The organism is Agarivorans sp. QJM3NY_33, assembly GCF_050870865.2.
GTDB lineage: Bacteria > Pseudomonadota > Gammaproteobacteria > Enterobacterales > Celerinatantimonadaceae > Agarivorans.
Window position 1 is genome coordinate 517,372 of the sequence record NZ_CP194039.2, and the last position, 57,671, is coordinate 575,042.

At 45.8% G+C, this 57,671-nt stretch carries 52 protein-coding genes and 5 tRNA genes (1 of these 57 running past the window's edge); 49 read left to right on the forward strand and 8 right to left on the reverse strand.

Annotated features, from left to right (window positions below; all coding sequences use genetic code 11):
- On the forward strand, positions 1–657 hold the 3' portion of the coding sequence (locus tag ACRRSY_RS02275) for a putative metalloprotease CJM1_0395 family protein (protein ID WP_432460769.1). Its footprint begins 255 nt before the window's first position; the window shows 657 of its 912 coding nt (coding positions 256–912); its start codon lies beyond the left edge, outside the window; the stop codon is at positions 655–657.
- Between the two features lie 379 nt (positions 658–1,036).
- On the opposite strand, the gene ACRRSY_RS02280 is transcribed toward ACRRSY_RS02275, so the two are convergent.
- Positions 1,037–3,340, reverse strand: coding sequence for a Tex family protein (locus tag ACRRSY_RS02280; protein ID WP_432464290.1), 2,304 nt, complete (start codon positions 3,338–3,340; stop codon positions 1,037–1,039).
- Between the two features lie 253 nt (positions 3,341–3,593).
- Between ACRRSY_RS02280 and greB the strand changes: the two genes are divergently transcribed.
- Together greB and metF are read left to right on the forward strand one after the other, a co-directional pair.
- Complete coding sequence (greB, locus tag ACRRSY_RS02285) at positions 3,594–4,091, forward strand: transcription elongation factor GreB (protein WP_432454773.1); 498 nt, start codon at positions 3,594–3,596, stop codon at positions 4,089–4,091.
- Positions 4,092–4,225: 134 nt separating this feature from the next.
- Entirely contained in the window at positions 4,226–5,131 is a 906-nt protein-coding gene (metF, locus tag ACRRSY_RS02290) for a methylenetetrahydrofolate reductase (protein ID WP_432460770.1), read from the forward strand.
- A gap of 152 nt (positions 5,132–5,283) precedes the next feature.
- Here metF and ACRRSY_RS02295 read toward each other — a convergent pair whose 3' ends face one another.
- Complete coding sequence (locus ACRRSY_RS02295; RefSeq protein ID WP_432454771.1) at positions 5,284–6,531, reverse strand: hypothetical protein; 1,248 nt, start codon at positions 6,529–6,531, stop codon at positions 5,284–5,286.
- A 284-nt stretch (positions 6,532–6,815) separates the two neighbouring features.
- A complete protein-coding gene (ppc, locus tag ACRRSY_RS02300) occupies positions 6,816–9,455 on the reverse strand; it encodes a phosphoenolpyruvate carboxylase (protein ID WP_432460771.1) in 2,640 nt (879 codons plus the stop codon).
- Between the two features lie 414 nt (positions 9,456–9,869).
- Between ppc and argC the strand changes: the two genes are divergently transcribed.
- From argC to argH, 5 genes are all read left to right on the forward strand, one after another.
- Positions 9,870–10,880, forward strand: coding sequence for an N-acetyl-gamma-glutamyl-phosphate reductase (gene argC, locus ACRRSY_RS02305; RefSeq protein WP_432454769.1), 1,011 nt, complete (start codon positions 9,870–9,872; stop codon positions 10,878–10,880).
- An 8-nt stretch (positions 10,881–10,888) separates the two neighbouring features.
- A complete protein-coding gene (gene argB / locus ACRRSY_RS02310) occupies positions 10,889–11,665 on the forward strand; it encodes an acetylglutamate kinase (protein WP_432454768.1) in 777 nt (258 codons plus the stop codon).
- An 18-nt stretch (positions 11,666–11,683) separates the two neighbouring features.
- A complete protein-coding gene (locus ACRRSY_RS02315; RefSeq protein WP_432456111.1) occupies positions 11,684–12,589 on the forward strand; it encodes an ornithine carbamoyltransferase in 906 nt (301 codons plus the stop codon).
- A 46-nt stretch (positions 12,590–12,635) separates the two neighbouring features.
- Positions 12,636–13,841, forward strand: a complete 1,206-nt coding sequence (locus ACRRSY_RS02320; protein ID WP_432454767.1) for an argininosuccinate synthase — start codon at positions 12,636–12,638, stop codon at positions 13,839–13,841.
- Positions 13,842–13,925: 84 nt separating this feature from the next.
- Complete coding sequence (argH, locus tag ACRRSY_RS02325) at positions 13,926–15,803, forward strand: argininosuccinate lyase (RefSeq protein WP_432454766.1); 1,878 nt, start codon at positions 13,926–13,928, stop codon at positions 15,801–15,803.
- A gap of 144 nt (positions 15,804–15,947) precedes the next feature.
- On the opposite strand, the gene ACRRSY_RS02330 is transcribed toward argH, so the two are convergent.
- The 3 genes from ACRRSY_RS02330 to ACRRSY_RS02340 form a co-directional block, all read right to left on the reverse strand.
- A complete protein-coding gene (locus ACRRSY_RS02330) occupies positions 15,948–16,313 on the reverse strand; it encodes an MmcQ/YjbR family DNA-binding protein (protein ID WP_432454765.1) in 366 nt (121 codons plus the stop codon).
- 577 nt (positions 16,314–16,890) lie between these two features.
- Positions 16,891–17,388 carry a response regulator gene (locus ACRRSY_RS02335; RefSeq protein ID WP_432454764.1) on the reverse strand — a complete coding sequence of 166 codons (498 nt, stop codon included), beginning with the start codon at positions 17,386–17,388 and terminating at the stop codon, positions 16,891–16,893.
- A gap of 18 nt (positions 17,389–17,406) precedes the next feature.
- The gene (locus tag ACRRSY_RS02340) at positions 17,407–19,284 is read right to left on the reverse strand and encodes an ATP-binding protein (protein WP_432454763.1); all 1,878 of its coding nucleotides are present in this window, start codon (positions 19,282–19,284) and stop codon (positions 17,407–17,409) included.
- Between the two features lie 353 nt (positions 19,285–19,637).
- On the opposite strand from ACRRSY_RS02340, the gene rpsJ reads away from it, so the two are divergent.
- From rpsJ to tuf (ACRRSY_RS02540), 40 genes are all read left to right on the forward strand, one after another.
- Positions 19,638–19,949 carry a 30S ribosomal protein S10 gene (gene rpsJ, locus ACRRSY_RS02345; RefSeq protein WP_137674375.1) on the forward strand — a complete coding sequence of 104 codons (312 nt, stop codon included), beginning with the start codon at positions 19,638–19,640 and terminating at the stop codon, positions 19,947–19,949.
- A 31-nt stretch (positions 19,950–19,980) separates the two neighbouring features.
- Positions 19,981–20,616, forward strand: coding sequence for a 50S ribosomal protein L3 (gene rplC, locus ACRRSY_RS02350; protein ID WP_432454762.1), 636 nt, complete (start codon positions 19,981–19,983; stop codon positions 20,614–20,616).
- A 15-nt stretch (positions 20,617–20,631) separates the two neighbouring features.
- Positions 20,632–21,237 carry a 50S ribosomal protein L4 gene (gene rplD, locus ACRRSY_RS02355; RefSeq protein ID WP_432454761.1) on the forward strand — a complete coding sequence of 202 codons (606 nt, stop codon included), beginning with the start codon at positions 20,632–20,634 and terminating at the stop codon, positions 21,235–21,237.
- Positions 21,234–21,536, forward strand: a complete 303-nt coding sequence (gene rplW, locus ACRRSY_RS02360) for a 50S ribosomal protein L23 (RefSeq protein WP_432454760.1) — start codon at positions 21,234–21,236, stop codon at positions 21,534–21,536. The genes rplD and rplW overlap by 4 nt, the downstream gene beginning before the upstream one ends.
- 15 nt (positions 21,537–21,551) lie before the next feature.
- Positions 21,552–22,382, forward strand: a complete 831-nt coding sequence (gene rplB / locus ACRRSY_RS02365; RefSeq protein WP_432454759.1) for a 50S ribosomal protein L2 — start codon at positions 21,552–21,554, stop codon at positions 22,380–22,382.
- 11 nt (positions 22,383–22,393) lie between these two features.
- On the forward strand, positions 22,394–22,672 hold the full coding sequence (gene rpsS, locus ACRRSY_RS02370) for a 30S ribosomal protein S19 (RefSeq protein ID WP_026959667.1): 279 nt from the start codon (positions 22,394–22,396) through the stop codon (positions 22,670–22,672).
- 10 nt (positions 22,673–22,682) lie between these two features.
- Complete coding sequence (rplV, locus tag ACRRSY_RS02375) at positions 22,683–23,015, forward strand: 50S ribosomal protein L22 (protein WP_432456110.1); 333 nt, start codon at positions 22,683–22,685, stop codon at positions 23,013–23,015.
- 10 nt (positions 23,016–23,025) lie between these two features.
- Positions 23,026–23,724 carry a 30S ribosomal protein S3 gene (gene rpsC, locus ACRRSY_RS02380; protein ID WP_329775581.1) on the forward strand — a complete coding sequence of 233 codons (699 nt, stop codon included), beginning with the start codon at positions 23,026–23,028 and terminating at the stop codon, positions 23,722–23,724.
- Positions 23,725–23,735: 11 nt separating this feature from the next.
- Positions 23,736–24,146 carry a 50S ribosomal protein L16 gene (gene rplP / locus ACRRSY_RS02385; protein WP_432454758.1) on the forward strand — a complete coding sequence of 137 codons (411 nt, stop codon included), beginning with the start codon at positions 23,736–23,738 and terminating at the stop codon, positions 24,144–24,146.
- The gene (gene rpmC, locus ACRRSY_RS02390; RefSeq protein WP_163134083.1) at positions 24,146–24,337 is read left to right on the forward strand and encodes a 50S ribosomal protein L29; all 192 of its coding nucleotides are present in this window, start codon (positions 24,146–24,148) and stop codon (positions 24,335–24,337) included. The genes rplP and rpmC overlap by 1 nt, the downstream gene beginning before the upstream one ends.
- Positions 24,337–24,582 carry a 30S ribosomal protein S17 gene (gene rpsQ / locus ACRRSY_RS02395; protein WP_432454757.1) on the forward strand — a complete coding sequence of 82 codons (246 nt, stop codon included), beginning with the start codon at positions 24,337–24,339 and terminating at the stop codon, positions 24,580–24,582. The genes rpmC and rpsQ overlap by 1 nt, the downstream gene beginning before the upstream one ends.
- 275 nt (positions 24,583–24,857) lie before the next feature.
- On the forward strand, positions 24,858–25,151 hold the full coding sequence (locus ACRRSY_RS02400; RefSeq protein ID WP_432454756.1) for a hypothetical protein: 294 nt from the start codon (positions 24,858–24,860) through the stop codon (positions 25,149–25,151).
- Between the two features lie 580 nt (positions 25,152–25,731).
- A complete protein-coding gene (locus tag ACRRSY_RS02405) occupies positions 25,732–26,031 on the forward strand; it encodes a hypothetical protein (protein ID WP_432454755.1) in 300 nt (99 codons plus the stop codon).
- A 529-nt stretch (positions 26,032–26,560) separates the two neighbouring features.
- Positions 26,561–27,514, forward strand: coding sequence for a type I pantothenate kinase (coaA, locus tag ACRRSY_RS02410; RefSeq protein WP_432454754.1), 954 nt, complete (start codon positions 26,561–26,563; stop codon positions 27,512–27,514).
- Positions 27,511–28,572 (forward strand): UDP-N-acetylmuramate dehydrogenase, encoded by a 1,062-nt coding sequence (gene murB, locus ACRRSY_RS02415; protein ID WP_432464291.1) that lies wholly within the window; start codon positions 27,511–27,513, stop codon positions 28,570–28,572. The genes coaA and murB overlap by 4 nt, the downstream gene beginning before the upstream one ends.
- Complete coding sequence (gene birA / locus ACRRSY_RS02420; RefSeq protein WP_432454752.1) at positions 28,565–29,527, forward strand: bifunctional biotin--[acetyl-CoA-carboxylase] ligase/biotin operon repressor BirA; 963 nt, start codon at positions 28,565–28,567, stop codon at positions 29,525–29,527. The genes murB and birA overlap by 8 nt, the downstream gene beginning before the upstream one ends.
- 111 nt (positions 29,528–29,638) lie before the next feature.
- Positions 29,639–29,714: transfer RNA gene (locus ACRRSY_RS02425), tRNA-Thr, on the forward strand.
- 42 nt (positions 29,715–29,756) lie between these two features.
- Positions 29,757–29,840: transfer RNA gene (locus ACRRSY_RS02430), tRNA-Tyr, on the forward strand.
- Positions 29,841–29,878: 38 nt separating this feature from the next.
- Positions 29,879–29,953, forward strand: a tRNA-Gly gene (locus ACRRSY_RS02435).
- A gap of 2 nt (positions 29,954–29,955) precedes the next feature.
- Positions 29,956–30,031: transfer RNA gene (locus tag ACRRSY_RS02440), tRNA-Thr, on the forward strand.
- Between the two features lie 93 nt (positions 30,032–30,124).
- Positions 30,125–31,309 (forward strand): elongation factor Tu, encoded by a 1,185-nt coding sequence (tuf, locus tag ACRRSY_RS02445; protein WP_432454751.1) that lies wholly within the window; start codon positions 30,125–30,127, stop codon positions 31,307–31,309.
- A 527-nt stretch (positions 31,310–31,836) separates the two neighbouring features.
- Positions 31,837–32,214, forward strand: coding sequence for a DUF21 domain-containing protein (locus ACRRSY_RS02450; protein ID WP_432464292.1), 378 nt, complete (start codon positions 31,837–31,839; stop codon positions 32,212–32,214).
- A gap of 5 nt (positions 32,215–32,219) precedes the next feature.
- Positions 32,220–32,879 carry a CBS domain-containing protein gene (locus tag ACRRSY_RS02455; RefSeq protein ID WP_432464293.1) on the forward strand — a complete coding sequence of 220 codons (660 nt, stop codon included), beginning with the start codon at positions 32,220–32,222 and terminating at the stop codon, positions 32,877–32,879.
- 103 nt (positions 32,880–32,982) lie between these two features.
- Positions 32,983–33,058 (forward strand) — tRNA-Trp (locus tag ACRRSY_RS02460).
- A gap of 55 nt (positions 33,059–33,113) precedes the next feature.
- Positions 33,114–33,491: a preprotein translocase subunit SecE gene (gene secE / locus ACRRSY_RS02465; RefSeq protein WP_432454749.1), complete on the forward strand. Its 378-nt coding sequence runs from the start codon at positions 33,114–33,116 to the stop codon at positions 33,489–33,491.
- Positions 33,491–34,036 (forward strand): transcription termination/antitermination protein NusG, encoded by a 546-nt coding sequence (gene nusG, locus ACRRSY_RS02470; protein ID WP_432454748.1) that lies wholly within the window; start codon positions 33,491–33,493, stop codon positions 34,034–34,036. The genes secE and nusG overlap by 1 nt, the downstream gene beginning before the upstream one ends.
- Before the next feature lie 124 nt (positions 34,037–34,160).
- Positions 34,161–34,589 carry a 50S ribosomal protein L11 gene (rplK, locus tag ACRRSY_RS02475; RefSeq protein ID WP_432454747.1) on the forward strand — a complete coding sequence of 143 codons (429 nt, stop codon included), beginning with the start codon at positions 34,161–34,163 and terminating at the stop codon, positions 34,587–34,589.
- 4 nt (positions 34,590–34,593) lie between these two features.
- Positions 34,594–35,295, forward strand: a complete 702-nt coding sequence (rplA, locus tag ACRRSY_RS02480; protein WP_432454746.1) for a 50S ribosomal protein L1 — start codon at positions 34,594–34,596, stop codon at positions 35,293–35,295.
- Positions 35,296–35,534: 239 nt separating this feature from the next.
- Positions 35,535–36,029 carry a 50S ribosomal protein L10 gene (rplJ, locus tag ACRRSY_RS02485; RefSeq protein WP_432454745.1) on the forward strand — a complete coding sequence of 165 codons (495 nt, stop codon included), beginning with the start codon at positions 35,535–35,537 and terminating at the stop codon, positions 36,027–36,029.
- 54 nt (positions 36,030–36,083) lie between these two features.
- Positions 36,084–36,449: a 50S ribosomal protein L7/L12 gene (rplL, locus tag ACRRSY_RS02490; RefSeq protein ID WP_432454744.1), complete on the forward strand. Its 366-nt coding sequence runs from the start codon at positions 36,084–36,086 to the stop codon at positions 36,447–36,449.
- 226 nt (positions 36,450–36,675) lie between these two features.
- Positions 36,676–40,710, forward strand: coding sequence for a DNA-directed RNA polymerase subunit beta (gene rpoB / locus ACRRSY_RS02495; protein ID WP_432454743.1), 4,035 nt, complete (start codon positions 36,676–36,678; stop codon positions 40,708–40,710).
- Positions 40,711–40,791: 81 nt separating this feature from the next.
- Positions 40,792–44,997: a DNA-directed RNA polymerase subunit beta' gene (gene rpoC / locus ACRRSY_RS02500; protein WP_432454742.1), complete on the forward strand. Its 4,206-nt coding sequence runs from the start codon at positions 40,792–40,794 to the stop codon at positions 44,995–44,997.
- A 138-nt stretch (positions 44,998–45,135) separates the two neighbouring features.
- Entirely contained in the window at positions 45,136–45,519 is a 384-nt protein-coding gene (locus tag ACRRSY_RS02505) for a RidA family protein (RefSeq protein ID WP_432464294.1), read from the forward strand.
- Between the two features lie 2 nt (positions 45,520–45,521).
- Entirely contained in the window at positions 45,522–45,920 is a 399-nt protein-coding gene (gene tusD, locus ACRRSY_RS02510; RefSeq protein ID WP_432454740.1) for a sulfurtransferase complex subunit TusD, read from the forward strand.
- On the forward strand, positions 45,917–46,276 hold the full coding sequence (gene tusC / locus ACRRSY_RS02515; protein WP_432454739.1) for a sulfurtransferase complex subunit TusC: 360 nt from the start codon (positions 45,917–45,919) through the stop codon (positions 46,274–46,276). The genes tusD and tusC overlap by 4 nt, the downstream gene beginning before the upstream one ends.
- Position 46,277: 1 nt before the next feature.
- Entirely contained in the window at positions 46,278–46,553 is a 276-nt protein-coding gene (gene tusB, locus ACRRSY_RS02520; RefSeq protein ID WP_432454738.1) for a sulfurtransferase complex subunit TusB, read from the forward strand.
- Positions 46,554–46,697: 144 nt separating this feature from the next.
- On the forward strand, positions 46,698–47,072 hold the full coding sequence (rpsL, locus tag ACRRSY_RS02525; RefSeq protein ID WP_248714063.1) for a 30S ribosomal protein S12: 375 nt from the start codon (positions 46,698–46,700) through the stop codon (positions 47,070–47,072).
- A 94-nt stretch (positions 47,073–47,166) separates the two neighbouring features.
- Positions 47,167–47,637 carry a 30S ribosomal protein S7 gene (gene rpsG, locus ACRRSY_RS02530; protein ID WP_432454737.1) on the forward strand — a complete coding sequence of 157 codons (471 nt, stop codon included), beginning with the start codon at positions 47,167–47,169 and terminating at the stop codon, positions 47,635–47,637.
- Between the two features lie 78 nt (positions 47,638–47,715).
- Positions 47,716–49,809, forward strand: coding sequence for an elongation factor G (fusA, locus tag ACRRSY_RS02535; protein ID WP_432454736.1), 2,094 nt, complete (start codon positions 47,716–47,718; stop codon positions 49,807–49,809).
- Between the two features lie 67 nt (positions 49,810–49,876).
- Positions 49,877–51,061: an elongation factor Tu gene (tuf, locus tag ACRRSY_RS02540; protein ID WP_432454751.1), complete on the forward strand. Its 1,185-nt coding sequence runs from the start codon at positions 49,877–49,879 to the stop codon at positions 51,059–51,061.
- A gap of 264 nt (positions 51,062–51,325) precedes the next feature.
- Here tuf (ACRRSY_RS02540) and ACRRSY_RS02545 read toward each other — a convergent pair whose 3' ends face one another.
- A complete protein-coding gene (locus ACRRSY_RS02545; protein ID WP_432464295.1) occupies positions 51,326–53,860 on the reverse strand; it encodes a hypothetical protein in 2,535 nt (844 codons plus the stop codon).
- A gap of 217 nt (positions 53,861–54,077) precedes the next feature.
- Between ACRRSY_RS02545 and oxyR the strand changes: the two genes are divergently transcribed.
- A complete protein-coding gene (oxyR, locus tag ACRRSY_RS02550) occupies positions 54,078–54,968 on the forward strand; it encodes a DNA-binding transcriptional regulator OxyR (RefSeq protein WP_432454734.1) in 891 nt (296 codons plus the stop codon).
- On the opposite strand, the gene ACRRSY_RS02555 is transcribed toward oxyR, so the two are convergent.
- Positions 54,965–57,553: a penicillin-binding protein 1A gene (locus ACRRSY_RS02555; protein WP_432454733.1), complete on the reverse strand. Its 2,589-nt coding sequence runs from the start codon at positions 57,551–57,553 to the stop codon at positions 54,965–54,967. The genes oxyR and ACRRSY_RS02555 overlap by 4 nt on opposite strands.
- Positions 57,554–57,671 lie beyond the last annotated feature (118 nt).

Here is a 57,671-nt window from a genome sequence, read left to right on the forward strand (position 1 = left end):
CAGCAAGAACAACAAGACTCACAGCAGCAGTCAGAGCAAAAATCTGGTGGAGATCAAGCCAGCAGCAAGCAAACCAACCAAAATCAATTTAGTGAAAGTGAACAGAAGGCGCTGGATGAGCTCGTCGCGCGTGATCGTGAAGTTCGTTTACATGAATCTCAGCATCAAGCGGTTGGTGGACAATACACCAGTGGTGCTAATTTTGAGCTTGAACGCGGTGCCGACGGTAAGCAGTATGCGGTTGGCGGAGAGGTATCTATTGATACCAGTGAAGTCGCTGGCGATCCTCAGGCGACTATCGCAAAGATGGATCAAGTGCAACGTGCTGCGTTAGCGCCAGCCGAGCCCTCAGCACAAGATCGTCAGGTTGCTGCGCAGGCACAACAAAAAGCGGCAGCGGCTCAAGCACAGCTTAGCCAAACTCAGATGCCAGGCTTGTTGGCTTCCGATGAGCAAGAATCTGCTTTTGAATCGGCAGTCAATGATGTAGCTGCACCGAGCGATTATCAGCAACTTCAGCAGCAACAAGCGAAAGATTTACAACAACGTTATCCTGATATTGCCGCACAAATGGCTCAGAGAAATCAGCAGATTCAGCAGCGCTATGCCAGTGTCAGTCATTTTAGGCAGAGCGCACAACTCAGTTTAATGGCTTAACTATTTCAAAGCTCTTCTGTCAGTGGTAGACGCTGTCGTTACCAGTTCATCAAATTACACTCCAATTAAGCGAAACAAGTCTCTGCTCATTGCTGTAGGTTTTATCGAGTCGATTATTTGATGGTCTACTTATTCAGTCTTAACTGAGGCACTAGCCTTGTGGGTCGAATAGCTATCAAGGACTATTCGACAGCTAAGTTGTGAATCTCTTAAAGCAACTTTCAACTCAGGCATCGGCTGCGATTGGAGGCCCATTTAAGCGGGGATAAAACTGGTATTGGTTGATGTTGCTGATTTGGACTCAGCCTAATTTGCTGGGTTCTATATTCGAGGAAGGGGCCGAGTCTTTGAGTGAAGATGCAGCCCCATTTGTTACCCGTTATTTTTTAGCTTTAGCAAAAGCATCGGCAAAGGCACTATTCACTGGCGTCGTGCTTGGCTTGGTATTTTTCGCTGGGCGAGCCTTGTAGGCTGGTTTTTTATCAGAGCGGTCTGCAGATTTAGGGCCGCTGTGCACCTCATCATCTAAGCGCATGCTTAAAGCGATTCGTTTGCGTTGAACCTCGACTTCTAGCACTTTAACTTTCACGATATCGCCCGCCTTCACCACTTGATGAGGATCTTTGACAAAGTGATCGGCCAAGCAAGAAATGTGGACCAAGCCATCTTGGTGAACTCCGATATCAACAAAGGCACCAAAATTGGTGACATTGGTCACAACCCCTTCGAGTTGCATCGCTGGTTTCAGATCGCTAATGTTATCGATGCCTTCTTTAAAATTGGCGGTCGCAAACTCTGGACGAGGGTCTCGACCTGGTTTGTTCAATTCAGCGATGATATCGGTTACCGTGGGTAAACCAAATTGTTGATTGGTAAATTGCTTGGGGTCGAGTTTAGCCAAGCGCTCGGAATTGGCAATCAGCTGACTCACTTGGCATTGACTATGATTCGCGATGGCCTCGACTAGAGGGTAAGCCTCGGGATGCACTGCTGAGCTATCCAGAGCGTTGGCAGCTTGAGGGATCCTTAAGAAACCAGCGGCTTGTTCAAAGGCTTTAGGACCTAAGCGGGCGACCTTTTTAATTTGTTTACGTGACTGAAAGGCACCATGTTCATCGCGATAACTAACAATGTTGTGTGCAATCGTCGGGTTAAGCCCGGCGACAAAACTCAGTAGTGGAGCCGAAGCCATATTGATGTCGACTCCGACCGCATTCACACAATCTTCCACCACGGTTTCGAGCTGGTGTGACAGTTTACTTTGGCTCACGTCATGTTGGTATTGGCCTACCCCGATGGCCTTCGGTTCGATTTTTACCAGCTCGGCTAATGGATCTTGTAGACGGCGAGCAATGGACACCGCTCCACGGATTGATACATCTAAGTCGGGGAATTCGTGAGCAGCCAATTCTGAGGCCGAATACACCGAGGCACCAGCTTCGCTCACCATGACTTTTTGCAAATTCTGTTTAGGAAGCATCTTGAGCAAATCGGCGGCAAGTTTATCGGTTTCTCGGGAGGCGGTACCGTTGCCGATGCTCAGTAATTTAACTTGATGTTGTTGGACTAGCTTGGCGAGAGTATTTAAAGATTGCTGCCATTGATTGCGTGGCGCATGGGGATAGATGGTGTCGTAAGCGAGTAATTTGCCAGTGGCATCCACAACTGCAACCTTTACACCAGTGCGCAACCCTGGGTCGAGACCGAGGGTTGCTTTGGGGCCTGCTGGCGCCGCCATTAATAAATCATTGAGATTACGGGAAAAGACACTAATGGCTTCTTCTTCGGCGCGTTCTCGAAGCTGGTTGAGTAATTCAGTTTCTAACTGGAGCTTAAGCTTGACTCGCCAAGTCCATTGCACCACTGTATTCAGCCAAGTGTCACTGGCGTAGCCTTTAGGCGCAAGCTGAAAGTAATCTCGGATGAGCTGCTCTGCTGGGTGACTCTGCTGCTGATCTTGCTGAGCTATAACCAGATTAAGCATCAAGATGCCTTCGTTGCGGCCGCGTAAAATCGCTAAGGCGCGGTGGGAAGGAACTTTACTGAGCGCTTCTTGGTAATCGAAGTAGTCTTGGAATTTTTGGCCTGTTTGCTGCTGTCCTTCAATGACCGTTGTACTCACTAAGCCTTGTGCTTGTAATAATTGGCGGAGTGATGCAAGCAGTGGTGCTTGAACGGCAAAACGTTCCATGAGAATAAACTTGGCACCATCGAGGACGGTTTTACTGTCGTGGAAGCCTGCTTGTGGATTGAAGTAGGCCGTGGCAAGTTGCTCGGGGGCGGTATCGGGTTGAGCTAATAGTTGCTCTGCCAGTGGCTCTAAACCCGCTTCAATGGCAATTTGTCCTTTGGTTCGGCGCTTTGGCTTGTAAGGCAGATAAAGATCTTCGAGCTCAGTTTTGGTGTTGGCTCTCATAATTAGCTGTTCGAGTTGCGGGGTCAGTTTTTCTTGTTCATGAATCGATTTTAGAATGCTGCTGCGTCGTTGTTGCAAGTCGCGCAGGTAAGTTAAACGCTGTTCCAATAATCGCAGTTGACCATCGTCTAAACCTCCGGTGGCTTCTTTTCGGTAGCGGGCAATGAAAGGAACGGTGGAGCCTTCGTCTAGTAATTGAATCGCAGCACTGACCTGCGCTGGCTTCGCCTGAATATCGGCGGCAATTTGTTGTTCTAGTGTTGACATATGCTTGCTTACATTGAGAGAGCCGCAAGGCGGCAGATAATGGCCACTATCATATGGCGTTCTGTTTTTGCTTCAAGTATAAATTGGTCTCGGCTAGTAATTGGCATAAGCTCTGCTCGCAAGGTCGAACCGCCTAGCAAGTTCGGTGCTTGATTTATAGGGCGCGCATTCGATCGGCTTTCAGTCTAAATCAATAACCAACAGCTATAAATTTAATCACCAAAGACAAACTGCGCTTAGAGGCCTGGATGTTATGAAAAGTAATTTAATAACTCGTGCCGGTTGGCATAAACTCGACCAAGAGTTGAAATACTTGTGGAAGATAAAACGTCCGGAGGTGACTCAAGCCGTCTCTGAGGCCGCCGCCTTGGGTGACCGCTCGGAGAATGCTGAATATAAAGAAGGGAAGCGAGAGTTACGCCGTATCGACTCTCGTTTGCGTTTCCTAAATAAACGTTTAGATGTACTGCAAATTATTGATCATTCTCCGCAACAAAACGGCAAGGTCTATTTTGGGGCTTGGGTCGCCTTAGAAAATGAGGATGGGGATAAGGTACGTTATCGAATTGTTGGCACTGACGAGATTGATCCAAAGCTGGGTTATATCACCATCGATTCACCGATGGCGCGTGCTTTAATTGGCAAACAAGTGGATGACGATGTATTTGTGAATACTCCTGCAGGCATCAAGGAATGGTGGGTGACGGCGATTCAATATCAAGCATTTGAAGAGTACGAGGATGGATCTTGAGCACTGAGCCTAATTTGCTGATGTTGAATTATTTTCATTTAAAGCAAGTAATAACATGAGCTGATTGACTATATAGAAACTTTTCTTCATATTTAGCGGTATAGACGTCTAAATGTCTTTTATGGAGAAGGTTAATGGGATTTCATCACGCACAACAAATTGAATCACTCAATCAAAGCTTAAGCGAACTTAATCGTGATATTAACGTGTCTTTTGAGTTTTTCCCGCCAACCACCGAAACCATGGAGCAAACGCTTTGGGCTTCTATCGAGCGTTTGCACACTCTAAAACCGAAGTTTGTCTCGGTCACTTATGGCGCGAATTCAGGGACTCGTGATCGCACCCATAAGGTGATTAAGGCGATTAAAGACAGAACTGGTTTAGCTGCCGCGCCTCATCTTACCTGTGTTGATTCTACCCCTGAAGAATTACGGCAAATTGCTCGCGATTATTGGCAAAGTGGGATCCGGGATATTGTTGCGCTGCGCGGTGATTTACCGGTCGGAGCGGCCAAACCCGAGATGTATGCGAGTGACCTGGTCAGTTTATTGAGGGAAGAGGCTGAGTTTGATATTTCGGTAGCGGCTTATCCTGAAATGCATCCTGAGGCAAAGAGTGCGCAGGCAGACTTGTTAGCTTTAAAGCGAAAAATGGATGCGGGTGCTAATCGGGCTATTACGCAATTTTTCTTTGATGTTGAAAGTTATTTGCGCTTTCGTGACCGTTGTGCAGCGATAGGTATTGAGGGCGAAATTGTCCCGGGAATTTTACCTGTCTCTAATTATAATACTTTGAAGAAGTTTGCTTCTTTTGCCAACGTGAAGGTGCCACAGTGGTTACATAAACAGTTTGCAGGTTTAGAGCATGATCAGATGACTCGTAATCTGGTGGGGGCGAGCGTGGCTATCGAAATGGTGAAAGTCTTGTCGCGTGAAGGGGTCAAGGATTTCCACTTTTATACCCTCAATCGCTCCGAACTTTCTTATGCGATTTGTCATACTTTGGGGGTCAGGCCCGAGCTTCAGACGGTGGCTTGTTAGTCTAGCGGCTACCAACAGCAGTCCCCAGCGGCGCGAGCAGACTACTTGAGCTTGACCAAACTTTCCGTATGGGTGGTTGTTAAATGGGCTGAGGGGCATGGAGAATCATCAGACCTTTATCATCCCGCTCGGAGAAATAATGCTGACTGTATTTATAATAGGGTGCTCATCGCCACGCTGAGTAACCACATCACCAATGCATAGTACCAATTATTTTGCAAAATTCGCCGGCTCGAACAATGATAACGGCCGGTCATGGTGAGGCCCACTCCCGATAGAGGGCTGCTACCAGTTGAAATGGCCCAAGAGCTTAGGAACAAAAAACCCAGTTGGCTGGGGCTTGGCTCCAACGGCAGTAATAAGGGACTGGCCAGCGAAATGCTAATCACCGGATGAATACCGAGGATGCCAGCAATAATCATCAGCGCCAATACTGTCGCAAATACGGGGGTTGTAAAGCTAAAATTTGCGAGGTTGATTGTGTCTGGATAGGCTAACAGGATCCCTTTGATGCCTGCCGAAAATACCCCTGCAGCAAGAAACAGCAGAAACTGACCGCCGACATTGGGCAGTTTGTGATTAATGAACTGACGAACGCTAGTGCGCGATGTACCTTGATTAAAGGCGAGTGCTGCTAAAGGAGCAAGACAGGTGATGATTAAAATAATGCTTAAGTCTGGTAAACCAAAGTGCAAGCCAATTACCAATAGCGCTAAGCAGAGCGGGATCATTAAGCTATCCGGTTTGATTGGGTAGCCTTCGAAGTTATCTCGGTGTTTTAAATATACTTCTGTACTCGTGAAGCCGAGAGCAATCAATGACATCACCAGACCGGGTAACAAGGTATCACTCCACTGCAGACCCGGCACATAAGTGATCGAGACCGCGGTTGCGATGAAGAAGGGAGACCACCATGCGGCAGCGCAAAAACTGCGGGTGAGCACTTTTTGCTGCGCATCACTTAAGGGGCTCTTTTCTGAGAGACGATCTCCGGCGATAAACACGATCGAAAGATTGATGATCGCACCTAAAAGGTTAATGCCAAGCGCGCTAGATAAAATACTCGCGGTTCCTTTGGGTAATGGTGTTTGATTGTCGGTTTTATTGGTGAGCGCTAAAAAAGACACCGCACTAAACATGGCTAACAGCGGGAGATTGGCCGACAACACATCCTTTAGGCTTAACAGAGTACCTTGACTCGCAGCAACCGCCAATAACCCCAGACCTAAGGCAAATAACGTGGCGGCTTGCAATTGGATCGGGCGATTCAGTTGCGGCCAATACACTGCGACGGCGAACCAGGCAAGTAGCGTGGGGAAGAACAGGCCAATTTGACCAAAGGCTGAAAGTAAATAAAGCAGTAAGAATCCGAGGAATAACCAGCCGGAGAACTTTTGCATTGATGACATCCTAACTATCAATTGCCATGGTGCGGATAAACATCGTCCGCTCGGTGACGCTAAGTGGTTGAAATTGGGCATTGAGTGACAAATGCCAAAGAGAACCCGAGAGTTTTCCTATTCCCCACCATGATTACCGCTTCACTCTCAATTATCTCGGTTCCGAACGACGATGTTAGCGGTGTATCACTCGTTCATCAAACCAAGCGCTGAGCTGGTGGCTCATCAGCTTCGTCAATAAAACAAACCCCGCAGCAAGTGCGAGGTTTGTTTTGTGAAGTGACTTAACCAGTATTACGCATACCTGCGGCAATACCAGCAATGCTGACCATGAGTGCTTGATCGACCACCGGACAGAGCTGCTCGCTAGCTCGCGAGCGGTTTAAGAGCTCGACCTGCAGCACATGTAAGGGATCGATATAGGGGTTACGTAAGTTAATTGACTCCACTACCCAGGCTTGGTTGGCTAATAAGCGATGTTCAGGTGATAGCGATAAGATAGCCGCTTTTGCTGAATCCAACTGAGCGCGTAGTTTTACTCCTAGACCTTTGAGTTCTGGTTCTACTAAACGGTCATCGTAAACCTGTGATAGCCAAGTATCCGCTTTCATGAATACCATCTCTAACATTGCTAAACGATTTTCGAAGAAGGGCCATTCACGCATTTCTTGTAGTAGCTCGGCTTTACCTTGCTCAATCAGCTGATTAAATGCGGCGCCACTGCCTAGCCAAGCGGGTAACAATAGTCGATTCTGACTCCAAGAGAAAATCCATGGAATCGCCCGTAAGCTTTCTACGCCGCCATCTTGACGACGTTTCGCTGGACGGCTCCCTAAGGGAAGCTTGGCTAACTCTTGTTCAGGAGTCGCTGAACGGAAATAAGCAACAAAATCTTCTTCTCCCCAGACCACGCCACGATAATTGTCACAAGAGGTTTCGGCAATTTGATCCATCACTAATCGCCATTCGTCTTTCGGCTCCATTGGTGGGACTAAGTTTGCCTCTAGAACAGCACTGGCATAGAGGTTCAAGCTATCTAAAGCGACTTTAGGTAAACCAAACTTAAAGCGGATCATTTCGCCTTGTTCGGTCACTCTAAGCCCACCTTTTAAAGATCCTGGTGGTTGGGATAGCAGTGCTGCATGGGCTGGAGCACCACCACGACCAATAGTACCACCACGACCATGGAATAAGGTCAGATTGACACCGTGACCTTCGCAAATGGAGACTAATGCTTCTTGAGCGCGATATTGAGCCCAAGAGGCTGCCAGCACCCCAGCATCTTTCGCTGAGTCGGAATAACCAATCATCACATGTTGTTGGCCCGAGATATAACCGCGATACCAATCGACGGACAACAGTTTGCTCATGGTTGCTGGCGCATTATTTAAATCATCCAATGTTTCAAATAATGGAGCGACAGGTAGGCGGAATGGGCAACCAGCTTCTTGTAATAGCAGCTGTACGGCTAATACATCGGAGGGCTCACTAGCCATAGAAATAATGTATATACCTAAGGCTTCACGCTCTTGTTTGGCGATGATGGCACAGGTATCCAGCACTTCTTGCACCGACTCACTGGGTTCCCAATTTCGTGGGAACAATGGCCGCTTGGAGTTTAACTCTTGTAATAAAAAGTGTTGTTTGTCGGTTTCATTCCAATGCGCATAATCGCCCAAGCCCAAATAACGACTCAGTTCTGAAAAAACTTCTTCGTGACGACCACTGTCTTGGCGAATATCCAAGCGCAATAAGTTGATGCCAAAGCAGGCGATACGACGTAATAGGTCGAGTAGAGTCCCATCGGCGATGATGCTCATGCCACAATCTTGTAGTGAGTAGTAACATAGCTCGAGCGGTTCCCGCAGCTGTTCGGTATTCACCACGATGTCGCGGGCTTCTGTATACTGACCTTTCAACTTCGCGGTAAGGTAGTCGTGGGTTTCTTGTAGTTCACTGCGCAATACTTTAAGTAGCGCACGATAAGGTTCGCTCTGAGTGCCAGTTTGCTCAAGCAAGGCTTGATTTGCATCGCTCATCGACAATTCACTGACTAGCTTCTGAATTTCCTTCAGGTATAAATCTACAGCGACCCAACGGCTTGAAAGTAATACTTCTTCAGTCACTTTTGCGGTGACAAAGGGGTTACCATCTCGGTCTCCGCCCATCCATGATGAAAACACCACAGGAGCGCTATCTAAAGCAAGACGCATGTCGAAGTGATTACTGAGTTTCTTATCTAATTGTCGAACAAATTCAGGAACAGCATGCCACAATGAGTTTTCAATTACGGCAAAGCCCCATTTGGCTTCGTCAACTGGGGTTGGGCGTAGCTTACGGATTTCGTCGGTGTGCCAAGCTTGATTAATCAGTTGCTCTAGGCGACCCATCAAATTATCCCGCTCTCGTTGCGGTAAGTCTAATTCTAACCAGTCGAGACAATCATTAATACTCACGTATTTATTGATTAGTGTTCGGCGAGTCACTTCGGTGGGGTGGGCCGTTAAGACTAATTCGATATTGAGTTGGGCAACTGCGTGATGAATTTCTGCTTCGCTAAGTTGCTCTTGTTTTAATTTTTGAAATACCAAATCGATGGGATCGGTGGTGCAGGTACTGCCTTCACAATTGCGAGAAATGGTATGGAATTGTTCAGCGATATTAGCCAGATTTAAAAATTGGCTAAAGGCGCGAGTTACAGGTAATAACTCATCGTCGCTTAAATTTCGTAATAGTTCTAATAGCTGCTCACGCGCTTGTTCATCATTGCTGCGTGACGCTTTTGCTAGCTGACGGATCGTTTCTACTTTCTCGAGGAAAGCCTCGCCCATATGGCTTTTGATCGTATTACCAAGTAGCTGTCCGAGTAAATTTACATTTCCTCGTAATGACGCATTGGTTTCCTGAGGCAAATTCTGGCTCATTCTTTTTCCTTTACTGTTGGCGTATGCTAGCGATTATTGAAATTAATTTACTAAATTACCCTATTCCTAGCCCAAAAACATACCTAAGACTGCGCTTATAGTCAAAGCACCTGTAATAAAATTACAGGTAACCTGAGTTCCTTTGAGGTGGATCAAGCGCTCAGGCCTATTGTGTATCTCATGGTCATCGGTAAATTTAGAGGATTAGCCACGATTTTAGTATTTTTTACAAACATTACAATAAATAAAAATGCATTATTATTGCATAACGAATTACTTGTGGTATGCTCCGCAATAATTGAAGCATAGCTTGGTTTAGCTTGTTTAAAATAATGATTTTTTATTAAACTTGTCAGCGGCGCTAAGCTTTGTCACAAATGAAAATATTACCAATGTGAAGGGAACGAAGACACGATGTTACAGGCTGCGATTATTGGAGCGAGTGGTTATACCGGAGCGGAGTTGGCAGGCTATGTGAGTCGCCATCCGCAGTTACAACTTGCAGGCTTATTTGTCTCCGAGCGAAGTCTCGATGCGGGTAAGTCTTTATCCAGTTTACATGGTCGATTACGCGGTATTGTTGATGCACCAGTTCAGCCTCTAATTGTGGCTGATATCGCCAGTACTTTTGCCAATGTTGACATTGTGTTGTTGGCAACCGCACATGAAGTTAGTCATGATTTGGCGCCGGCCTTTTTAGCTGCTGGTTGTCAGGTATTTGATCTCTCGGGTGCTTTTCGGGTGCAAGATGCCGAGTTTTATGAAACCTACTATGGTTTTACTCACCAATATCCCGAATTACTGGATAAAGCGGTCTATGGTTTAGCTGAATGGAATGCCGAGCAGATTAAACAAACTGATTTAGTCGCGGTGGCGGGGTGTTATCCTACGGCTTCTTTAACGGCCTTAAAACCTTTGGCGGCGGCGGGTTTGATTGCTGATAATAGTAAAGCGGTAATTAACGCAACCAGTGGTGTGAGTGGCGCTGGGCGCAAAGCGTCTTTAAATAGTAGCTTCTGCGAGGTGAGCCTAAGTCCTTATGGTGTATTTAAGCATCGTCACCAACCGGAAATCGCCACGCATCTCGGTCATCCGGTGATCTTCACGCCACATCTTGGCAATTTTAAGCGCGGTATCTTAGCGACGATTAATGTCATTTTAAAACCGGGAACTACACCAGAGCAGGTGAATGAAGCTTATCAACAAGCTTATGCGGGGCAACAAATTGTGCGTTTATTAGCAGACGAATGGCCATCGATTACTAAAGTAGAATATACGCCATTTATCGATTTGGCTTGGCAACAGCAGGGCGATGATCTGATTGTGGTTTCTGCGGAAGATAACTTGTTGAAGGGGGCCGCTAGTCAGGCTATTCAGTGCCTCAATATTCGCAATGGCTTTGCCGCCACAACGGCATTAGTTTAAGGTTCTGTATGAAAACTTTAGTGATTAAATTAGGTGGTGCGGTATTGAATAATTCCCACGCCTTAGATAATTTATTTGCCGCTTTAGAGGCAGTTTCTCAGCCTATTGTTTTAGTACACGGTGGTGGCGTAGTTGTCGAAGACGTATTGGCGAAAACCGGCTTTGTCTCAGAAAAACTTGATGGTTTGCGGATTACGCCTAAAGAGCAAATCCCCTATGTGGTGGGTGCTTTAGCGGGTACTAGTAATAAATTGCTATTAGCGCGAGCACTGAAGTCTGGACTGTCAGCGGTTGGTTTGTGTTTAAGTGATGCAGGCTCTTGTCGGGTGACAGCAATGGATCCGCGTTTAGGGCATGTAGGCGAAGCCTCAGCTGCGAACCCGGCGTTACTGAACAGTTTAATTGAGCTGGGCCATGTCCCTGTGATTAGTTCGATAGGGATTGGAAGTGATGGTGAATTATATAATGTCAATGCAGATCAAGCGGCCTTAGCGGTGTGTCAATTACTTCAAGGGCAGTTGGTGTTATTGTCTGATGTTGCAGGTGTATTAGACCAAAATAAGCAGTTAATTGCTAAGCTTGACGGTCAATTGGCGCAACAGTTGATTGACGATGGGGTGATTACCGACGGCATGACGGTCAAGGTTAAAGCGGCGCTTGATGCGGCAGCCTTTTTACAAGCACCAGTTGCTTTGGCTTCTTGGAAAGATGCTGAGCAATTAGCAAGTTTGCTCGCGGGTCAATTATATAACGGTGAGTCAGTCGGGACTCAGGTACAAATTTAAGGATAGATGATGAGCGATATGAAACACCTACTGAGCTTGCAGGAGCTAAGTCAAGAGCAGATTTTAGGTCTACTCGAGTTGGCCGCAAAAATTAAAAAAACGCCGACCGATTATGCGCAAAGCCTTGCTGGAAAAAGTGTGGTCACCCTGTTTGAAAAACCTTCTTTGCGTACTCGTGTGACCTTCGATATTGGGATTAATCGCCTTGGTGGACATGCGGTTTACCTCGACCAGCAAAATGGCGCCATGGGTGAGCGTGAAAGTGTTAAAGACTTCGCTTCAAATATTACCCGTTGGGCCGATGCCATCGTAGCACGAGTATTCTCACACCAAACCTTGCAAACCTTGCGAGCTCATTCCTCGGTACCCATCGTTAACTCTTTGTGTGACCTGTACCATCCCTGCCAAGGGCTCGCCGATTTTTTAACGATTAGTGAACACTATACGGACTTGAGTAAAGTGAAGTTAGCTTACTTGGGCGATGGCAATAATGTCACTCACTCGTTGTTACTGGGTGGTGCTATTTTGGGGATGGAAGTGGCCGCGGTTTGTCCCTTGGGTTCTAGTCCCGACGCTCAAATTGTACAAACGGCACGCCAATTAGCCAAGGCTCATGGTGGTAAAATCGTGGTGACCGATAAGCTTGATGATATCAAGGGCTATGATGTGGTTTATGGCGATACTTGGGTGTCGATGGGGGATGATACGCCGTTACAGTCAGTCAAAGATCGTTTTATGGCTTATCAAATTAATCGCCAGTTAATGCAAAATTGTGGTATTAAGCATGTATTGCATTGCCAACCAGCACATCGTGAATTGGAAATCACCTCCGAGATTATGGATGGTCCTCAGTCGCTGATTTTCGATCAGGCTGAAAACCGGATGCACGCGCAAAACGCAGTCTTAGTTTCTTTATTAAATTAGTGGATTTTCAGCAATAATTGCTGGACAGAACAAGGAATACCTCAACATGACCGATATTAAAAAAGTTGTTTTAGCCTACTCTGGCGGTTTGGATACTTCAGCCATTATTCCTTGGTTGAAAGAAACCTATAATAATTGTGAGATCGTCGCTTTTTGTGCTGATGTAGGCCAAGGTGAGGAAGAACTCATCGGCTTAGAAGAAAAAGCCTTAGCCTCTGGTGCTTCTGAGTGTCACATCATTGATCTTAAAGAAGAGTTTGTTGCTGACTATATTTATCCAACGATTGCCACGGGGGCCGTGTACGAAGGAACTTATTTACTTGGTACTTCTATGGCTCGGCCAATTATTGCCAAAGCACAAGTAGAAGTCGCTCGTAAAGTTGGTGCCGATGCGGTCTGTCATGGCTGTACGGGTAAAGGCAACGACCAAATTCGTTTCGAAAGCTGTTTTGCTGCTTTAGCGCCTGATTTAACGGTGATTGCACCGTGGCGCGAATGGAGCATGGAAAGTCGTGAAGATTTGCTTGAATATCTTGCCGAAAGAAATATCGCAACCACTGCTTCAGCGACAAAAATTTATAGCCGTGATGCCAATGCCTGGCATATTTCTCACGAGGGTGGTGAGCTGGAAGACCCATGGAACGAGCCAAGCAAAGGCGTTTGGACCTTAACGGTTGATCCGATTGATGCGCCTAACCAGCCAGAGTATGTGAGTCTAAAAGTTGAACAAGGCCGAGTCGTTGCGGTCAACGATGAAGCACTTAGTCCTTACCAAGTGGTCTCGAAACTGAATGAGATTGCTGCTGCTCATGGCGTTGGTCGTATCGACATTACTGAGAACCGTACCGTGGGCATGAAGTCGCGTGGTTGTTATGAAACACCGGGTGGTACGGTGATTGTTGCTGCGCTTCGAGGTATTGAAGAGTTAGTACACGATAAAACCTCGCGCATCTGGCGTGAAACCGTCGGCCAACAAATGGCTCACTTAGTATACGATGGTCGTTGGTTCACACCTTTATGCCAGTCTGTATTGGCGGCGTCGGAGTCTTTAGCGGCAGACGTGAATGGCGAAGTGGTTGTGAAGTTGTACAAAGGGCAAGCACAAGTTGTACAAAAACGCTCGCCAAATAGTTTGTACTCGGAAGCATTTGCAACCTTTGGAGAAGATCAAGTCTACGATCAGAAGCACGCTGAAGGCTTTATTCGTTTATACTCTCTAGCTAGCCGGATCCGCGCTTTAAATAGCAAATAAGTTTGGCCGAAGTATAAGCAAGAAATACCTAGACCTCAGAGGCTAATGGCACTGAGGTCTTTGCAATAATAAATGGAGAGTAAAATGGCATTGTGGGGTGGGCGTTTTAGCCAAGCTGCAGATTCCAGATTTAAGCAGTTTAATGACTCGTTGCGTTTCGATTATCGATTGGCCGAGCAAGATATAACCGGTTCAATTGCATGGTCGAAGGCCTTGCTCAGTGTTGGTGTTCTGAATGCCGATGAGCAAGCGCGTTTGGAAGAGGCTTTACTGGAGTTAGGTAAGCAAGTCGCCGAAAACCCACAACAGATTTTGGGGAGTGATGCCGAAGATATTCACTCTTGGGTTGAAACCCAACTAATTCAACGAGTGGGTGATCTTGGTAAGAAATTGCACACTGGACGTAGCCGTAACGACCAAGTGGCCACCGATTTAAAACTTTGGTGTAAAAGCCAAGGTATTGAATTGTTGGAGCATCTCGATAAGCTGCAACAAAAGCTGGTTAAATTTGCTCGTCAACAACAGCATACTGTTTTACCTGGTTATACTCATCTGCAGCGTGCCCAACCGGTTACTTTCTCTCACTGGGCGATGGCCTATGTTGAGATGTTTGAGCGTGATTATTCGCGTCTGCAAGATGCCTTAAGTCGTTTGGATGTTTGTCCTCTGGGCTGTGGCGCTCTAGCGGGCACCGCCTATCCGATGGACCGCCAGCAAATTGCTAAAGACCTTGGTTTTCGCCGGGCAACCCGTAATAGCTTGGATTCGGTCTCAGATCGTGACCATGTGGTGGAACTGATTTCAACCGCCTCGATTAGTATGATCCACCTATCGCGGATGGCAGAAGATCTCATTTTCTATAACTCTGGCGAATCGGCTTTCTTAGATTTATCCGATCAAGTGACTTCTGGCTCATCGCTGATGCCACAGAAGAAAAATCCAGATGCCTTGGAGCTGATCCGTGGTAAAGCGGGCCGAGTATACGGTTCGCTGTCGGGCATCATGATGACCTTAAAAGCCTTGCCTTTAGCTTATAACAAAGACATGCAAGAAGATAAAGAAGGTTTATTTGATGCTTTAGACACTTGGGGTGACTGTTTAGCGATGGCTGAATTGGTGCTCGATGATATGGATGTGCACGAAGAAACCACCATTGAAGCGGCCAAAGGTGGTTACTCTAATGCCACCGAACTGGCAGATTATCTGGTTGCCAAAGGGATCCCGTTCCGTGAAGCCCACCATATTGTGGGCATTGCTGTGGTGACCGCGATTGAGAAAGGCGTGCCTTTAGAAGAGCTGAGCTTAGCCGAATTTAAAGAGCTCGCACCGGAAATTGAAAACGATGTTTATCCAAACTTGTCTCTTGAGTCCACTTTAGGCAAGCGTCAAGCTTTAGGTGGCGTGGCTCCGGAGCAGGTCGAGCATGCGCTAACTGAAGCTGAAACTCGTTTATCGAAACGCAATGTGAAAGGTCTATACGTTCGCTCTGCACGCATGACCGATTTAGATACCATCGAAGAGATGGTGAATTACTGGTCGCAAGCGGGTGAAAACCTGCCGCGCCCTCGCCCCGAGTTAGTGCAGGCAATCGGTGATTTTACGGTGAGTGAGCAAGCGGGTAAGGTGACCGGTTGTGCTTCACTTTATTTATACGACACTGGCTTAGCGGAAGTCCGCTCTTTAGGGGTGAACCCTAGTGCACAGCGCACGGGGCAGGGGCGAGCAATGGTTCAGCATCTGATGAAAAAAGCCAAGAAAATGGAAATCGAGAAGGTATTTGTATTAACTCGAGTGCCAGAATTTTTCATGAAGCTTGGCTTTAGCCCCACTTCGAAGAGCATGTTGCCAGAGAAGGTGATGAAAGATTGCGATATTTGTCCCCGTCAGCATGCTTGTGATGAAGTGGCTTTAGAGTTTATCCTTGATAACAAGACGCTGATCCATAAGCAAAATGTTGCTTAGATTGAGTCTATATTGAGTACTGCATAGAAGCCTCATCAGTTGATGGGGCTTTTTTTGGGGAAATGATTGGTGAGGTTAGCTAGCAAATTAGAGATTTTTATGGCCAAGTTGGTCAAGCGATTTGCTTGGGGGATTCACGGAAATCTACTCGTCAGCTAAACCAATGAGCAGGGTTTGAACATTCCTACTCATCCCTCTGACAACTAACTCATAGGAGTTATCAATAAGCCTGAATACCTCATGTTCTGCGTCACCACCATCAAAGTACAAACTAATCCAATGGCGCTTATTCATGTGATAACCTCGAGTAATCGAAGGATAAATATCCAATAATGCGTCAATTTGCTCGGGTTGGCACTTTAGGTTGATGCTCATCAATTCATTTTTCCATCCGACCAAGGCAAACATTTTCTTCCTTACCTTGAAGACAGGAACATCAGGTGCAAATGGCAAATCGAGCTCGGCTTCAGGCTTAGATAGCAGGTACTCTCTTAGTTCTTTGTAATCCAAGGTATCCCCCTTATATTGATAAACCAGCAAAATAACCCAAATACTGAGCGCTACATGTTATATCTAGCAGTGTATCTCAACTTGCTTCTCAAGTACTAAGAGATAAGTCTTCTTCCAAAACTACCAAATCTATAGCCGCCTGCCTAATTCAGACGCTTTAAGTAAACAAATGCAAACCAAAGTTTCTAAGATCTTACAGAGTGTAAAATACAAGGTCAGCGCTCAGGTGAGCGTTGTAATTAAATAAGTCTCGCGAGTACTTGATCGAGCAGATATGCATCACAGATGGAGATGTTTAAAGAACCATCGCGGTAAATGTTGTTGCGATAGAAGTGATATTGCTTAGGGCTTGGTTTCGACGGTTCTGAGTATGAGCCCGAGGTCTGATCGATAAGACTTAGCATCTGATGATTTGCGGGTGAATGAACGCCAGTTAGCCACCTGTTGGCAAATTAAGCCAGACCCTTGGTTTGCATTGCGCATGTTGTCAGTTGCTTCACCCTGACAATCGGTGTGTCTCGGTAAGCGCTTAAGCTTCGTCAATGCCAGCGCTATCCATTACTGCTTTAGTACCACTCTAATTTTTTATATCCATCCGGTGTTGCCCAACATGACTAAAAATTCTGGCGCCATCGAGTACCTGAGCATAGGGCATCGGATTATCACAATGTTCTAAGACGTAGTCGGTGAGTTTTTCAATGACGATGTTGAGTAGTAACTCCTGAGTCCATGGCTTGGCTAGGTAGTAGTTCAACCCTCCACGATTAATTGCTTCAATGGTATCGTGAAGTCCCGCTTGACCGGTTAATAGTATTTTTTTTGCTGCCTCGGTATTGGCTGTGTGGTTGAGATCAATGAGAAAGTCGATGCCAAGTTCGTCGGGCATGATATGGTCGGCTAAGATCAGCGCAAGCTTGCCCCCCTGTTGTTCAAAGTCGGTAATTGCCTCGCGTGCTTCGGCGACACTTTGAGCACCATCAATCACGAAAGGTGGACTTAAAGACATGATGTCGTGTAGTACACTGTCAAGTACTTCACGTTCATCATCAACACATAAAATCAGTAGTTGCTGCATGGTGAGACTCCTTAAGTCTTAATTCGGTTTTAGTGGTAAGCTAACAATGAATCGAGTGAATTGTCCGGGTTCAGATTCAACCTCTATCCTGCCATCATGTTGTCCGACAATTTGCTGGCAAACGGTAAGGCCGATCCCTAAACCAAAATTTCCTTCACGCTTGGTGGTAAAGTTCAACTCGAAAATTCTGTCGATAAGTTCTTGCTGCACTCCATCCCCATTGTCTTCAACGGTTACTTTGATAAGGGGCGGTGAGCCTTCAATATATTGGCTTGTTATTAATAGTTTGCCATTGGTGCCCATAGCATCGAGTGCGTTGGCAATCAAATTTGTCCATACCTGTTGTAAAGCGATTGGGTAACAACGATAGATAGGCAACAGGCCATAGTTACATTCCACCTCGAAATGACGTAGCCGATTTTCCAAAATAACTAAGGTTTCAGCTAAGCCTTCATTTAAGTCGGCTAAGACGGGTTGTTCTGGATCTTGACCTGCATAGTGCTTGAGACCTTTCACTAGGCCGGAAATTCGAGACGCGCAAACTTGAATATTACGCAGAAAATTACCGATCTGATGATAGCGTTCGAGCGCACCGATTAGCTCGTTATGGCTGCAGTTGGCTCGACATTCTAAATATTGCTGGCGCGTTTCTGGGTGGTCTAAGCCAATACTCACTGCTTTACGAGCATTGATGGCATCGCCAAACAGCTTGATACAATTTTTACTCCGCTGGCGGATATCGCTGGTGGACATTGGCGTCAGTGTTAAAGCCATTTTCAATAGCCGCTGCCCAAGCATTGTTTGTGAGTGGCTTAAGTTGCCTTCCAATATTTGCGGGAGTTGAGTCGCAATCGTGTCACTCCCTCTAATGATTGCCGCGACCGGGTTGTTAAGTTCGTGGGCGACACCGGAAATTAGTTGGCCTAGTACCGCCATCTTTTCTTTTTCGATCAGCTGTTCATGGGCAGAATCTAGTGAGTCCAAGGTGTTTTGCAAGGTTAGTTTGGTTTGAATACTTTTTTGTAAGCGCCGATTAAAATGCCGCAATAATAAATTGGTGAATAGGGGGAGTAATTGATTACTAGAATCTAGCACTTTGGCAAAGGTGGGTCGGTCGAGTTTGATGACATCGGTCTGCATTGAGGTGATACCACTGGTAAAACCAGGTTCACCAGTAACGAATGACATTCCGCCGACTAAGGAACCCGCTCTCATGCGAGCAACTTCTAATACTTTTCCTTCTTGCTGCTTATTAAGTACGACTTCTCCTTTGGCAATAAACCAAAGAAATTGATTGGCTTTCCCTTCTTGGGTAAGAATATGATTGGCACTATAAGTTCGACATAGGTGATCTTCGTCATTATCTTGAAAGAAAGTATATAGGGCGCTAATTACTTTATCGGATAACTGCTCATCACTCAGCTCAGTGTAATCAAAAAACGTGGCCCGAAATTGAGCCACTTTGGCGGCTAATTGCTTGGCGAGCCATTGTTGCTGAGGGGTGATTAGCGCTGCGACAGGCCAATGTTGCTCGATAGCTTGCAGCAATGTTGTCGAATTAACTTCGGGACCTAAGATTCCGCGTGGCTGAAAACTATTGACCCATTGACATAGTTGTTTTGCATCCGGGAGCTGATTGGCATACAGCAAAATTTGAAAAGTCGATTTATGCTGAGTGATTAAGACTTCTAATTGAGCAATATGGCTGGTTTGCTCGGTCAATAAGGCTAAGTCAATGACGACTAGCCGAAGTCGCTGATCGTTGAATAAAGTTTGTAAAGCTTTAGGGTCACTTATCGTATCTAATTGAGAAAACAGCCAAGGTCTTGTCGGCGCAGCAAATACAGCGGACCAATCTTGTTTGCTTAGTACCAATAAGCGGTATTTTTCGGTCATGGTGATCCACAACTATGTTAGTAGTTAATGATTATAGCCCTGTAAAAACTATGGTTTTGCGAGCTGCTTAATGGTTCGTCATCGTGATTTGGAATAATTGTTCAGCATTTACACAAAATTTGTGGTTTCGCTTGTTTTTTTACTTTGCCTGAGTATAATGGCGCGGCTCACTAAGTTAGTGGCTGAGTTGTTCTCGAACGGCTCATGCAGATAACTCAATTAAGTTGTCTGATAACAGTGCTTCCGATTTGGAAGCAAACGTTACTCGTCGCGCGCACTACCATCCCCAAATATTGGAATTGGATGTTGTTGGTGTGTGTTAGGTTCTTTAATTTTTAATTTGGAGCTCTGTAATGCAGAACCAAAGAATTCGAATCCGCTTGAAAGCATTTGATCACCGTCTGATCGATCAATCTACTGCGGAAATCGTAGAAACTGCCAAACGCACTGGCGCTCAGGTTCGTGGTCCTATTCCACTACCTACTCGTAAAGAGCGTTACACCATTCTTGTATCACCGCACGTGAATAAAGACGCGCGTGATCAGTATGAAATTCGCACCCACAAACGTCTTGTAGACATCGTTGAGCCAACTGATAAAACAGTTGACGCTTTGATGCGCCTTGACCTTGCTGCTGGTGTAGATGTGCAAATCAGCTTGGGCTAAACCTAAGTCTGACTAATAAGAGGTTTTTACAATGATTGGTCTAATCGGTCGTAAAGTTGGAATGACTCGCATCTTCACTGAAGAAGGCGTTTCAATTCCAGTTACCGTAATCGAATGTGAGCCAAACCGCGTTACTCGTGTTATCACTGAGGAAAGCGACGGTTATCGTGCTCTGCAAGTGACCACCGGCGCTAAAAAAGCAAGTCGCGTGAACAAACCAGAAGCAGGTCAATTTGCTAAAGCTGGTGTTGATGCGGGTCGTGGCCTGTGGGAATTCCGTCTAGCTGACGGTGAAGGTGAAGAAGTTGCTGTAGGCGGTGAGCTGAAAGTTGACTTGTTCAATGAAGTTAAAAAAGTAGACGTTACTGGTACATCTAAAGGTAAAGGGTTCCAAGGCGGTGTTAAACGCTGGAACTTTGCAACTCAAGATTTTACTCACGGTAACTCTTTGAGCCACCGTGCTCCTGGTTCTATTGGTCAAAACCAAAGCCCAGGTAAAGTATTTAAGGGCAAGAAGATGGCCGGTCATATGGGTGCAGAGCGTGTTACTACGCAAAACCTAGATGTCGTACGTGTTGATGTTGAACGTAACCTAATTTTGGTAAAAGGTGCTGTACCCGGCGCTACCAATGGTGACGTGATCGTTAAACCTGCTGTTAAAGCGTAACGTTAGGAGATAGTAATGGAATTGGTATTGAAAGACGCCCAAAGCGCTCTTGAAGTTTCCGAAACTACCTTCGGACGTGACTTTAACGAAGCGTTGATTCACCAGGTAGTGACTGCATATGCTGCAGGCTCACGCCAGGGGTCTCGTGCTCAGAAAACACGTTCTGAAGTATCAGGTGGTGGTAAGAAACCATGGCGTCAGAAAGGTACAGGCCGCGCGCGTGCCGGTACAATTCGTAGCCCAATTTGGCGTAGTGGCGGAGTAACCTTCGCAGCTAAGCCTCAAGATCACAGCCAAAAAGTTAACAAGAAAATGTACCGCGGCGCAATCCGCAGCATCTTGTCTGAACTTGTTCGTCAAGAACGTTTGATTGTGGTTGAAAAATTCAGCGTTGAAGCGCCTAAAACTAAAGAATTAGTTGCTAAGTTGAAAGAATTTGACTTGAACGATGTATTAATCGTGACTGGTGAAATTGATGAAAACTTATTCTTGGCCGCACGTAACCTCTACAAAGTAGACGTTCGTGATGTAGCTGGTATTGATCCAGTTAGCTTGATTGCTTTTGATAAAGTGTTGGTAACTGCTGATGCAGTGAAACAAATTGAGGAGTGGTTAGCATGATCAGCGAAGAACGTTTGTTGAAAGTACTAGTAGCTCCACATATCTCTGAAAAGAGCACTATGTCTGCTGAAGCCGATAATACTATCGTATTCAAAGTTGTGAACACCGCAACTAAAGCAGAAATCAAAGCTGCAGTTGAAAAATTATTCGAAGTTGAAGTGACAGGCGTTACTACCTTGAACCTTAAAGGTAAAACTAAACGTCACGGAGCACGTTTCGGCCGCCGTAACGACGTGAAGAAAGCGTATGTCACCTTAGCTGAAGGTTCTGACATCGACTTCACCGGTGCCGCAGAGTAAGAGGAGTTATCTTAAATGGCTATTGTAAAATGTAAGCCTACATCTGCTGGTCGTCGCCACGTTGTTAAAGTGGTAAACACTGACCTGCACAAAGGCAAGCCTTACGCTCCTTTGTTGGAGAGTAAGTCGAAGTCTGGTGGTCGTAACAACCGCGGTGTAATTACCGTTCGTCACATCGGTGGTGGTCATAAACAACACTACCGTTTGATTGACTTCAAACGAAATGATAAAGATGGCATTCCTGCGAAAGTAGAACGTCTTGAATATGATCCAAACCGCAGTGCTCACATTGCTTTGGTATTGTACGCAGATGGTGAACGCCGTTACATTTTGGCACCTAAGGGTGTAAAAGCAGAAGCTAAACTGATGTCTGGTGTTGACGCACCGATTGAAGCTGGTAACTGTTTACCAATGCGCAACATCCCAGTAGGTTCTACTGTTCATGCAGTTGAATTGAAGCCTGGTAAAGGTGCTCAATTAGCACGTTCTGCTGGTGCTTACGCTCAAATTATTGCGCGTGATGGTGCGTATGTAACTCTACGTTTGCGTAGCGGTGAAATGCGAAAAGTATTATCTGATTGTCGTGCTACTTTAGGCGAAGTGGGTAATGGTGAGCATATGTTACGTAAACTTGGTAAAGCTGGTGCAACGCGCTGGCGTGGTGTTCGTCCTACCGTTCGCGGTGTGGTCATGAACCCAGTTGATCACCCACACGGTGGTGGTGAAGGTCGTACATCTGGTGGCCGTCATCCAGTTACTCCATGGGGTGTACCTACCAAAGGTTACAAAACTCGTAAAAATAAGAGTACGGATCAATATATCGTACGCCGTCGTTCTAAGAAATAAGGGGAATCGCCATGCCACGTTCTCTCAAGAAGGGTCCATTCATTGACCTACACTTGTTGAAGAAGGTAGAGAAAGCGGTGGAAAGCGGGGACAAGAAACCATTGAAAACTTGGTCTCGTCGCTCAATGATCATTCCACAAATGATCGGTTTGACCATCGCTGTCCATAATGGTCGTCAGCACGTTCCAGTATTTGTTACCGATGAAATGATCGGTCATAAACTGGGTGAATTCGCGCCAACTCGCACTTATCGCGGCCATGCTGCTGATAAGAAAGCGAAGAAGAAGTAGGAGTTAGATGATGGAAGCTTTAGCTAAACACCGTTTTGCTCGTGGTTCTGCGCAGAAAGCACGCCTGGTTGCAGATCAAGTACGTGGTCTACCAGTTGAAAAAGCACTTGTTACGTTGCAATTCAGCAGCAAGAAAGCAGCAGGACTTGTTAAAAAAGTTCTTGAATCTGCGATTGCTAATGCTGAGCACAACGAAGGTGCAGATATCGACGAGTTAAGAGTTGCCAAAATCTTTGTTGATGATGGTCCAACTTTAAAGCGTATTCGTCCTCGTGCTAAAGGCCGAGCCGACCGTATTATCAAGCGTACCAGCCACATCACTGTGGTTGTATCTGATAACTAGGAGATAAGCAATGGGTCAGAAAGTACATCCTAATGGTATTCGCCTAGGTATCGTAAAGCCATGGAATTCAACCTGGTATGCCGATAAAGGTGAATACGCAGACAATCTTTTTAGCGACCACAAAGTACGTCAATTCTTAACTAAAGAATTGAAAAGTGCTTCTGTTTCTCGCATTACTATTGAACGCCCTGCCAAGAGCATCCGTGTGACTATTCACACTGCTCGTCCAGGTGTTGTGATTGGTAAAAAAGGTGAAGACGTTGAAAAACTTCGCAAGAACGTCGCTAAATTAGCGGGCGTACCTGCGCAAATCAACATCTCAGAAGTTCGTAAGCCTGAGTTAGATGCGAAATTAGTAGCAGATTCTATCTCTAGTCAACTAGAACGTCGTGTTATGTTCCGTCGCGCTATGAAGCGTGCCGTGCAAAATGCAATGCGTCTAGGCGCTAAAGGTATCAAGGTTCAAGTTAGTGGTCGTTTAGGCGGAGCAGAAATTGCTCGTGCTGAATGGTATCGTGAAGGTCGTGTGCCATTGCATACACTTCGTGCTGATATTGATTACTCAACTTCAGAAGCGTTGACTACCTACGGTATCATCGGCGTTAAAGTTTGGATCTTTAAAGGTGAAGTTCTTGGCGGTATGCCAGTGGCTGCAGCTCCTGAAGCTCCTTCTAAGCCGAAGCGCGGTAACAAGCGCAACGCTAAATAGGAGAACCGGGAATGTTACAACCAAAACGAACTAAATTCCGTAAGCAATTTACAGGTCGTAACCGTGGTCTAGGCAAAGGACAAGACGTGTCTTTTGGCGACTTCGGTTTAAAAGCGACTGGTCGTGGCCGTCTTACTGCTCGTCAAATCGAAGCAGCACGTCGTGCAATGACTCGTCACATTAAACGTCAAGGTAAAATCTGGATCCGTGTATTCCCAGACAAACCGATTACCAAAAAGCCACTCGAAGTTCGGATGGGTAAAGGTAAAGGTAACGTAGAATACTGGGTAGCCCAAATTCAGCCAGGCAAAGTCCTGTATGAAATGGACGGCGTAGCAGAAACACTTGCTCGTGAAGCTTTCGAGCTTGCCGCGCGTAAGTTACCTATTAGCACTACATTTGTAACGCGGACGGTGATGTGATGTTAGCTAACGAACTTAAAGATAAAAGTGTTGAAGAGCTTAAAGCTGAGCTACTTAACCTGCTTCGTGAGCAATTTAACTTGCGTATGCAAGCAAGTACTGGCCAATTAGCTCAAACACATTTGCTTAAAAACGTACGTCGCGATATCGCGCGTGTGAAAACTATTCTGAATCAGAAGGCAGGTGCGTAATGAGCGATATCCGTACATTGCAAGGTAAAGTAGTTAGCAACAAAATGGAGAAATCTATTATTGTTGCTATTGAACGCCAGGTTAAACACCCTATCTATGGGAAATATACCAAGCGTACTACTAAGCTACACGTTCATGATGAAGCCAATGTTGCCGCAGAAGGCGATGTAGTGAGCATCAAAGAATGTGCGCCAATCTCTAAGACTAAGTCTTGGACTTTGGTAGACGTAATAGTTAAAGCCTAAATTTAGGTCTTAAACTATAAAAAAGGCTCCTATTTGGGAGCCTTTTTACATTTAACTATATGATTAAAGCGGTAATTATTGTCTTTGCTGCATCAATAACTCATCCCTCCTCAATTTCTGGTGTTGGTTAACTGCAAGTTGTCATCCTCACCGGCACTATCTGTCACAATCTGATTTGTTGTTTAGGGTTATTCGGTTCGATTCATGGGTAAACAAAAGCTAGCCAATCTTCGGAAAGCTAAAACCGGGAGTGTGCGACCGCTGCTGGTAAGTTTATGTTGCATAAACTGCGCATTGCCGCGGTTGTAGGGGTCACGCTACTACTAACGATACTGTATTTGAAAGCAAAGCCCGAACTATACCAGGCGACTTCTACCGTGAAACTGGGCTACTGGCCCGAGGAAATGCTGCTGGTTAAGCATGACCTTGCGTCGCAAGCTACGGGCTCTTTTAATACAGAGCTCGAAATTCTTCGTTCTAAGTTAATCGCTTCTCGGGTCATTGAACAATTGGATTTATTGCATTATTCAGCATTTTTACATCAAGCGATTCAACCCTGGTTTTATTGATGGGAACGACTAAGCCAAGGTCATAGTAATCAGTTGGTTAACACTGGCTTATTGACAAAAGCACAGCTATTGAAGCAATTTACACAGGGTTTAACGATCACTCCTATCGTGACCACTCAAATGGTTAAAATCAGCTTTAGCAGCTGGGATCCTCAACTAGCTCAACAAGTATCTGTGGCAGTGGCAAAAGCCTACATTGATTATCGCCATGCGGTGAGTGAAACAGCTAGCAAGCGTTCTATGGTATGGCTTATAGAGGAATGGAGCCGTGTACCAACGGCAGGGCAGGTTTTGGATCCGCCGTTGCTATTCTCTGGACGGGATCACATGGTATTGATGCGGTGTCTGGGATATATATTAGATCGCTTGAAATACGCAGAGAGCTTGAAGCGCTCGCGGCCACGCATACGGAGAAGCCCAACTTATCGATTGCGCTGTATTATCCGAACCGGTGAGTGGCAGCTAGCAAATTCTTAGCCTGCTTATTGCGGTTTTTACGGCTTTTATTATCAGTTCCCTTGTGGTTTTGTTTAAGCAAACCTTGGCCCAGGGTTTTGCGTGTCGCGAGCCATTGGAGGGAGTGCTGGATGTTGAGGTTATTGCCGAAGTACCTAAACTGAAAGGACGCAATCAGCAGTGGTTTGTGCAAGGTATTAATCCTTGGTTGAATGAGCCCTTAAGGGCATTGCCTGGGAGCTTACAGATGCGTCCCAATGGTGGACAACTGGTATTGTTTTATTCTGCTTTAGAGGGGGAAGGCAAGACGAGTTTAGTGATACAAACTGCTACTGCATGTAGTGAAGTTGAAAAAGTATTGCTGATTGATGCTGATCTACATCGAGCTTCGGCTTCTGTTTGTTTAAACTATTCTTTCGCTTAGCCCAGCTTAACTTATTTATTGGCCAGAACCCATTCAGTTGCACAATCTATTCATCGGGATCCACAACTTGGATTTGATGTATTAAACGCTGGTTTGATTGGGCCAGATTCCGCATCTTTACTAGCATCGAAAAAATTTAGATTACTGCTCACTGGCCTGCGTCAACATTATGATCGCGTTTTGCTTGACACCGGAGCCGTTGCAGGTGTCCGATGCGATGCTCATAGGGGGTCGGTTGATGCGATTTCTTTGGTAATTGAAGCAGAGCGAACCGATATTCAGTCGCTGAAACGAACGCTAAATAAATTTACTCAGGCTGGACTCGAACCTGCAGGAGTGACTTTAAATAAGGTTGCTACTCGGCATCGGACTGACAGTGTTTCACCCTCGCCATACCGTTGATTAAATGTAGTTTAGTTGCATCTATTGACGCTAAAACCTGATCACCAGAGAGGCTAATTTGGTCAGTTGAGGTGGAGTGTTTATAGCTTTTGTTATATGGTTGTGCCGCATTATATAGGAAGGGCCCATGCCAGCTATCCACAACACTACGCAGCCTGCTTTCAGTTACCTCGATTTTGAACGTGAAGCTTGGGCAACACTCCGCCAATCGGTTCCGCTTACCCTTAATGAAACCGATTTAGAAAACATTCGCGGGATTAATGAAGCTTTATCATTACAACAGGTATGTGATATTTATTTGCCCTTATCGCGTTTGCTCAATCTCTACGTGAAGGCCCGACAAAATCGCCGTGAAGTTCTTGCAGACTTTTTAGGCAGTGCTAAACATGTACCATACATTATTGGTGTTTCCGGCAGTGTAGCTGGAGGTAAAAGCACCACTTCAAGGATTTTGCAGGCGCTATTGCAACGTTGGCCGGAACATCCAAAGGTCGATATTGTCACGACTGATGGATTTCTTTACCCCAATGAAGAGCTAGAAGCCAAGGGCTTAATGCAACGCAAAGGATTTCCTGAAAGCTATGATAAAAAAGCACTTTTGGCTTTTGTCGCGGCCTTGAAAGCGGGACAGCCGAAGGTGAGCGCCCCGATCTATTCCCATTCATCATATAACATTGTGAAAGGTCGGCGGGTTGAGGTAGAGCAGCCTGATATCGTCATTTTGGAAGGCTTGAATGTGCTGCAATCGGCAGAAGGGCAGCCAGGACAACAGCGGCCACTATACGTATCCGATTACCTCGACTTCTCCATTTTTGTAGACGCAGAGCCTAGCCTATTGGAAGTGTGGTATGTGGACCGCTTTAAAAAATTACGCGGTAGTGCTTTCACCAACCCCGATAACTACTTTCATCATTATGCAAAATTAGATGAAACGCATGCCGCTAAGATTGCGGCACAAATTTGGACCAGTATCAACTACGTTAATTTAGTTGAAAATATTTTGCCGACTCGTGAGCGCGCCGATCTGATTTTGGAAAAGGGGCCAAATCACGAGGTAAGTCGAGTACGGTTGAGAAAATGAGTGTTCAGCAATCTTTTATTCGTAACGCTAGCCTTAAGCATTTAAATAGTTTTGGGCTTGAGCTAAAAGCAGATTACCTGTTTGAATTAGAACAGGTACAACAGTTACCAGCCTTGTTTGAATGGGTGAAGGCCAAGCAATTAAGTTGGCTGATTATTGGGAGCGGCTCAAATCTATTATTAACAGAAGACTTTAAGGGTTTAGTTATCCTTAATCGGCTGCGTGGGGTCCAAGTCGAGGATAACGCACAAGCGATTCAGTTAACTGTAGCGGCTGGGGAAGACTGGCAGCACCTTGTGCAGTGGACGATTTCGCAAGGCCTACCCGGTTTAGAAAATTTGGCCTTGATCCCAGGAACTGCTGGTGCGGCACCGGTGCAAAACATTGGTGCCTATGGTTTAGAGTTTGCCGATTGTTGTCATGCCGTGAGCTATTTTTCGTTTGACGATTTTAGTGTTCAACGGTTAACTGCTGCGGAGTGCGAGTTTGGCTATCGGGATAGTATTTTCAAACGGCGCCTAAAAAATCAGGGCTTAATTACCGAGGTAGAGTTATCGCTTGCAAAAGCATGGCGAGCCTCAATTCATTACGCTGGACTCGATCGATTAGCCCCAAGTGCCAGTGCACAGCAGGTATTTGATACCGTTTGTCAGCTTAGAAAGGCTAAGCTCCCTAATCCGACTTTACTGGGTAACGCGGGGAGTTTTTTCAAGAACCCAGTCATTGCTCAGGAGCAAGTCGATAGTTTAGTGAACCAGTACCCTAAATTAGTACATTATCCAGCCGCCGGCGGGCAGAGAAAGTTGGCAGCTGGTTGGTTAATCGACCATTTAGGCTTGAAAGGCTATCGTATTGGAGACGCAGCGGTGCATCAAGAGCAAGCATTAGTATTAGTCAATCACGGGCATGCTAGTGCTGCGCAATTATTGAGCTTATGCCAATACATTCGAAACCAAGTTTGGCAGGCATTTGGCATTGTGCTTGAGCCGGAAGTGCGGTTTATTGGGGCCGATGGTGAAGTGGCACCGGATTCGGTGTTGGGGCGACCCAATGAATGAAGATAAGGCCTATCGCCTCATTCAATACTTAGCAAATGGTGAGTTTTGCTCAGGTGAGCGCTTAGCGCAACTGTTGGCCGTATCAAGAACCACCGTAGCGACTTATGTTAAACAATTTGGTCAGCTGGGTTTGGATATCTTTAGCGTGAAAGGTAAAGGCTATCGTTTAGTTCAGCCCTTATCTTTACTTGATATCGACCGTCTGCAAGCCGAGCTTTCCGTTCATTCACCTAAATTACTACATCAAGTGGATTCAACCAATGCCTGGTTGAATCGCCATCAGGCTGAGCTGAGCCATGGTCAGTTAGTGATGACCGAATATCAAAGTGCAGGACGCGGGCGTCGCGGCCGGGCCTGGCAAACCCCTTATGCGGGACAGCTTTGTATGTCTTTATTGTGGTGCTTGCAAGATGGTATTGAAGCCGCAATGGGGCTGAGCCTTGCCGTTGGTTTAGCTATCGTCGAGGCGTTAGAAGCAGAGGGTTATCGAGATCTCGGCTTAAAATGGCCGAATGACATCTATCTTGGTTCGGCAAAATTGGGTGGCGTGCTTATTGAAATGCAAGGGCAGGCGAATAGCACGGTGAATCTAGTGATTGGTTTGGGGGTCAATGTCCGCGTTACGGAGTCGAAGGGGCAGTTGATAGACCAAGCTTTTGCGCAACTCGAAGTCGCGGGCGAACCGACGGTTGATCGAACTGCATTAACAATTGCTATCGTCCACTCGCTCAATCAGATGTTTGACATATTTAAAGAGCAGGGTTTTGTTGCCTTGCAACAACGTTGGAATCGCTACGATATTTTTCGTGATAAAAATGTAACGTTGCACTTTTCCGAACACAAACAAGTCTCTGGGATAGCAAAAGGCGTTGACCGACAAGGTCAATTATTAGTTGAACAAGAGAGTGGTTTACAAGCCTATATGGCCGGAGAAGTGTCACTTCGTGGCCAATAAATGAGCCTAATGGCTGATTTTTGCGCGTTTGCACCTTTCCTGCAGTTTTTTTTGTATTTGCTTGTTGCATTTAATAAAGGCATTACATAGAATGCGCAGCACTTAAGCGATGCCGATTTAGCTCAGTTGGTAGAGCAACTGACTTGTAATCAGTAGGTCGCCAGTTCGACTCCGGCAATCGGCACCATCTCTTAAGTAGGCTTCACCTTGTATTTATAGGTGATTGTGTGGGGGGGTTCCCGAGTGGCCAAAGGGAGCAGATTGTAAATCTGCCGCGAAAGCTTCGATGGTTCGAATCCGTCCCCCCCCACCATTATTTTTGGTAGTAGGTCGTCTTCCAAAAGGTTTGATGCGGGCATCGTATAATGGCTATTACCTCAGCCTTCCAAGCTGATGATGCGGGTTCGATTCCCGCTGCCCGCTCCAATGCTGATATAGCTCAGTTGGTAGAGCGCACCCTTGGTAAGGGTGAGGTCGGCAGTTCGAATCTGCCTATCAGCACCACTCCTTTTCAAGTCTCCCTATTACTTTTTACCGTTCGGTAAACGCAAACCAATGGTGCTTTGGTGCCAATGACCTTTATCCAGAGGGACTATTATGTCTAAAGAAAAATTTGAACGTAATAAACCGCATGTAAACGTTGGTACTATTGGCCACGTTGACCACGGTAAAACAACTTTAACAGCGGCTATTACTAACGTATTGGCAAAAGTATACGGCGGTGAAGCAAAAGATTTCGCAGCAATCGATAACGCTCCAGAAGAGCGCGAGCGTGGTATTACAATCTCAACTTCACACGTTGAGTACGATACACCGACTCGTCACTATGCACACGTTGACTGTCCTGGACACGCCGACTATGTGAAAAACATGATTACCGGTGCTGCACAAATGGACGGCGCTATCTTAGTAGTTGCTTCTACCGATGGCCCAATGCCACAAACGCGTGAGCACATTCTGCTTTCTCGTCAGGTAGGTGTACCTTACATCATCGTATTCATGAACAAATGTGACATGGTAGATGATGAAGAGCTTCTAGAATTAGTAGAAATGGAAGTACGTGAACTTCTATCAGAATACGAATTCCCTGGTGATGACTTACCAGTGATTCAAGGTTCAGCTTTGAAAGCCCTAGAAGGCGAAGAAGCATGGGAAGCAAAAATCATTGAGCTTGCAGAAGCTTTAGATTCTTACATTCCAGAGCCAGAGCGTGACATCGACAAGCCATTCCTACTACCAATTGAAGATGTATTCTCAATTTCAGGTCGTGGTACCGTGGTAACCGGTCGTGTTGAGCGTGGTATCATCAAAGTTTCAGAAGAAATTGAAATTGTTGGTATCAAAGAAACCACCAAAACAACTTGTACTGGTGTTGAAATGTTCCGCAAATTGCTTGACGAAGGTCGTGCAGGTGAGAACTGTGGTATTTTGTTACGTGGTACCAAGCGTGATGACGTCCAACGTGGTCAAGTATTGGCGAAACCAGGTTCAATTACTCCACACACCAAGTTCGAAGCTGAAGTATACGTACTAAGCAAAGATGAAGGTGGTCGTCACACACCATTCTTCAAAGGTTACCGTCCACAGTTTTACTTCCGTACAACTGACGTAACTGGTGCGGTAGAGCTTCCAGAAGGCGTAGAAATGGTTATGCCTGGCGACAACTTGAAATTTGTTGTTGAGCTAATCTGCCCAATCGCGATGGACGAAGGTTTACGCTTCGCAATCCGTGAAGGTGGCCGTACAGTAGGTGCGGGTGTTGTAGCTAAAATCTTCGAATAAGAAGTTAGCACAAGCAAGAAAGGTCGCTTAGGCGGCCTTTTTTATTGCCTCAAGAAAAGTAAGCGTGATTATTCTGCTTGTTAGAATAGCTCCAAGTTGATTGTGCGCACGCCAAGGCGTTTCAGCATACCTCGCTTAGGGTGTCGTCCTGAGACAGCGGAGCAGCTGCAGGTCACTAATACCAAGCTAACTCATCATCGGTTGATTTTTGCTCGCTAAATCACCACTAACAGCTTGATTTATCTCGTATTAGAGCCACGAGTGACTGTGCTCCATGGCTGCTTATCGGCAGATTTATTCTGCGCAATAAGTTGATCCCAGATTGGTAGAAGTCGGTTCGGTAAATGCCGCTAAGCAGGCGCGGAAGAGTTTATCCGGAAAAATTGGCTGAAGCGGGTGTTGACTATTCTTTTCTGACAATGAAAATGCTAGATTGATGCTTAATCTGCGCCGCAACTTAGAGCTTTAAGCTAAGCCACTAAGGTAAGAGATCCTAGTAAAGTTTAAGAGGTAAGCCTAGTTTTTATATGACCCTATTGCTGATTTATCTTGTTATTGCTATCGGTGTTTCATTTGTATGTTCGATTCTTGAGGCGGTGCTGTTATCGATCACACCAAGTTATGTTGCCACCCTGCATAAACAAGACCCTGTAAAAGGACAAGCTCTGACAAAGGTAAAAGATAATCTAGAGCATTCCATTGCCTGTATTTTGATCCTGAATACCTTTGCCCATACCATGGGAGCCGCTGGCGTGGGTTCTCAGGCCCTGCAAGTATTTGGCCCCAAGTGGGAAAGCCTGATTGCAGTGTTACTGACTCTGGCCATCTTGTATTTTTCTGAAATCATCCCAAAAACATTAGGCGCGAATTACTGGCGGGTGTTAGCGTATCCTCGGCAAAACTGATTTCCTTGTTAACAAAACTGGTGTACCCACTGGTATGGCTGTCGGGTTATATCACCTGCATATTCCGACGCGATGAAACGGATAGTATCAGCCGAGAAGAGATCCAGGCCTTTACCACATTGGGTTATGAAGGCGGTGCGCTGGCAAAACAAGAGAGTATGCTATTAGCTAATATTCTTGGCTTGAGGGAGCGCATTACTCAGCAAATTCTGACCCCGCGCACCGTTGTGCATGCCTTTGAGCAAGACGACTCGGTGAATCAGGCGCTGGATAATGAAATGACTCCGCGCTTTAGTCGCTTTCCGGTTTACAAAGATAACATCGACAGTATTGTTGGTGTGATCAGTCACCGCAGTCTTGCCGAGCTGGCTCGCCGTGGGAAGGGGGACCAAACGCTGCGAAGTATACTGCAACCGATCCATCGTGTGTCTGAGAAGCTACCCTGTTTGCAATTATTGGATTTGTTTATTTCACGTAAAGAACACCTTTTTGTTGTGGAAGATCAATATGGTCAGACCGCTGGGATAGTGAGTTTGGAAGATGTGATCGAGACTTTACTGGGCCGAGAAATTGTTGACGAGACCGATGTGGTGGAAGATATGCAGCAGTTTGCCAAGGCTCAGTTCCGCGATCGTTTAAGGCGGAACGGTAAGCGAGTTAAATGAAACCCCAAGAAACCCGCTCCGTCCCACAATCTTGGCACTATTTTGCCAATTTAAGGGTTACAATCTTTAAACAAAGTGCCTATAATGTCGGGCTTCGTACTATAGGGGTGTAGTTCCAATGGCAGAACGTCGGATTCCAAATCCGAATGTTGGGAGTTCGAATCTCTCCACCCCTGCCACTATCCCTTTATAGAAGGGATTTTTGATTTTGTGGGATTATTTGCAGGTTGTTTGATGAGTACCAGTACTGAAAACCAAAGTGGGTCGTTAGATGGCCTAAAATGGGCCTTAGCGGCTCTAATTTTAATCGCCGCTGTGGTAGGTAACTACCTATACACAGATATCTCGGTATTAGTTCGTGTGCTTGGCGTAGTCATCGCAGCCGTTGCTGCACTCGCTATTGCTTCACAAACTAATAAAGGCAAGCAAGCTTTTGTCTTTGCTAAAGAATCGCGTATGGAAGTGCGTAAGGTTATCTGGCCAACTCGTCAAGAAGCCATTCAAACTACCATGATTGTATTAGCTGCTACTGCATTCATGTCGCTAATTTTATGGGGATTAGACGCCATCTTAGTTCGTCTGGTTGCCTTTGTTACAGGGGTGAGTATCTAATGACTGAAGAGCGCAAATTACGTTGGTACGTGGTCCAAGCATTCTCTGGCTATGAAGGGCGCGTATCTAAGTCGTTAAAAGAATATATTCAAATCCATGCGATGGAAGATTCTTTTGGTGAAATCTTGGTCCCGACTGAAGAAGTCGTAGAGATGCGCGCGGGTCAAAAACGTAAGAGCGAGCGTAAATTCTTTCCCGGTTATGTTCTGGTGCAAATGGAGCTTAACGATGAAAGTTGGCACCTTGTGAAAAGTGTGCCGCGGGTATTAGGTTTCATTGGTGGTACTGCTGAGCGTCCGGCACCCATTTCTGATAAAGAAGCTCAGGCCATTCTTGATCGTTTGGATGAAACCAGCGATAAGCCAAGACCTAAGACATTATTCGAACCAGGCGAAGTGGTTCGGGTTACCGACGGTCCTTTTGCCGACTTCAATGGTACCATCGAAGAAGTGGATTACGAAAAGAGCCGGGTGAAAGTATCAGTATTGATCTTTGGTCGGGCAACTCCTGTCGAGTTGGAATTTGGCCAGATCGAGAAAGGTTGATAAAAACTAAACAATTGGTTGTTTTTAGGGCAGAGGATCGCTTATAATCCGCTGCCCTTTGTTCCATCGGGAAGCCAACTGCACTTGCAGGAGGCGTTTGAACCCAAAATAAGGTAAATCTAAAATGGCTAAAAAAGTCCAAGCTTATATTAAGCTTCAAGTTGCTGCGGGTGCCGCAAACCCGTCACCACCAGTTGGTCCTGCTCTAGGTCAACACGGTGTAAACATCATGGAATTCTGTAAAGCGTTTAACGCAAAAACAGATTCAATTGAGAAAGGCGCGCCAGTACCAGTTGTTATTACTGTGTATGCTGATCGCTCTTTCACTTTTGAAACTAAAACTCCACCTGCTTCGTACTTGCTGAAAAAAGCTGCAGGTATTAAGTCTGGTTCTAGTGTTCCAAATAAAACTAAAGTTGGTACTGTAACGCGTGCTCAACTTGAAGAGATTGCTAACACTAAAGCTGTCGACATGACCGGTGCTGATTTAGACGCAATGGTTCGTTCAATTGAAGGATCTGCCCGCGCGATGGGCTTGGTTGTAGAGGGCTAATACGATGGCGAAAATTTCTAAGCGCATGCGTGCGATCAACGAAAAAGTTGATTCAACAAAAGAATACTCAATCAACGAAGCGGTAGCGCTTCTTCAAGAACTGGCTTCTGCTAAATTTCTTGAAAGTGTTGATGCCTCAGTAAACTTGGGTGTAGATCCTCGTAAATCAGACCAAAACGTACGTGGTGCAACTGTACTACCTCACGGTACTGGTCGTAACGTTCGCGTTGCAGTATTTACTCAAGGTGCAAACGCTGAAGCAGCTACAGAAGCCGGTGCCGATATCGTTGGTATGGATGACTTAGCTGCAAAAGTTAAAGCCGGTGAAATGGACTTCGACGTTGTGATTGCATCTCCAGATGCAATGCGCGTTGTCGGTCAACTAGGTCAAATCCTAGGTCCACGCGGTTTGATGCCTAACCCTAAAGTGGGTACGGTTACACCAAATGTTGCTGATGCGGTTAAATTAGCGAAAGCGGGTCAAATTCGTTACCGCAACGACAAAAACGGCATTATCCATACTACTATTGGTAAAGTTGATTTTGAAGCTGACAAGTTAAAAGAAAACTTGGAAGCGTTGGTTGTTGCTCTTCGCAAAGCGAAACCAGCTCAGTCTAAAGGTCAGTTCATCAAGAAAGTTAGCTTGTCTACCACCATGGGTGCTGGTTTAGCTATTGATGTTGCGACTTTAGATATTCAAGCTTAATATTTACAGAACGTGATATTTATACTATAATTTCGCGCTTTGTAATTATGGGTCAGGGCTTCGGCCCTCATCCAAGACCGTAGGTGCTTATTATGAGCTTAATTTCCTACGTAGATGGTGAGGAAACCCAAGAATAATTATTTATTCTGGAACACCAAGCCGTAAAGGTCTCTAATTCTTAGGATTAGAGGAAAGTAAACACCAGATTTATCTGGTATTGGAATCCAGGAGTAAAGCCAATGGCATTAAGACTCGAAGACAAGAAGCAAATTGTCGCTGACGTCAACGAAGCTGCCAAAGGTGCACTTTCTGCAGTAGTTGCTGATTCACGTGGCGTAACTGTAGGTGCGATGACTTCATTGCGTGCTAAAGCGCGTGAAGCTGGCGTATCTATGCAAGTGGTACGTAATACCCTTGCCCGCCGTGCAGTAGCTGGCACAGACCTAGAATGTCTCTCTGAGTCATTCATCGGTCCTACTTTGATTGCCTTCTCTAACGAGCACCCCGGTGCCGCAGCGCGTCTGTTAACAGACTTCGCTAAAGAGCAAGAAAAATTCGAAGTGCGTGCAGCAGCATTTGAAGGTGCATTAGCAGACGTAAACGTTCTTGCAAAACTACCAACTTACGACGAAGCAATTGCCAAGTTAATGGCAACTATGAAAGAAGCTTCAGCTGGCAAGTTGGTTCGCACTCTGGCCGCATTACGCGACCAAAAAGAGGCAGAAGCAGCATAATTTGCTTGTTGCTACATTATCTTATAAATTTAATTGAATTTAGGAATTTGAGTCATGTCTATCACTAAAGACCAAATTATCGAAGCTGTTGCTGAAATGTCAGTAATGGACGTTGTTGAACTAATCGAAGCTATGGAAGAGAAGTTCGGCGTATCTGCTGCTGCAGCTGTTGCTGTTGCTGGTGACGCTGGTGCGGCTGCTGAAGAGCAAACCGAATTTGACGTAATCTTAACTGCTGCTGGCGCAAACAAAGTATCTGCTATTAAAGCGGTACGTGCTGCTACCGGTCTTGGCTTGAAAGAAGCGAAAGGTTTAGTTGATTCAGCTCCTGCTGCTGTTAAAGAAGCAGTATCTAAAGAAGAAGCTGAAGCGCTTAAAGCTGCTCTTGAAGAAGCTGGTGCTTCTGTTGAAGTTAAGTAATCTGCTTATAAGTAGATTGCAGCCTTTATAGGCTATGGCTGGTGGTTATTTAACCACCGGCCTTTTTGCGCTGTAGGACGTCGTCTTTTTTATCACCGTTTTAGATGGTGCGTCTAGCAAAAAATTTAGGTGGGAAACATCTAAATACAAGACAAACGGTACGTAAGAACTGTCCCAGATTTTTTGCGGACAGAGTGGGTCACTTATCAGCGAGCTGAGGAACCATATGGTTTACTCTTATACAGAGAAAAAACGCATTCGTAAGGACTTTGGAAAACGTCCTCAAGTAGTGGACACGCCTTACCTGCTTTCAATACAGCTTGACTCTTTTGAGAAATTCATAGAGATCGATCCTGAAGGCGAGTATGGGCTGGAAGCTGCATTCCGCAGTGTATTCCCGATTGCCAGTTATTCAGGATATTCAGAGCTACAGTACGTTAGCTATCGTCTTGGCGAGCCGGTGTTTGACGTTAAAGAATGTCAAATTCGTGGAGTCACCTACTCTGCTCCCTTGCGCGTTAAATTGCGTTTAGTGTTGTTTGACCGTGAAGCTCCGGCTGGCACGGTGAAAGACATCAAAGAGCAAGAAGTTTACATGGGTGAAATTCCCTTGATGACAGGTAACGGTACTTTTGTAATTAACGGTACCGAGCGTGTTATCGTATCCCAACTACACCGTAGCCCGGGTGTGTTTTACGACCACGATCGTGGTAAAACGCATTCATCAGGTAAGGTCTTATATAACGCTCGCGTTATTCCTTACCGCGGTTCGTGGTTAGATTTCGAATTCGATCCGAAAGATAATTTATTTGTTCGTATTGACCGTCGTCGCAAACTACCGGCCTCGATCATTTTGCGTGCTTTAGAAATGACCACCCAAGAAATCTTGGCAACTTTCTTCGATACCACCACCTTTGAATTGAAGGATGGCAAGGTGTTGATGGAGTTAGTGCCATCTCGCTTACGCGGTGATACGGTTTCTTTTGATGTGATCTTGAATGGCGAAGTTTTAATTGAAACTGGTCGCCGGGTGACAGCTCGTCACATTCGTCAATTGGAAAAATCTGGTATTGAGCAGATTGAAGTCCCAGTCGAGTACCTTGCCGATAAAGTGCTTGCGGAAGACTACGTTGATGAAGCCACTGGTGAAATCATTGCAGAAGCAAACAGCGAATTAAACTTAGAGTTGATCGCAGCTTTAGCGCAAGCGGGTTATTCGATGTTGAAAACCATCTATACCAATGACTTGGATAATGGTTCATTCATCTCGGATACTTTACGTGTAGATTCATCGACTAATCGTCTTGAGGCCTTAGTTGAAATTTACCGCATGATGCGCCCAGGTGAGCCACCAACAAAAGATGCTGCCGAAGCACTATTCGAGAACTTGTTCTTTAATGGTGACCGTTATGACTTATCTACTGTTGGCCGTATGAAGTTCAACAGTCGTGTTGGTCGTGACGACGGACGAGTTGCTGGTGTGCTCGACAAAGACGACATCATTAAAGTGATGCAAATGCTGATCGAGATCCGCAATGGTCGTGGTGAAGTCGATGATATCGATCACCTCGGTAATCGTCGTATCCGTAGCGTTGGTGAAATGGCCGAAAACCAATTCCGTGTTGGTTTAGTTCGTGTAGAGCGTGCAGTTAAAGAGCGTTTGAGTCTCGGTGATCTTGACGCCTTGATGCCACAAGACTTAATTAACGCCAAGCCGATTTCGGCTGCGGTAAAAGAGTTCTTTGGTTCCAGCCAATTGTCGCAATTTATGGACCAAAACAACCCGCTTTCTGAAGTAACACACAAACGTCGTGTTTCTGCCTTAGGCCCGGGTGGTTTGACTCGCGAACGTGCTGGCTTTGAAGTACGTGACGTACACCCAACGCACTATGGTCGTTTATGTCCGATTGAAACGCCAGAAGGTCCAAACATTGGTTTGATTAACTCATTAGCAGTTTATTCACGCACCAATGAGTTTGGCTTCTTGGAGACGCCATACCGTAAAGTGATCAACAGTGTTATTACTGATGAAGTTGATTACTTGTCGGCCATTGATGAAGGCACCTACGTGATCGCTCAGGCGAACGCAGAGGTAGATGCCGATGGTAAGTTACTAGAAACCGATTTAGTGCCTTGTCGCCATAAAGGCGAATCGACTTACATGCCGACTGATCAAATTCAGTATATGGATGTGAGCCCGCAGCAAATTATTTCTGTTGCTGCTTCGTTGATTCCGTTCTTAGAACACGATGATGCGAACCGGGCATTGATGGGTTCAAACATGCAACGTCAGGCAGTTCCAACGCTGCGTGCTGATAAACCATTGGTTGGTACTGGTATTGAACGTGCGGTTGCCGTTGATTCCGGTGTGACCGTGGTATCTAAGCGTGGTGGTACTGTTGATTATGCTGACGCAAGTCGTATTGTTGTTAAAGTAAATGAAGACGAAATGAGTCCTGGTGAAGCAGGTATCGACATTTACAGTTTAACCAAATACACCCGTTCTAACCAAAATACCTGTATTAACCAACGTCCAGTGGTAAAAGCTGGTGAGTTTGTTTCTAAAGGCGATGTACTCGCAGATGGCCCTTCAACTGACTTAGGTGAGTTGGCGTTAGGTCAAAATATGCGCGTCGCGTTTATGCCTTGGAATGGTTATAACTTCGAAGATTCGATCGGTATTTCTGAAAACGTGGTGAAAGAAGATCGCTTCACTACGATTCACATTCAAGAATTAAGCTGTATTGCTCGTGATACCAAATTGGGAAGCGAAGAGATTTCAGCAGATATTCCTAACGTGGGTGAATCCGCACTGAGCAAACTTGATGAGTCAGGTATTGTGTATGTGGGGGCAGAAGTTAAGCCTGGTGATATTCTGGTCGGTAAGGTTACGCCGAAGGGTGAAACTCAGTTGACACCTGAGGAGAAACTTTTACGAGCTATCTTCGGTGAGAAAGCGTCGGATGTGAAAGATACATCCCTACGAGTACCTAATTCAGTATTTGGTACCGTAATTGACGTTCAGGTGTTCACTCGTGATGGCGTAGAAAAAGACAAGCGAGCTCAAGAAATTGAGTCAATGCAGCTGAAAGAAGCGAAGAAAGATCTTACCGAGGAATTCAAAATCCTTGAAGAGGGTATCTTTGCTCGTGCTAAATCAGTATTGATGAACGCTGGTAAGTCAGAATCAGACCTAAATCGCCAAGCGCCTACAGAATGGTTGCAAGCGGCATTAAGTGATGAAGCAGCACAAACCCAGTTAGAACAAATTGCTGAGCAATACGACGAAATCAAAGCCGAGTTTGACAAGCAATTCGACATTAAGCGCCGTAAGATCACTCAAGGTGATGATTTAGCGCCTGGTGTATTGAAAATTGTGAAAGTTTACTTAGCTGTTAAACGTCGTATTCAGCCTGGTGACAAGATGGCGGGTCGTCACGGTAACAAAGGTGTAATTTCTACCATTGTTCCTCGTGAAGATATGCCTTATGACGAAACTGGCCGTCCAGTAGACATCTGCTTGAACCCGCTAGGTGTACCATCGCGGATGAACATTGGTCAGATCCTAGAAACCCACTTAGGCCTCGCGGCTAAAGGTGTGGGTGAGAAAATCGACGAAATGCTGAAAGTTCAGCGTGAAATCGAAATGGATAAACTGCGTGATTTCATTCAGAAAGTGTACAACGTCGGTGATGATACACTGAAAGTTGACATTGCTAGCTTCACCGATGAAGAAGTAATGACACTGGCGAAGAACCTACGTGGTGGTGTGCCAATGGCAACCCCAGCATTTGATGGTGCTAAAGAAGCTGAAATCAAAGAGCTATTGCGCTTAGCCGATTTGCCTGATTCAGGCCAAATTGTGTTATGTGATGGTCGTACCGGTCAAGAATTTGAGCGCCCTGTAACCGTGGGTTACATGTACATGTTGAAATTGAACCACTTGGTTGATGACAAGATGCATGCTCGTTCTACTGGTTCTTACAGCTTAGTTACACAGCAACCGCTTGGTGGTAAAGCCCAGTTTGGTGGTCAGCGTTTCGGTGAGATGGAAGTATGGGCACTTGAAGCTTATGGTGCCGCTTACACCTTACAGGAAATGCTCACGGTTAAATCCGATGATGTGAACGGTCGTACTAAAATGTACAAAAATATCGTTGACGGTAATCATCAGATGGAACCCGGCATGCCAGAGTCGTTCAATGTACTACTTAAAGAAATTCGCTCTTTGGGTATTAATATTGAGTTAGACGAGCTGTAAGCACAGGACTTCACCTGATTTAAAAGCAAGGCGGGCGTTTCATGAGAAACGCCCCAGGTTTAACTCCGACTGGAGAGAAACGTGAAAGATTTACTTAAGTTTCTTAAGCAACAAAGCAAGACCGAAGAGTTTGAAGGCATTAAAATTGGCCTAGCTTCACCCGATCAGATCCGTAGTTGGTCTTTTGGTGAAGTTAAAAAACCAGAAACGATTAACTATCGTACCTTTAAGCCTGAGCGCGACGGTCTATTCTGTGCCCGTATTTTCGGTCCAGTAAAAGATTACGAATGTTTGTGTGGAAAATACAAGCGTTTGAAACACCGTGGCGTAATTTGTGAGAAGTGTGGCGTTGAAGTTACACAATCTAAAGTGCGTCGTGATCGGATGGGCCACATCGAGCTTGCGTCTCCTGTAGCGCACATCTGGTTCCTTAAATCGTTACCATCACGTATCGGTTTGTTACTTGATATGACGCTACGTGATATTGAACGAGTACTTTACTTCGAATCATTTGTTGTGACTGAGCCTGGTATGACTAGCTTAGAGCGCGGCCAAATGTTAACCGAAGAAACTTACTTAGATTCTCTTGAAGAATACGGTGACGAGTTCGAAGCCAAAATGGGTGCCGAAGCTGTATTAGCTCTGCTACGTCATTTAGAGCTTGATCGAGAAATCGAAGTGATGCGCGAAGAGTTGCAAACTACCAACTCAGAAACCAAGCGTAAGAAGACTACCAAGCGTCTGAAACTGATGGAAGCGTTCCGCGATTCAGGGAATAAACCTGAGTGGATGATTATGACCGTATTACCGGTTCTTCCACCTGATTTACGCCCATTAGTACCACTTGATGGCGGCCGTTTTGCGACTTCTGATTTGAACGACTTATATCGTCGTGTGATCAACCGTAATAACCGCTTGAAGCGTCTATTAGACTTGGCTGCCCCAGACATTATTGTGCGTAACGAGAAGCGGATGCTGCAAGAAGCGGTTGATGCCTTGTTGGATAATGGTCGTCGTGGTCGTGCGATTACTGGTTCTAATAAACGTCCGCTTAAATCTTTGGCTGATATGATCAAAGGTAAGCAAGGTCGTTTCCGCCAGAACTTGCTGGGTAAACGTGTTGATTACTCTGGTCGTTCAGTAATTACCGTGGGTCCAACACTGCGTTTACACCAGTGTGGTCTACCGAAGAAAATGGCTCTTGAGCTGTTTAAACCGTTCATCTATGGCAAGCTTGAATTGCGTGGTTTAGCGACCACCATTAAAGCAGCCAAGAAGATGGTTGAACGCGAAGGTGGTGAGGTTTGGGATATTCTTGAAGAAGTTATCCGCGAACACCCGGTATTACTTAACCGTGCACCAACCTTGCACCGTTTGGGTATTCAAGCCTTTGAACCAGTGTTAATTGAAGGTAAAGCGATTCAGTTACACCCATTGGTATGTGCGGCATATAACGCCGATTTCGATGGTGACCAAATGGCGGTACACGTACCGTTAACTATTGAAGCGCAGTTAGAAGCACGTTCGTTGATGATGTCCACCAACAACGTACTATCGCCAGCTAACGGTGAACCGATTATCGTGCCTTCGCAAGACGTTGTCTTGGGTTTGTATTACATGACTCGGGAACGAGTGAATGCGCAAGCCGAAGGTATGTATCTGTCAGGACCGAAAGAAGCTGAGAAGCTTTATCGTTCTAAACAGGCCAGCATACACGCACGAGTTAATGTGCGAATCACCGAAGTGATTGTTGCTGAAGACGGCTCTAAGATCGAAAAGACCGAAATCAAAAAAACCACGATTGGTCGTGCTATCTTGTGGTTAATCGTACCGAAAGGTTTACCTTTTGAATTGGTTAACCGAGCAATGGGTAAGAAGCAGATCTCTGGTTTACTGAACACCTGTTACCGTAAACTAGGTTTGAAGTATTCAGTTATTTTCGCTGACCAATTGATGTACACCGGCTTCCATTACGCAACTTTGTCTGGTGCCTCTGTAGGTATTAATGACATGGTTATTCCTGCCGCGAAGAAAGATATCGTGGATGAAGCCAGTGAAGAAGTGAGTGAAATTCAAGAGCAATTCCTAGCGGGTCTGGTAACTGCCGGTGAACGCTACAACAAAGTTATTGATATTTGGGCGTCAGCTAACGAAAAAGTTTCCAAAGCGATGATGGACAACTTGTCGACTGAGGTCGTGATCAATAGAGATGGTGAAGAAGAAGCGCAAGCGTCTTTCAACAGTATCTTTATGATGGCTGACTCCGGTGCGCGTGGTAGTGCTGCTCAGATCCGTCAGTTGGCGGGGATGCGTGGTTTGATGGCAAAACCGGATGGTTCGATTATCGAAACGCCGATTGTGGCTAACTTCCGCGAAGGCCTTAACGTACTTCAGTACTTCATCTCAACGCACGGTGCACGTAAAGGTTTGGCCGATACCGCACTGAAAACAGCAAACTCGGGTTATCTAACGCGCCGTTTGGTTGACGTTGCTCAAGATTTAGTGGTAACCGACACCGATTGTGGTACCGAAGAAGGTATCTTGATGACGCCTCATATCGAAGGCGGTGACGTTGTTGAGCCATTGCGTGAGCGTGTTCTTGGTCGGGTATTGGTTGGCGACGTCATCAAGCCAGGTACCGAAAATGAAGTGTTAATTAAATCTAAGACCTTGCTTGATGAAAAACTGTGTGACCTTCTTGAAGAGAATTCAGTTGATACCGTTAAGGTTCGCTCTGTAATTAGCTGTGAAAATGACTTTGGTGTTTGTGCACTTTGTTATGGTCGTGATCTTGCTCGAGGCCATTTGGTCGGTCGCGGTGAAGCGGTCGGTGTCGTTGCAGCACAATCGATTGGTGAGCCGGGAACCCAGCTTACCATGCGTACTTTCCACATTGGTGGTGCAGCGTCACGAGCGGCAGCAGAAAACAGTATCCAAGTGAAGAACGTGGGTACTATTAAGTTACATAACGCCAAGGTTGTGACGAATAACGAAGGTAAATTGGTTGTAACTTCGCGCTCTACCGAATTAACGATTATTGATGATTTGGGTCAGACCAAAGAAAGTCATAAATTGCAATATGGTAGTGTTTTGGAAGTTGCTGACGGTGGTGCGGTTAACTCTGGCGATACTATCGCTAATTGGGACCCACACACTCACCCGATTATCACTGAAGTACCTGGTCGCGTTAAATTCGTTGATATGGTTGAAGGTGTCACCATTAGTCGTCAAACCGATGAGCTAACCGGTCTTTCAAGCATTAACGTATTAGATCCGAACGAGCGCCCTAGTGCTGGTAAAGAAATGCGCCCAATGGTGAAATTGGTTGACGGTTCAGGCAATGATGTATTGATTGCTGGTACCGACATTCCTGCTCAGTACTTCCTACCAAGTAAATCAATCGTAAACTTGGAAGATAATGCTGAAGTAGGTGTGGGGGATGCGATTGCACGTATTCCGCAAGAATCAAGCGGTACTAAAGATATTACCGGTGGTCTACCTCGGGTTGCAGATCTATTCGAAGCTCGTCAACCGAAAGAACCTGCTATTCTTGCTGAGATCAGCGGTACCATTAGTTACGGTAAAGAAACTAAAGGTAAGCGTCGTTTAGTGATTACTCCAACGGATGCTGCTCCTTACGAGGAAATGATACCGAAGTGGCGTAACCTGAACGTGTTCGAAGGTGAGAAGGTTCAAAAAGGTGAGGTTATCGCCGATGGACCAGAGTCTCCACACGATATTTTACGCTTACGTGGTATCAGCCCTGTTGCGAACTACATTGTGAACGAAGTTCAAGATGTATATCGTTTACAAGGGGTGAAAATTAACGATAAGCATATCGAAACCATCGTGCGTCAAATGCTACGTAAGTGTTTGATTCTTGATGCGGGTGATTCTAGCTTCTTGCTCGGTGAACAGGCAGAAGTGGCACGGGTGAATATCGAAAACCGTGTGTTGGTTGCTGAAGGTAAGCGGCCAGCGGTTTACCGCCGTGAGCTACTGGGTATCACCAAGGCTTCACTATCTACGGAATCGTTTATTTCAGCGGCATCTTTCCAAGAAACCACACGCGTGCTTACCGAAGCGGCTGTGGGTGGAAAACAGGATGAGTTACGCGGTCTGAAAGAAAACGTGATTGTAGGTCGTTTGATCCCTGCGGGTACTGGTTATGCGTATCATGAAAAACGTCGTAATCAATCGGTTGCTCCAGCACCGATAACGGCGGATGAAGCTGCTGATAATTTGGCTGCTTTATTGAATGCTGCACCAAGTAGTGATGCTGAATAAGCTTTAGAGCTGGATAAAAAGGCGGCCATTGGCCGCCTTTTTTTATGCAAATAAATCGATGGTTAGCGCAAAATATTTGACAAGCGTATCCCCAAGTCACAGACTCCGGTTTTTAATATTAGTATTGAAGAGCATATTATGAGCAAACAAATTGTATCAAGCGATGCAGCACCTGCTGCGATAGGTCCATATTCTCAGGCAACAAAAATCGATGAATTGGTGTTTACTTCAGGACAGATCCCTTTAGTTCCAAGTAGCATGGAAATTGTCGATGGCGGTATTTCTGAGCAAACTCGTCAAGTGATGGAAAACTTAATGGCGGTATTAGCGGCTGCTGGTGCAGACCGGACCACGGTATTTAAGACTACTTGTTTTTTGAGCGATATGGCTAACTTTACTGCATTCAATACGGTGTATGCTGAATATTTTCCGGAAAATGCGCCGGCGCGTTCTTGTGTTGAAGTTGCGCGTTTACCCAAAGATGTTCTGGTTGAAGTTGAAGCTATCGCTCACATTAAGTAAACATGCTAAAAAATCTAAATTATGCCTTGGTTGTTACCAGTCCCTTATATGGTCGACAGGGCAGTGCGACTGCTCTAAATCTGGCAAATGCGATTGTTCAACAGGGGCATGCATTGAATACCGTATTCTTCTATTTAGAAGGGGTTTCCAATGCCATCGTGAGTGCTCTTCCTGCGAGTGATGAAGTTGACTTTCATCAAGCTTGGCTGGATCTGAAGGTCCGTGCCAATTGTGAGTTGTTAGTATGCAGTGCTGCAGCGTATCGACGTGGGGTTGTGACCCAGCAGGATGCGCAAAACCATGGTCTTGAGAGTTGGTCGATGAGTGAGCATTTTAGTATGTCCGGATTAGCCGAGATGTCGATGGCCATGCTTGCTGCCGACCGGGTGGTTCAACTGTGAATAAGGCATTAGTGTTCATTTTTGCGACTCCGCCTCATGGAACTTCTCTCGCCCGTGAGTCGCTCGATGCTTGTTTAGCGGCTTCAGCCGTGACCGAGGATGTGGTGGCTTACTTTGACGGTGAGGGTGTATGGCAGTTGTTGGTGAACCAACAGCCAGCAGGCATTTTGCAGCGGAATATTTTACCGACCTATGGTTTACTTGAGTTATACGATGTAGAGCAAGTTTTTGTTAATCCTTTGGCGTTAGCCGAGCGAGGACTGACACTGGAGCAATTGGCTATCCCTACAAAGGCATTGGCAAGTCAGGATTTTTGGACGCGTTATGGGCATGCCCATGCGATATTAAGGTTTTAAAATGCTTCATATTATGCGTCACAGTTATGCAAGTTCAGAGTTTCAAGCCTGTATCCAACAAATGGACGTTGACAGCCATTTGGTGTTGATTGAAGATGCTGTGTATGCCTTAGTCAAAGCTGATGCAAAGTTAGTGGCGTTAAGCGCACAGGGCCGTTTATCGGTGTTGTTGGATGATATGCAGGCTCGCGGACTTAAGATTAGCTCCTTTAATGCTATCGATTATCAACAATTTGTTCAGCTCACGGTAAGCCATACCCCCTGTCTCACTTGGTAAGCTATCCCTCAAGACTAAAAAATATTAGATTTAGGTGATTCGCAAGTCTTGACTCTTATCCGCGCAACGCATAAAATTTCGCCTCCCCAAAATAGGGGATAGATTTTTTCACATGTTTAAATGTAATTTCAGGAGCTATTTCGAATGGCAACGATTAACCAGTTGGTTCGTAAGCCACGTGCAAGCAAAGCTGTAAAAAGCAATGTACCTGCACTTGCTGCGTGTCCACAACGTCGTGGTGTATGTACTCGTGTATATACCACTACTCCAAAAAAACCTAACTCAGCATTACGTAAGGTCGCTCGTGTTCGTTTAACTAACGGATTCGAAGTAACTTCTTACATCGGTGGTGAGGGTCATAACTTACAAGAGCACTCAGTGATCTTGATCCGTGGTGGTCGTGTTAAAGACTTACCAGGTGTTCGCTACCACACCGTACGCGGCGCATTAGACTGTGCTGGCGTAAGTGATCGTCGTCAAGGACGTTCAAAATACGGCGCTAAACGTCCTAAGTCATAACGGCTCTCCGTTAAGTAAGGCCAAACATTTAGTTATAGCGAAATTTTTTTAAAATTCGTTTTGGGGAAACCTGAAGCATACCGGAGATATTCAAATGCCTAGACGTCGAGTGATCGGTCAACGCAAAATCTTGCCAGATCCTAAGTTCGGATCAGAACTTCTGGCTAAGTTCATCAACGTAGTAATGGTTGATGGTAAGAAATCTATTTCAGAAAAAATTGTTTATGGTGCATTAGACGGTGCAGCTGAGAAATCAGGCAAGTCTCACCAAGAAATTTTTGAAATTGCTCTTGAAAACGTGCGCCCATCGGTAGAGGTTAAATCTCGCCGTGTTGGTGGTTCTACTTACCAAGTACCTGTAGAAGTACGCCCTGTGCGTCGTAACACTCTAGGTATGCGTTGGATGGTAGATGCAGCACGTAAACGTGGTGAAAAATCTATGGCTTTACGTCTAGCGGGTGAAATCCTAGACGCGAGCGAAAACAAAGGTTCTGCGGTTAAGAAACGTGAAGACGTTCACCGTATGGCCGATGCAAACAAAGCGTTTGCTCATTACCGCTGGTAATTGCTTGCACAGCTGCTTAAAACAGCTGTGCTGCTTTCTATGTGAGACTAAGGATATTTCCTTAGCAAGAGGATAACAATGGCTCGTACAACTCCAATTGAGCGCTACCGCAATATCGGTATCTGTGCTCATGTTGACGCTGGCAAAACAACAACTACAGAGCGAGTCCTTTTCTATACCGGTCTATCTCATAAAATTGGTGAGGTACATGATGGCGCAGCTACCATGGACTGGATGGAACAAGAACAAGAACGCGGGATTACGATTACTTCTGCGGCGACGACCACTTTTTGGCGTGGTATGAATGCCCAATTTGAAGAACATCGTGTCAATATCATCGATACTCCTGGGCACGTTGACTTCACCATTGAAGTTGAACGTTCGTTGCGGGTATTAGATGGTGCTGTAGTTGTATTTTGTGGTTCATCAGGTGTTGAACCTCAATCTGAAACAGTGTGGCGTCAAGCCGATAAATATTCAGTGCCACGATTAGTATTCGTGAACAAAATGGATAGGGCTGGTGCAGATTTTGAACGGGTAATTGAGCAAATCCGTGATCGTTTAGGTGCTAATTGTGTACCTATTCAACTTAACATTGGTGCTGAAGAAGGATTCGTTGGAGTTATCGACCTAATTAAAATGAAGGCGATTAACTGGAGCGAAGCGGACCAAGGGACCACCTTTAACTATGAAGACATTCCAGCTGAATTAGTCGCCCGAGCTGAACAGCTTCACGAAGAACTCGTGGAAGCTGCTGCAGAGGCTAGCGATGAGCTTATGGATAAGTACTTGGAAGAAGGCGAGTTAAGTGAAAGCGAAATCAAGTTTGGCTTGCGTAAACGCACGCTAAACAACGAGATCGTGCTAGCGACATGTGGCTCGGCATTTAAGAACAAAGGTGTACAAGCTGTGCTTGACGCTGTTGTTGAATATTTGCCGGCGCCAAATCACGTTGCCGCTATTAAAGGTTTGGACGAGAAAGACAACGAAGTTGACTGTCCAGCAGATGACGATGCACCTTTTGCTGCGTTGGCGTTTAAAATTGCGACCGACCCATTTGTGGGAACGTTAACCTTTATGCGTGTTTATTCGGGAACGGTTGAAACCGGCACTGCGGTGTATAACTCGGTTAAACAAAAACGTGAGCGTCTTGGTCGTATGGTGCAGATGCATTCAAACGACCGGAAAGAGATCAAAGAAGTTCGTGCTGGTGATATTGCCGCTGCGATTGGTCTCAAAGACGTCACCACGGGTGACACTTTATGTGATATGAACAATAAAGTGGTTCTTGAGCGAATGGAATTCCCGGAGCCGGTGATTCAAATTGCGGTTGAGCCTAGAACTAAAGCAGACCAAGAAAGAATGGGTGTTGCTTTGGGGAAATTGGCCGCTGAGGATCCGTCGTTCCGCGTAGAAACTAATGAAGAATCTGGACAAACCCTTATCTCAGGTATGGGTGAGTTGCACTTAGATATCATCGTAGATCGCATGAAGCGTGAATTCAACGTGGATTGTAATGTAGGTAAACCTCAAGTTGCTTATCGCGAAGCGATTCGCAAGCAAGTTGAAGTGGAAGGAAAGTTTGTGCGTCAATCAGGTGGTCGTGGTCAATATGGTCATGTTTGGTTGCGTATGGAACCTCTAGAGCCAGGTGCTGGTTACGAATTTGTCAATGAGATTGTTGGTGGTACTGTTCCTAAGGAATACATCCCAGCGGTAGACAAAGGCTGTAAAGAGCAAATGGATCAGGGTGTGCTGGCGGGTTACCCAATGCTTGACGTTAAAGTCACTTTATTCGATGGTTCGTACCACGATGTTGACTCTAACGAAATGGCGTTTAAAATTGCCGGTGCAATGGGCTTCAGAAAAGGCGCATTGGATGCTGATCCAGTATTGCTTGAGCCGATGATGAAAGTAGAAGTTACAACTCCTGAAGATTGGATGGGAGATGTAGTGGGTGACTTGAATCGTCGTCGTGGCATAATTGAAGGCATGGACGATGGACCTGCGGGCTTAAAGATTATTAAGTCTAAAGTGCCGCTGTCTGCAATGTTCGGCTATGCTACAGATCTACGTTCGGCAACTCAAGGGCGTGCGTCGTACTCGATGGAGTTCACCGAGTACAGTGAAGCGCCCAAGAATGTTGCTGATGCTATTATTGAAGCAAAATAAACTAATTCAACTATGATTGATTTGTCTCTGGTTGAGGCAGGTCGGAATGGAAAAGAAGGTACATATCGTGTCTAAAGAAAAATTTGAACGTAATAAACCGCATGTAAACGTTGGTACTATTGGCCACGTTGACCACGGTAAAACAACTTTAACAGCGGCTATTACTAACGTATTGGCAAAAGTATACGGCGGTGAAGCAAAAGATTTCGCAGCAATCGATAACGCTCCAGAAGAGCGCGAGCGTGGTATTACAATCTCAACTTCACACGTTGAGTACGATACACCGACTCGTCACTATGCACACGTTGACTGTCCTGGACACGCCGACTATGTGAAAAACATGATTACCGGTGCTGCACAAATGGACGGCGCTATCTTAGTAGTTGCTTCTACCGATGGCCCAATGCCACAAACGCGTGAGCACATTCTGCTTTCTCGTCAGGTAGGTGTACCTTACATCATCGTATTCATGAACAAATGTGACATGGTAGATGATGAAGAGCTTCTAGAATTAGTAGAAATGGAAGTACGTGAACTTCTATCAGAATACGAATTCCCTGGTGATGACTTACCAGTGATTCAAGGTTCAGCTTTGAAAGCCCTAGAAGGCGAAGAAGCATGGGAAGCAAAAATCATTGAGCTTGCAGAAGCTTTAGATTCTTACATTCCAGAGCCAGAGCGTGACATCGACAAGCCATTCCTACTACCAATTGAAGATGTATTCTCAATTTCAGGTCGTGGTACCGTGGTAACCGGTCGTGTTGAGCGTGGTATCATCAAAGTTTCAGAAGAAATTGAAATTGTTGGTATCAAAGAAACCACCAAAACAACTTGTACTGGTGTTGAAATGTTCCGCAAATTGCTTGACGAAGGTCGTGCAGGTGAGAACTGTGGTATTTTGTTACGTGGTACCAAGCGTGATGACGTCCAACGTGGTCAAGTATTGGCGAAACCAGGTTCAATTACTCCACACACCAAGTTCGAAGCTGAAGTATACGTACTAAGCAAAGATGAAGGTGGTCGTCACACACCATTCTTCAAAGGTTACCGTCCACAGTTTTACTTCCGTACAACTGACGTAACTGGTGCGGTAGAGCTTCCAGAAGGCGTAGAAATGGTTATGCCTGGCGACAACTTGAAATTTGTTGTTGAGCTAATCTGCCCAATCGCGATGGACGAAGGTTTACGCTTCGCAATCCGTGAAGGTGGCCGTACAGTAGGTGCGGGTGTTGTAGCTAAAATCTTCGAATAAGAAGTTAGCACAAGCAAGAAAGGTCGCTTAGGCGGCCTTTTTTATTGCCTCAAGAAAAGTAAATAGCATCATCCTGCTTAGCAGGTCTTAGCAGGTCTTAGCAGGTCTTAGCAGGTCTTAGCAGGTCTTAGCAGGTCTTAGCAGGTCTTAGCAGGTCTTAGCAGGTCTTAGCAGGTCTTAGCAGGTCTTAGCAGGTCTTAGCAGGTCTTAGCAGTAGTCCATAAAAAAGCCAGTCATTGACTGGCTTTTTATTACGAGAGGTGGCTAGCCGGCATCAATAATGGCGATGGAACGAGAGCTCTCTACTCCCCCAGGGCTAGTTACAGTGACCGTCATCGTGCCTTCAGTGCGGTTGTTCGGACTACTTTCCTGTATCACGCTAAGGCCAATTAAATCACATAGCCGCACACCGTCAGGCACTGTGAAGGAGGTTTGTCCGGATAGTTCACCATTATTAGAGCCGATAGATACGGTGGTACCAGCTGGCATTTGGTTACCATTAAGATCTTGAACTGTAATCACTAAACCCTGAGATGAAACTGCGGTTAAATCAACACTGCTGACTGGACTGGTGTTAGTGGTATCAGAAATCAGAATGTTAGCGCCAGAGGTGGCCATAATGAGTACCACAGAATCGCGCACTTCGACCAAGTCACGGGTACATAAACCGTTAGTGTCCGAATCTACAATACAAGATAAGCCATTAAACAGTTCTACGATGGAACTAGCTGGTACCGTAGAGTCCTTGATACCAGTCGCGCTGTCGTACTCATTGTTTTCGTTGTAATCTCGGAATCGCTCCTCAACATTGACACTATCATGGTTAATGATGCCAGCTACATCGTAGCTACCATTTTCATTACTATCCACAAAGGCTTCACCAAGAGCGGTGAATGTTTCGCCAGTATCATATATGCGATTACCATTGACGTCAGAGTAGTACTCTTGGCCGACGGTTACCGCTAATACTGAGGCTCGCCCCACGCCATAGCGGTTGTTGCCTTGAGTGTTTACTAGGTCTCCAGGAATGTAACCAGGTGCATTACAGCTGCCTGCCGGAAGATCGTAGAGGTGACCTTTCGGGCGGGGGTTTTGGCTTGCCCAGCTAACCGAGCAGCTACTGTTGGTATCTTCGCCACTAGTTTTACAATTGCCTGAAATTTGGCCGCCATCGCTTTCAAATACGATGGTCGTATCATTAGGGATGGGATTGTTGTTTTCATCACTGACCCTCAGAGTTAGGGTGCTATTTACGCCATCGATCCCCCAAGCCTCTAAGGCTAAAGTGCTCGCCGATAACGACATACTTTGCTGTGAAGGCACGCCAGTATGAATCGCAAGCGCGTTGGAAGTGCTGGAGATGATGCTGCCAGTGTCGGGGTCACTAAAGCTTGCATTGACCACGACCGTTCCTGACATGTTTCCGCTCGTGACACGGGTCAGTACTTCACCAGATGCATTGGATTGAGCTATTAGCGGGCTGATTTTTACGCCGTGTAGTTTTGAATCGAGTGCAAAAGTGACCTCTTGACCAGATTTGGGCTTGCCTGTTGGATCGGTGACAACATAAACCAGCTCGGCGATGGTTTCACCCACCGATTCTTTCAAATAAATGGTTTGTGGCGTTGCTGACTGGAAGGTAATTCCGCTGGCTTTGGTTGTGGCAATATCGATAACATAGTTTTCAGGGTCAATCACGCTGATACTCGGCGTCACAGTAATCGTATCACTGCCGCTACAACCATCAGCCTGATAAATGGCAGTTGCAACGCCGTTTACAGTGGTCACTGAATCTGAAATCTTGGCAAGATCTTGGGCGCTGCAACTAGAAGCAAAGCCTATCGCCACAGGGGGTGTATATAGGTCACCTTGACTATCGGTAATTGTGGCACTAATACTAGCCGTTGCGTCAGAGCCCAAAGTTGCGCCATCAGTGAGGCTGGAACTTAGGGTCATCATTAGGTTGGCTTGACCTACTTGATAGTTGGCGCTAGTAGTGACGCCTAGTTCGCTATTGCTTGCGACTAAGCTATCTGCACCAGTTGTTTCCAATTGAGCGAACAAAGTAGCAATCCCCAAGCCACTCTGGTCCGTCAAGATCGTTTCTGCGCTCAGGTCTGCGTTGGTCGTTGATAATGAAATCAGTTCGTTACTTGCGGGAGCTCCGCCTGTATAGCTTAAGCGAGCGACTGCTGTAATGGGCGATTCGATAGAAAGGCTATTGGTTACGTTACATCCGGTGGGGATTTGATCTCGTGCTACACCATTGCAGTCGTACAGAGCAAGTTGAAGCTCATTTAAGCCGCCGGAACCACCAGAGTTGATTTGCACTTGGTAGTTCTCTGTGGCCGTAACAGTGGCGGTTTCTCCATTGCTCTGATAGCTATAAGTAGCGATAACTGAGTCTGCATTGGTGGCATCGGTACGTGCGCTCATTGTTGTATGACCGATGCCATTATCACCAATCAGAATGGTGGTTGCTTTAAGTTCAGCACTACTGGTACTCAGACTGACCAGTTCATTCGCGATAGCGCTCGCATTTGAGAGTGTGACTACAACGTAGGTATCAGTATCACTGGGAACGGTATTAGTTTTCACACACCCCTGCGGAATTAATGCAGTATTAATCCCATCCGCACAGGTATAAAGGGCAATACCGATTGAAGCGGTGGTGCTTGAGCTGGTCCCACCATCGCCACCACTGCTGCCCCCACCGCTGAGGTCGACACTGCCGTCTCCCCCACACGCGAATAGTATTGAACTAACGAAAATTAATAAGCTGTGTTTGAACCACACCATGGTTATTCCTCCGTGAACCGATACGACCTGTATTCGGAAATCCTGATAGTTTACTTATATATCATATCTAAGCGTTTCTTGGCATTACCGTGTTTGTGAATGCGAGCTTTATAGCAAAGTTTCTTAGATCGCGACTTAGCCTACACGAGTTACTCGCTTACAGTATGGTTGATTGAGACGAAGCAGCGTATTATTAGCTGTAATTAAAGGAGAATGCATGAACCTTCGTGATTTAGAGTATTTAGTGGCTTTACAAGAGCTGAAGCATTTTCGCAAAGCTGCGGAAAAATGTTTTGTCAGTCAGCCGACTTTGAGTGGTCAGGTTGCCAAGTTAGAAGAAGAGTTGGGCTTGTTGTTGATCGAGCGAACTTCTCGCAAGGTGATTTTTACGCATGCTGGCGATGAGTTGGCTGCTAAGGCCCGACAGATCCTGCTCGAGGTAAAGGGCCTTAAAGATATGGCGAAGAGCTTTCAGGCACCAATGGCTGGCCCCTTACATATGGGCTTAATTCCTACTTTGGCGCCGTATTTATTGCCGCAAATAGTGCCACATATTCGTTCTGAATTTACCGATATGGCCCTGTTTCTTTATGAGGAACAAACACATATCTTGTTGCAACGCTTAGAGGATGGTGATTTAGATTGCCTGTTGTTGGCTTATCTTCCTGAAATGGAACGTTTTGGTTCGATCGATTTATTTGATGAAGCGTTAGTGCTCGCCATGCCTTCTCAGCATAAGTGGCAGCATCAGGCTCACATTGAATTGACTGAATTAAGAGGCGAGCAATTGTTGATGCTGGAGGATGGCCATTGTTTGCGTGATCAGGCCATGGGTTACTGTTTTGCGGCTGGGGCGAAAGAAGATAACAGTTTTAAGGCGACCAGTCTTGAGACTCTAAGACATATGGTGGCTGCGGGCATGGGGATCACTTTATTGCCACAGCTGGCTATCCCTCTGGAAACTGAGCAAAATGGCATTTGTTATCGCCATTTTAGCGCTCCTGAGCCGAGCCGACGGATTAGCCTGTTATATCGTAATAACTCGGTACGTCGACCCTGCTTTAATCAATTAGCCGCCCTGATTAAGCGGCATACTCACTTTGATTAAAATAGTTCGTCTTCAGCATCAAAGACTGAACCACTGCTCGGTTTAACATACTCGCTAGGTTCAGTTCCTTTTTCAAAGTATTCGAATCGAGTCGTGTAATCGCTGGCGGTAGTTAACAAGCCGCTGGCGCGGTCTATCCGCACCGTACTTATATTTTTAGGGATTGACCAAGGTTGTTCAGGGATCCCTTCTAAGCCTACTTTCATGAAGTCAATCCAAGCGGGTTGCGCAGTTCTGGCTCCAAACTCTTTCCCTGTGACTTGATCTTTGCCTAAATTAGCATTGTATGAGGCTTCACCTAATTCGCGATTGAAATCGTCAAATCCTATCCAAGATGTGACCACTAAGCCGGGGCCGAAGCCCGAAAACCAAGCGTCTTTGGCATCATTGGTGGTACCTGTTTTACCGGCAATATCGTGTCGTTTTAGCTCTCTTGCTGCACGCCAACCTGTGCCATTCCAACCTGTTTTATGTGCCCAACTTCCTCCGCCCCAAATGACGCTATTCATCGCTTGTGAAACCAAAAAAGCATTTTGTGAACTAATAATTCGTGGCGCCAAGTCTTCTGTTTCAGCAAATGAAATCGCACATTGTTTTAGTGGATCGCCAGTTTGTTCAAGTAGCTCATCTAAGTCTGGCGCATGATTAATAATCTCATGGCAATCATCACAGGCGACTTTCGGTAACTGCTGGAAGATCACATGGCCTTCGCCATCTTCTATTCGGTCAATAAAATAAGGACTGACTAAATAGCCGCCATTGGCAAAAGAGCCGTAAGCACTCGCCACTTGCATCGGAGTTAATGACGCTGAGCCTAGAGAAAGTGATTCGTTGCGGGGGAGCTCATTCGCAGGAAAGCCAAATTTGGCTAAGTGCGAAATCATCGTATTGATGCCTAAGTCGCGCATTAAACGCACCGAAATAACATTTTTAGATTTTGCCAATCCCACTCTCAAACGGATCGGACCATCGTAAACTGGCGGTGAATTTTTGGGACGCCATGCGACGCCCATCGCCTGATCCCAGCGATTAATTGGGGCATCATTTTCTAAGCTCGCTAAGGTCATACCATGTTCAAATGCGGCGGAGTAGAGGAAAGGTTTAATATTGGAACCCACTTGCCGGCTGGCTTGAGTCACGCGGTTAAATTTACTCTGATTAAAGCTAAAACCGCCAACCAGTGCTTCTATTGCACCATCCAGCGGAGAAATCGCAATCAGTGCTGCGCCAGCATCTGGAAGTTGTGATAGTTGATAATGAGTCAACTCTGATTTTTGGGCTTCGCTGTTGTTTGGCGCAGTTGAATCACTACTTGAGTCTGGACCCGTTTCAGCGCTTACTTGGTTGAGGGCGACAACCCAAATAATATCTCCAGCAGTGAGCACTTCAGTGGCTGTTTTAGGCGCCGGCCCTTGCCGGGTATCACTAATAAAACGGCGAGCCCACTGCATATTATCCCAGTCGATCACCCCCACTTCCCCTTGTTTGGTCACGATGGTCGCTTGCTGTTCGGTGACCGATATCACCGCTGCAGCGACAAGTTCTCCATAGTTAGGAAAGTTGGCTAATTGTTCACTGATTTGTTGAGGCTCCAAGGCGGGCTGTCCGGGTTTCCATAGCTGGTCTATTGCTCCGCGATACCCATGTCGTTGGTCATAATTTAATAGGTTTTTGCGCAATGCTGAGGTGGCCGCATTTTGCCGTTTAGCTGTAATGGTGGTGTATACATCCATGCCGGATATGTAGGCGTCTTCACCAAATTGTTCAAGGATCTGCTGGCGGACCATTTCTGCAAGATAGGGAGCCGGTAACGTAATTTCTGCACCATGGTAGGATGCAGTAATTGGGGCTTGATTGGCTTCATCGAAGCGAGCCTGGTCAATATAACCGGTCTCTAGCATTCTTCCTAAGACGACTCTTCGGCGATCACGAGCGCGTTCTGGTGAACGAATTGGATTGAGTGCAGAAGGGGCTTTCGGCAGCCCTGCAATGATCGCGATTTGGGCGAGAGTTAATTGGTCTACCGTTTTGCCGTAATAGACTTGCGCAGCGGCTCCAACGCCGAAGGAACGGTAGCCTAAAGAAATCTTATTAAGATATAGCGATAAAATTTCATCTTTTGATAGCTGTTGCTCAATCTTAAGGGCTAAGAAAATTTCTTTAATTTTTCGAATATAGGTTTTTTCACGACTTAAAAAGAAATTTCGGGCAACTTGCTGGGTGATGGTACTTGCTCCTTGGCTTTTCTCGCCAGTTGCAAGTAGATTAACCGCTGCTCGGGTGATACCGATCGGGTCAATGCCTGGGTGAGAATAAAAACGCGCGTCTTCGGTGGCAAGGAAGGCATGAATCATCTCATCAGGGATATCTTCAATGGCTAAGGGGATCCTTCTTTTTTCTCCAAATTGCGAGATTAACTCGCCGTCGGCACTGAATACTCGCATCGGCGTTTGCAGCTGGATGTCGCGCAGAGTGCTTACGTCTGGTAACTGCGGCGCGACATAAAAATACAGTGCGGTGACTGCGACTAAGCCGAGGCTAGAACCTAAGAAAATTAAAAATAACAGTCTTTTAAGCCATTTCATTACTAAAGTTGTACTCTGTATCGAAAGAACCGTCGATTATATCGTCAAATTGTGACCTGTTTCGACAACTTTCTTAAGATCTATTAGCGTATAGATCAATTACTAGTTATTCTTTATC

Bases quoted from the DNA above. Each gene is read 5' to 3' on its own strand.
- ACRRSY_RS02280 (WP_432464290.1), bottom strand. From the start codon at position 3,340: ATGTCAACACTAGAACAACAAATTGCCGCCGATATTCAGGCGAAGCCA.
- greB (WP_432454773.1), top strand. From the start codon at position 3,594: ATGAAAAGTAATTTAATAACTCGTGCCGGTTGGCATAAACTCGACCAA.
- metF (WP_432460770.1), top strand. From the start codon at position 4,226: ATGGGATTTCATCACGCACAACAAATTGAATCACTCAATCAAAGCTTA.
- ACRRSY_RS02295 (WP_432454771.1), bottom strand. From the start codon at position 6,531: ATGCAAAAGTTCTCCGGCTGGTTATTCCTCGGATTCTTACTGCTTTAT.
- ppc (WP_432460771.1), bottom strand. From the start codon at position 9,455: ATGAGCCAGAATTTGCCTCAGGAAACCAATGCGTCATTACGAGGAAAT.
- argC (WP_432454769.1), top strand. From the start codon at position 9,870: ATGTTACAGGCTGCGATTATTGGAGCGAGTGGTTATACCGGAGCGGAG.
- argB (WP_432454768.1), top strand. From the start codon at position 10,889: ATGAAAACTTTAGTGATTAAATTAGGTGGTGCGGTATTGAATAATTCC.
- ACRRSY_RS02315 (WP_432456111.1), top strand. From the start codon at position 11,684: ATGAAACACCTACTGAGCTTGCAGGAGCTAAGTCAAGAGCAGATTTTA.
- ACRRSY_RS02320 (WP_432454767.1), top strand. From the start codon at position 12,636: ATGACCGATATTAAAAAAGTTGTTTTAGCCTACTCTGGCGGTTTGGAT.
- argH (WP_432454766.1), top strand. From the start codon at position 13,926: ATGGCATTGTGGGGTGGGCGTTTTAGCCAAGCTGCAGATTCCAGATTT.
- ACRRSY_RS02335 (WP_432454764.1), bottom strand. From the start codon at position 17,388: ATGCAGCAACTACTGATTTTATGTGTTGATGATGAACGTGAAGTACTT.
- ACRRSY_RS02340 (WP_432454763.1), bottom strand. From the start codon at position 19,284: ATGACCGAAAAATACCGCTTATTGGTACTAAGCAAACAAGATTGGTCC.
- rpsJ (WP_137674375.1), top strand. From the start codon at position 19,638: ATGCAGAACCAAAGAATTCGAATCCGCTTGAAAGCATTTGATCACCGT.
- rplC (WP_432454762.1), top strand. From the start codon at position 19,981: ATGATTGGTCTAATCGGTCGTAAAGTTGGAATGACTCGCATCTTCACT.
- rplD (WP_432454761.1), top strand. From the start codon at position 20,632: ATGGAATTGGTATTGAAAGACGCCCAAAGCGCTCTTGAAGTTTCCGAA.
- rplW (WP_432454760.1), top strand. From the start codon at position 21,234: ATGATCAGCGAAGAACGTTTGTTGAAAGTACTAGTAGCTCCACATATC.
- rplB (WP_432454759.1), top strand. From the start codon at position 21,552: ATGGCTATTGTAAAATGTAAGCCTACATCTGCTGGTCGTCGCCACGTT.
- rpsS (WP_026959667.1), top strand. From the start codon at position 22,394: ATGCCACGTTCTCTCAAGAAGGGTCCATTCATTGACCTACACTTGTTG.
- rplV (WP_432456110.1), top strand. From the start codon at position 22,683: ATGGAAGCTTTAGCTAAACACCGTTTTGCTCGTGGTTCTGCGCAGAAA.
- rpsC (WP_329775581.1), top strand. From the start codon at position 23,026: ATGGGTCAGAAAGTACATCCTAATGGTATTCGCCTAGGTATCGTAAAG.
- rplP (WP_432454758.1), top strand. From the start codon at position 23,736: ATGTTACAACCAAAACGAACTAAATTCCGTAAGCAATTTACAGGTCGT.
- rpmC (WP_163134083.1), top strand. From the start codon at position 24,146: ATGTTAGCTAACGAACTTAAAGATAAAAGTGTTGAAGAGCTTAAAGCT.
- rpsQ (WP_432454757.1), top strand. From the start codon at position 24,337: ATGAGCGATATCCGTACATTGCAAGGTAAAGTAGTTAGCAACAAAATG.
- ACRRSY_RS02400 (WP_432454756.1), top strand. From the start codon at position 24,858: ATGTTGCATAAACTGCGCATTGCCGCGGTTGTAGGGGTCACGCTACTA.
- coaA (WP_432454754.1), top strand. From the start codon at position 26,561: ATGCCAGCTATCCACAACACTACGCAGCCTGCTTTCAGTTACCTCGAT.
- murB (WP_432464291.1), top strand. From the start codon at position 27,511: ATGAGTGTTCAGCAATCTTTTATTCGTAACGCTAGCCTTAAGCATTTA.
- birA (WP_432454752.1), top strand. From the start codon at position 28,565: ATGAATGAAGATAAGGCCTATCGCCTCATTCAATACTTAGCAAATGGT.
- tuf (WP_432454751.1), top strand. From the start codon at position 30,125: ATGTCTAAAGAAAAATTTGAACGTAATAAACCGCATGTAAACGTTGGT.
- ACRRSY_RS02450 (WP_432464292.1), top strand. From the start codon at position 31,837: ATGACCCTATTGCTGATTTATCTTGTTATTGCTATCGGTGTTTCATTT.
- secE (WP_432454749.1), top strand. From the start codon at position 33,114: ATGAGTACCAGTACTGAAAACCAAAGTGGGTCGTTAGATGGCCTAAAA.
- nusG (WP_432454748.1), top strand. From the start codon at position 33,491: ATGACTGAAGAGCGCAAATTACGTTGGTACGTGGTCCAAGCATTCTCT.
- rplK (WP_432454747.1), top strand. From the start codon at position 34,161: ATGGCTAAAAAAGTCCAAGCTTATATTAAGCTTCAAGTTGCTGCGGGT.
- rplA (WP_432454746.1), top strand. From the start codon at position 34,594: ATGGCGAAAATTTCTAAGCGCATGCGTGCGATCAACGAAAAAGTTGAT.
- rplJ (WP_432454745.1), top strand. From the start codon at position 35,535: ATGGCATTAAGACTCGAAGACAAGAAGCAAATTGTCGCTGACGTCAAC.
- rplL (WP_432454744.1), top strand. From the start codon at position 36,084: ATGTCTATCACTAAAGACCAAATTATCGAAGCTGTTGCTGAAATGTCA.
- rpoB (WP_432454743.1), top strand. From the start codon at position 36,676: ATGGTTTACTCTTATACAGAGAAAAAACGCATTCGTAAGGACTTTGGA.
- ACRRSY_RS02505 (WP_432464294.1), top strand. From the start codon at position 45,136: ATGAGCAAACAAATTGTATCAAGCGATGCAGCACCTGCTGCGATAGGT.
- tusD (WP_432454740.1), top strand. From the start codon at position 45,522: ATGCTAAAAAATCTAAATTATGCCTTGGTTGTTACCAGTCCCTTATAT.
- tusB (WP_432454738.1), top strand. From the start codon at position 46,278: ATGCTTCATATTATGCGTCACAGTTATGCAAGTTCAGAGTTTCAAGCC.
- rpsL (WP_248714063.1), top strand. From the start codon at position 46,698: ATGGCAACGATTAACCAGTTGGTTCGTAAGCCACGTGCAAGCAAAGCT.
- rpsG (WP_432454737.1), top strand. From the start codon at position 47,167: ATGCCTAGACGTCGAGTGATCGGTCAACGCAAAATCTTGCCAGATCCT.
- fusA (WP_432454736.1), top strand. From the start codon at position 47,716: ATGGCTCGTACAACTCCAATTGAGCGCTACCGCAATATCGGTATCTGT.
- ACRRSY_RS02545 (WP_432464295.1), bottom strand. From the start codon at position 53,860: ATGGTGTGGTTCAAACACAGCTTATTAATTTTCGTTAGTTCAATACTA.
- oxyR (WP_432454734.1), top strand. From the start codon at position 54,078: ATGAACCTTCGTGATTTAGAGTATTTAGTGGCTTTACAAGAGCTGAAG.
- ACRRSY_RS02555 (WP_432454733.1), bottom strand. From the start codon at position 57,553: ATGAAATGGCTTAAAAGACTGTTATTTTTAATTTTCTTAGGTTCTAGC.